The organism is Nonomuraea sp. NPDC050153, assembly GCF_044460125.1.
Lineage (GTDB): Bacteria > Actinomycetota > Actinomycetes > Streptosporangiales > Streptosporangiaceae > Nonomuraea.
In genome coordinates, this window is record NZ_JBITJQ010000033.1 from 56,296 (window position 1) to 112,353 (window position 56,058).

General features: G+C 69.2%; 54 protein-coding genes (2 of these 54 cut by a window edge). 28 read left to right on the forward strand and 26 right to left on the reverse strand.

Features of this window, described 5'->3' with window-relative positions; genetic code table 11:
- A protein-coding gene (locus ACIBQ1_RS48675; protein WP_397288499.1) for a phospholipase A2 crosses the window boundary here: on the forward strand, positions 1-976 show its 3' portion. It extends 632 nt beyond the left edge of the window; 976 of the gene's 1,608 nt are visible here — the last part of the coding sequence; the start codon falls outside the window, past its left edge; its stop codon occupies positions 974-976.
- A 340-nt stretch (positions 977-1,316) separates the two neighbouring features.
- On the opposite strand, the gene ACIBQ1_RS48680 is transcribed toward ACIBQ1_RS48675, so the two are convergent.
- The 4 genes from ACIBQ1_RS48680 to ACIBQ1_RS48695 all read right to left on the reverse strand — a co-directional run bounded on the left by ACIBQ1_RS48680 (position 1,317) and on the right by ACIBQ1_RS48695 (position 8,564).
- Complete coding sequence (locus ACIBQ1_RS48680; RefSeq protein ID WP_397288501.1) at positions 1,317-3,965, reverse strand: AAA family ATPase; 2,649 nt, start codon at positions 3,963-3,965, stop codon at positions 1,317-1,319.
- Between the two features lie 14 nt (positions 3,966-3,979).
- The gene (locus ACIBQ1_RS48685; RefSeq protein WP_397288503.1) at positions 3,980-6,448 is read right to left on the reverse strand and encodes a S8 family serine peptidase; all 2,469 of its coding nucleotides are present in this window, start codon (positions 6,446-6,448) and stop codon (positions 3,980-3,982) included.
- A gap of 254 nt (positions 6,449-6,702) precedes the next feature.
- A complete protein-coding gene (locus tag ACIBQ1_RS48690; RefSeq protein ID WP_397288505.1) occupies positions 6,703-7,995 on the reverse strand; it encodes a serpin family protein in 1,293 nt (430 codons plus the stop codon).
- An 80-nt stretch (positions 7,996-8,075) separates the two neighbouring features.
- On the reverse strand, positions 8,076-8,564 hold the full coding sequence (locus ACIBQ1_RS48695; protein WP_397288507.1) for a hypothetical protein: 489 nt from the start codon (positions 8,562-8,564) through the stop codon (positions 8,076-8,078).
- Between ACIBQ1_RS48695 and ACIBQ1_RS48700 the strand changes: the two genes are divergently transcribed.
- On the forward strand, positions 8,545-8,814 hold the full coding sequence (locus ACIBQ1_RS48700) for a substrate-binding domain-containing protein (protein WP_397288508.1): 270 nt from the start codon (positions 8,545-8,547) through the stop codon (positions 8,812-8,814). The two genes, ACIBQ1_RS48695 and ACIBQ1_RS48700, sit on opposite strands and share 20 nt — an antisense overlap.
- A gap of 166 nt (positions 8,815-8,980) precedes the next feature.
- Entirely contained in the window at positions 8,981-9,601 is a 621-nt protein-coding gene (locus ACIBQ1_RS48705) for an L-threonylcarbamoyladenylate synthase (protein ID WP_397288510.1), read from the forward strand.
- A 182-nt stretch (positions 9,602-9,783) separates the two neighbouring features.
- On the opposite strand, the gene ACIBQ1_RS48710 is transcribed toward ACIBQ1_RS48705, so the two are convergent.
- On the reverse strand, positions 9,784-10,389 hold the full coding sequence (locus ACIBQ1_RS48710) for a TetR/AcrR family transcriptional regulator (protein WP_397288512.1): 606 nt from the start codon (positions 10,387-10,389) through the stop codon (positions 9,784-9,786).
- A 77-nt stretch (positions 10,390-10,466) separates the two neighbouring features.
- On the opposite strand from ACIBQ1_RS48710, the gene ACIBQ1_RS48715 reads away from it, so the two are divergent.
- On the forward strand, positions 10,467-10,883 hold the full coding sequence (locus ACIBQ1_RS48715) for a VOC family protein (protein ID WP_397288514.1): 417 nt from the start codon (positions 10,467-10,469) through the stop codon (positions 10,881-10,883).
- Positions 10,884-11,188: 305 nt separating this feature from the next.
- Here ACIBQ1_RS48715 and ACIBQ1_RS48720 read toward each other — a convergent pair whose 3' ends face one another.
- From ACIBQ1_RS48720 to ACIBQ1_RS48730, 3 genes are all read right to left on the reverse strand, one after another.
- Complete coding sequence (locus ACIBQ1_RS48720; RefSeq protein WP_397288516.1) at positions 11,189-11,956, reverse strand: MerR family transcriptional regulator; 768 nt, start codon at positions 11,954-11,956, stop codon at positions 11,189-11,191.
- A 297-nt stretch (positions 11,957-12,253) separates the two neighbouring features.
- Complete coding sequence (locus ACIBQ1_RS48725) at positions 12,254-12,895, reverse strand: DedA family protein (RefSeq protein WP_397288518.1); 642 nt, start codon at positions 12,893-12,895, stop codon at positions 12,254-12,256.
- Positions 12,896-13,093: 198 nt separating this feature from the next.
- Positions 13,094-13,723, reverse strand: coding sequence for a TetR/AcrR family transcriptional regulator (locus ACIBQ1_RS48730; protein ID WP_397288520.1), 630 nt, complete (start codon positions 13,721-13,723; stop codon positions 13,094-13,096).
- Between the two features lie 103 nt (positions 13,724-13,826).
- On the opposite strand from ACIBQ1_RS48730, the gene ACIBQ1_RS48735 reads away from it, so the two are divergent.
- The 6 genes from ACIBQ1_RS48735 to ACIBQ1_RS48760 all read left to right on the forward strand — a co-directional run bounded on the left by ACIBQ1_RS48735 (position 13,827) and on the right by ACIBQ1_RS48760 (position 21,505).
- On the forward strand, positions 13,827-14,024 hold the full coding sequence (locus ACIBQ1_RS48735) for a ferredoxin (protein ID WP_397288522.1): 198 nt from the start codon (positions 13,827-13,829) through the stop codon (positions 14,022-14,024).
- Positions 14,021-15,199 (forward strand): NAD(P)/FAD-dependent oxidoreductase, encoded by a 1,179-nt coding sequence (locus tag ACIBQ1_RS48740; RefSeq protein WP_397288524.1) that lies wholly within the window; start codon positions 14,021-14,023, stop codon positions 15,197-15,199. The genes ACIBQ1_RS48735 and ACIBQ1_RS48740 overlap by 4 nt, the downstream gene beginning before the upstream one ends.
- Positions 15,200-15,215: 16 nt before the next feature.
- On the forward strand, positions 15,216-16,415 hold the full coding sequence (locus ACIBQ1_RS48745) for a cytochrome P450 (protein WP_397288526.1): 1,200 nt from the start codon (positions 15,216-15,218) through the stop codon (positions 16,413-16,415).
- Between the two features lie 14 nt (positions 16,416-16,429).
- Positions 16,430-17,374 carry an SDR family NAD(P)-dependent oxidoreductase gene (locus tag ACIBQ1_RS48750; RefSeq protein WP_397288528.1) on the forward strand — a complete coding sequence of 315 codons (945 nt, stop codon included), beginning with the start codon at positions 16,430-16,432 and terminating at the stop codon, positions 17,372-17,374.
- A 211-nt stretch (positions 17,375-17,585) separates the two neighbouring features.
- Entirely contained in the window at positions 17,586-18,938 is a 1,353-nt protein-coding gene (locus tag ACIBQ1_RS48755; RefSeq protein ID WP_397288530.1) for an MFS transporter, read from the forward strand.
- Positions 18,939-19,144: 206 nt separating this feature from the next.
- Positions 19,145-21,505 (forward strand): ATP-binding protein, encoded by a 2,361-nt coding sequence (locus ACIBQ1_RS48760; protein ID WP_397288532.1) that lies wholly within the window; start codon positions 19,145-19,147, stop codon positions 21,503-21,505.
- 84 nt (positions 21,506-21,589) lie between these two features.
- Here ACIBQ1_RS48760 and ACIBQ1_RS48765 read toward each other — a convergent pair whose 3' ends face one another.
- A complete protein-coding gene (locus ACIBQ1_RS48765; protein ID WP_397288534.1) occupies positions 21,590-22,651 on the reverse strand; it encodes a LacI family DNA-binding transcriptional regulator in 1,062 nt (353 codons plus the stop codon).
- A gap of 146 nt (positions 22,652-22,797) precedes the next feature.
- On the opposite strand from ACIBQ1_RS48765, the gene ACIBQ1_RS48770 reads away from it, so the two are divergent.
- The 7 genes from ACIBQ1_RS48770 (at position 22,798) to ACIBQ1_RS48800 (ending at position 29,695) form a co-directional block, all read left to right on the forward strand.
- Positions 22,798-24,159 carry an ABC transporter substrate-binding protein gene (locus tag ACIBQ1_RS48770; protein WP_397288536.1) on the forward strand — a complete coding sequence of 454 codons (1,362 nt, stop codon included), beginning with the start codon at positions 22,798-22,800 and terminating at the stop codon, positions 24,157-24,159.
- Between the two features lie 8 nt (positions 24,160-24,167).
- Positions 24,168-25,094, forward strand: a complete 927-nt coding sequence (locus ACIBQ1_RS48775; protein WP_397288538.1) for a carbohydrate ABC transporter permease — start codon at positions 24,168-24,170, stop codon at positions 25,092-25,094.
- Entirely contained in the window at positions 25,091-25,915 is an 825-nt protein-coding gene (locus tag ACIBQ1_RS48780) for a carbohydrate ABC transporter permease (RefSeq protein WP_397288540.1), read from the forward strand. The genes ACIBQ1_RS48775 and ACIBQ1_RS48780 overlap by 4 nt, the downstream gene beginning before the upstream one ends.
- Positions 25,916-26,128: 213 nt before the next feature.
- On the forward strand, positions 26,129-27,295 hold the full coding sequence (locus tag ACIBQ1_RS48785) for a glycoside hydrolase family 68 protein (RefSeq protein ID WP_397288542.1): 1,167 nt from the start codon (positions 26,129-26,131) through the stop codon (positions 27,293-27,295).
- 467 nt (positions 27,296-27,762) lie between these two features.
- Positions 27,763-28,647: a DUF2268 domain-containing protein gene (locus ACIBQ1_RS48790; protein ID WP_397288544.1), complete on the forward strand. Its 885-nt coding sequence runs from the start codon at positions 27,763-27,765 to the stop codon at positions 28,645-28,647.
- A 10-nt stretch (positions 28,648-28,657) separates the two neighbouring features.
- A complete protein-coding gene (locus ACIBQ1_RS48795; protein WP_397288546.1) occupies positions 28,658-29,416 on the forward strand; it encodes a MerR family transcriptional regulator in 759 nt (252 codons plus the stop codon).
- Between the two features lie 3 nt (positions 29,417-29,419).
- Entirely contained in the window at positions 29,420-29,695 is a 276-nt protein-coding gene (locus ACIBQ1_RS48800) for a heme-binding protein (protein ID WP_397288548.1), read from the forward strand.
- Positions 29,696-29,820: 125 nt separating this feature from the next.
- Here the strand turns inward: ACIBQ1_RS48800 and ACIBQ1_RS48805 are convergent, their stop codons facing one another.
- Positions 29,821-30,570, reverse strand: a complete 750-nt coding sequence (locus tag ACIBQ1_RS48805; protein ID WP_397288550.1) for an SDR family NAD(P)-dependent oxidoreductase — start codon at positions 30,568-30,570, stop codon at positions 29,821-29,823.
- A 93-nt stretch (positions 30,571-30,663) separates the two neighbouring features.
- Between ACIBQ1_RS48805 and ACIBQ1_RS48810 the strand changes: the two genes are divergently transcribed.
- Both ACIBQ1_RS48810 and ACIBQ1_RS48815 read left to right on the forward strand, forming a co-directional pair.
- Positions 30,664-31,272 (forward strand): TetR/AcrR family transcriptional regulator, encoded by a 609-nt coding sequence (locus tag ACIBQ1_RS48810; protein ID WP_397288552.1) that lies wholly within the window; start codon positions 30,664-30,666, stop codon positions 31,270-31,272.
- 255 nt (positions 31,273-31,527) lie between these two features.
- Entirely contained in the window at positions 31,528-32,496 is a 969-nt protein-coding gene (locus ACIBQ1_RS48815; protein WP_397288670.1) for an IS630 family transposase, read from the forward strand.
- A 36-nt stretch (positions 32,497-32,532) separates the two neighbouring features.
- Here the strand turns inward: ACIBQ1_RS48815 and ACIBQ1_RS48820 are convergent, their stop codons facing one another.
- Both ACIBQ1_RS48820 and ACIBQ1_RS48825 read right to left on the reverse strand, forming a co-directional pair.
- Complete coding sequence (locus ACIBQ1_RS48820; protein WP_397288554.1) at positions 32,533-33,660, reverse strand: winged helix DNA-binding domain-containing protein; 1,128 nt, start codon at positions 33,658-33,660, stop codon at positions 32,533-32,535.
- A gap of 4 nt (positions 33,661-33,664) precedes the next feature.
- On the reverse strand, positions 33,665-34,234 hold the full coding sequence (locus ACIBQ1_RS48825) for an ArsR/SmtB family transcription factor (protein WP_397288556.1): 570 nt from the start codon (positions 34,232-34,234) through the stop codon (positions 33,665-33,667).
- 60 nt (positions 34,235-34,294) lie between these two features.
- Here ACIBQ1_RS48825 and ACIBQ1_RS48830 point away from each other — a divergent pair, with 60 nt between their 5' ends.
- Both ACIBQ1_RS48830 and ACIBQ1_RS48835 read left to right on the forward strand, forming a co-directional pair.
- Positions 34,295-34,864 (forward strand): dienelactone hydrolase family protein, encoded by a 570-nt coding sequence (locus tag ACIBQ1_RS48830; protein WP_397288558.1) that lies wholly within the window; start codon positions 34,295-34,297, stop codon positions 34,862-34,864.
- A gap of 20 nt (positions 34,865-34,884) precedes the next feature.
- Positions 34,885-35,640, forward strand: a complete 756-nt coding sequence (locus ACIBQ1_RS48835) for a DinB family protein (protein ID WP_397288560.1) — start codon at positions 34,885-34,887, stop codon at positions 35,638-35,640.
- A gap of 479 nt (positions 35,641-36,119) precedes the next feature.
- Here ACIBQ1_RS48835 and ACIBQ1_RS48840 read toward each other — a convergent pair whose 3' ends face one another.
- Positions 36,120-36,362 (reverse strand): hypothetical protein, encoded by a 243-nt coding sequence (locus ACIBQ1_RS48840; protein ID WP_397288562.1) that lies wholly within the window; start codon positions 36,360-36,362, stop codon positions 36,120-36,122.
- Between the two features lie 453 nt (positions 36,363-36,815).
- Between ACIBQ1_RS48840 and ACIBQ1_RS48845 the strand changes: the two genes are divergently transcribed.
- Positions 36,816-37,052: a hypothetical protein gene (locus tag ACIBQ1_RS48845; protein ID WP_397288564.1), complete on the forward strand. Its 237-nt coding sequence runs from the start codon at positions 36,816-36,818 to the stop codon at positions 37,050-37,052.
- A 249-nt stretch (positions 37,053-37,301) separates the two neighbouring features.
- Here the strand turns inward: ACIBQ1_RS48845 and ACIBQ1_RS48850 are convergent, their stop codons facing one another.
- Together ACIBQ1_RS48850 and ACIBQ1_RS48855 are read right to left on the reverse strand one after the other, a co-directional pair.
- Entirely contained in the window at positions 37,302-38,039 is a 738-nt protein-coding gene (locus tag ACIBQ1_RS48850) for a DNA polymerase beta superfamily protein (RefSeq protein ID WP_397288566.1), read from the reverse strand.
- Positions 38,040-38,689: 650 nt separating this feature from the next.
- Entirely contained in the window at positions 38,690-39,337 is a 648-nt protein-coding gene (locus ACIBQ1_RS48855) for a TetR/AcrR family transcriptional regulator (protein ID WP_397288672.1), read from the reverse strand.
- Between the two features lie 177 nt (positions 39,338-39,514).
- Here ACIBQ1_RS48855 and ACIBQ1_RS48860 point away from each other — a divergent pair, with 177 nt between their 5' ends.
- Together ACIBQ1_RS48860 and ACIBQ1_RS48865 are read left to right on the forward strand one after the other, a co-directional pair.
- On the forward strand, positions 39,515-40,738 hold the full coding sequence (locus ACIBQ1_RS48860) for an oxygenase MpaB family protein (RefSeq protein WP_397288568.1): 1,224 nt from the start codon (positions 39,515-39,517) through the stop codon (positions 40,736-40,738).
- 31 nt (positions 40,739-40,769) lie between these two features.
- Entirely contained in the window at positions 40,770-41,408 is a 639-nt protein-coding gene (locus tag ACIBQ1_RS48865) for a CocE/NonD family hydrolase (RefSeq protein WP_397288570.1), read from the forward strand.
- Between the two features lie 58 nt (positions 41,409-41,466).
- Here ACIBQ1_RS48865 and ACIBQ1_RS48870 read toward each other — a convergent pair whose 3' ends face one another.
- On the reverse strand, positions 41,467-41,988 hold the full coding sequence (locus ACIBQ1_RS48870; protein ID WP_397288572.1) for a hypothetical protein: 522 nt from the start codon (positions 41,986-41,988) through the stop codon (positions 41,467-41,469).
- Between the two features lie 281 nt (positions 41,989-42,269).
- On the opposite strand from ACIBQ1_RS48870, the gene ACIBQ1_RS48875 reads away from it, so the two are divergent.
- The 3 genes from ACIBQ1_RS48875 (at position 42,270) to ACIBQ1_RS48885 (ending at position 45,495) form a co-directional block, all read left to right on the forward strand.
- Positions 42,270-43,178 (forward strand): helix-turn-helix domain-containing protein, encoded by a 909-nt coding sequence (locus tag ACIBQ1_RS48875; protein ID WP_397288574.1) that lies wholly within the window; start codon positions 42,270-42,272, stop codon positions 43,176-43,178.
- 169 nt (positions 43,179-43,347) lie between these two features.
- The gene (locus tag ACIBQ1_RS48880; RefSeq protein ID WP_397288576.1) at positions 43,348-44,199 is read left to right on the forward strand and encodes a sterol desaturase family protein; all 852 of its coding nucleotides are present in this window, start codon (positions 43,348-43,350) and stop codon (positions 44,197-44,199) included.
- A gap of 498 nt (positions 44,200-44,697) precedes the next feature.
- Positions 44,698-45,495, forward strand: coding sequence for a hypothetical protein (locus tag ACIBQ1_RS48885; RefSeq protein ID WP_397288578.1), 798 nt, complete (start codon positions 44,698-44,700; stop codon positions 45,493-45,495).
- 248 nt (positions 45,496-45,743) lie between these two features.
- On the opposite strand, the gene ACIBQ1_RS48890 is transcribed toward ACIBQ1_RS48885, so the two are convergent.
- The 9 genes from ACIBQ1_RS48890 to ACIBQ1_RS48930 all read right to left on the reverse strand — a co-directional run bounded on the left by ACIBQ1_RS48890 (position 45,744) and on the right by ACIBQ1_RS48930 (position 54,838).
- Positions 45,744-47,201 carry a glycoside hydrolase family 32 protein gene (locus ACIBQ1_RS48890; protein WP_397288580.1) on the reverse strand — a complete coding sequence of 486 codons (1,458 nt, stop codon included), beginning with the start codon at positions 47,199-47,201 and terminating at the stop codon, positions 45,744-45,746.
- Between the two features lie 39 nt (positions 47,202-47,240).
- A complete protein-coding gene (locus ACIBQ1_RS48895) occupies positions 47,241-48,116 on the reverse strand; it encodes a carbohydrate ABC transporter permease (RefSeq protein WP_397288582.1) in 876 nt (291 codons plus the stop codon).
- On the reverse strand, positions 48,113-48,955 hold the full coding sequence (locus ACIBQ1_RS48900) for a carbohydrate ABC transporter permease (protein WP_397288584.1): 843 nt from the start codon (positions 48,953-48,955) through the stop codon (positions 48,113-48,115). The genes ACIBQ1_RS48895 and ACIBQ1_RS48900 overlap by 4 nt, the downstream gene beginning before the upstream one ends.
- A 157-nt stretch (positions 48,956-49,112) precedes the next feature.
- A complete protein-coding gene (locus ACIBQ1_RS48905; RefSeq protein ID WP_397288586.1) occupies positions 49,113-50,540 on the reverse strand; it encodes an ABC transporter substrate-binding protein in 1,428 nt (475 codons plus the stop codon).
- A gap of 96 nt (positions 50,541-50,636) precedes the next feature.
- Positions 50,637-51,698, reverse strand: coding sequence for a LacI family DNA-binding transcriptional regulator (locus ACIBQ1_RS48910; protein WP_397288588.1), 1,062 nt, complete (start codon positions 51,696-51,698; stop codon positions 50,637-50,639).
- Between the two features lie 81 nt (positions 51,699-51,779).
- Positions 51,780-52,046, reverse strand: coding sequence for a hypothetical protein (locus ACIBQ1_RS48915; protein ID WP_397288590.1), 267 nt, complete (start codon positions 52,044-52,046; stop codon positions 51,780-51,782).
- A gap of 473 nt (positions 52,047-52,519) precedes the next feature.
- On the reverse strand, positions 52,520-53,665 hold the full coding sequence (locus tag ACIBQ1_RS48920; protein WP_397288592.1) for an MFS transporter: 1,146 nt from the start codon (positions 53,663-53,665) through the stop codon (positions 52,520-52,522).
- Positions 53,662-53,877, reverse strand: coding sequence for a hypothetical protein (locus ACIBQ1_RS48925; RefSeq protein WP_397288594.1), 216 nt, complete (start codon positions 53,875-53,877; stop codon positions 53,662-53,664). Before ACIBQ1_RS48925 ends, ACIBQ1_RS48920 begins: the two co-directional genes overlap by 4 nt.
- Before the next feature lie 97 nt (positions 53,878-53,974).
- Positions 53,975-54,838, reverse strand: a complete 864-nt coding sequence (locus ACIBQ1_RS48930; RefSeq protein ID WP_397288596.1) for a LysR family transcriptional regulator — start codon at positions 54,836-54,838, stop codon at positions 53,975-53,977.
- Positions 54,839-54,931: 93 nt separating this feature from the next.
- Here ACIBQ1_RS48930 and ACIBQ1_RS48935 point away from each other — a divergent pair, with 93 nt between their 5' ends.
- A complete protein-coding gene (locus ACIBQ1_RS48935) occupies positions 54,932-55,669 on the forward strand; it encodes an SDR family oxidoreductase (RefSeq protein ID WP_397288598.1) in 738 nt (245 codons plus the stop codon).
- A gap of 350 nt (positions 55,670-56,019) precedes the next feature.
- On the opposite strand, the gene ACIBQ1_RS48940 is transcribed toward ACIBQ1_RS48935, so the two are convergent.
- A protein-coding gene (locus ACIBQ1_RS48940; protein ID WP_397288600.1) for an MFS transporter crosses the window boundary here: on the reverse strand, positions 56,020-56,058 show its final stretch. Its footprint extends 1,218 nt past the window's final position; only the last 39 of its 1,257 coding nucleotides appear in the window; its start codon lies beyond the right edge, outside the window; its stop codon occupies positions 56,020-56,022.

The following is a 56,058-nucleotide window of genomic DNA, read 5'->3' on the forward strand; positions in this document are numbered from 1 at the left end:
CGGGGCGCCGAGCGCCGACCCCTGGCGTGTGACCGATGTGGGCAGCACCGCCTTCGGCAAGTCCACGATCACCTACGACACCCAGGGCCGCGTCAGCACCGTGAAGGAGCCGGCCGGCACCGCGACCCCCGCGTCCGTCACCAGGTTCACCTACGCCACGACCACCACGGCCACCAGCACCTCCAACGGTGACTACGCGGGCCGGCTCAAGGCGATCGCGGTCACCTACGGAACCGAGGCGCCGCAGACCGAGGCGAGCTACGCCTACGACCCGAACGGCCTGCTGCGCACCGTGACCGACCCCAGCGTCGGCGCCGTCCAGGGGATCTACGCCTACGACCCGGTCGGACGCCTGTCGTCGATCGAGTCCGTCACCAGCGGTGGCTGGCAGCTGACGTTCCCGGCGGGCGTCGCCGCTCCCCAGGTGACCGCCACCGGCACCGACATGCCGGCCAACGGCGGGACGACCGAGGGCGCGGCCGGCCTCGACGACCCCAACGCCACCGAGCCGCCGGCCAGCGACTTCCTGCCGGACGGCGTGGATCCCCCGCAGTCCTACCCGAAGAAGTGCAACACGGCCGTGACCTGGATGTGGTACACGAAGTCGGGCTGCTCAGCCTGGGCATGGCACGGCGGCAAGTGGCGGAAGCCCGACTGGAAGCGGACCGCCAGCGGCTTCAAGGTCAGGGGCATCTACTACGACCACTGCACGAGTTCTCCGGACAAGCCCCACAATTTCGATATGCGGCCTGCCTGTGACTCCCACGACTACGGGTACGGCCTGATTGCCAACCAGAAGAAGAAGTACAAGTACTACCTCGACAACACCCGTGCGCGAAAGCTCGACGTAGACAACCGGTTCTACATCACTATGCGCGACAAGGTATGCGGCGGTTACTTCATCCTGGTACGGCCCGACTGCAGGGCATGGGCATGGACGTATTACCAGTTCGTCAAGAAGTACGGTAACCCCTGAGCCCTGACCTCGCCGGGCACTTTCCCGCCCTGTCGGAAGATGCAGGTGTTTCACCTGGAGGCGCGCAGGTAGGGCCGGCCGGTCGCGAGGTCGAGCCGAACATCAGGCGCCGATGTCGGCGGCGTGGGCCATGAGAGGTGCGGTCTCCGGCGGGAGGCAGGGGAGGGCGGGGGCGATGATCGCCCCCGCCCTTGTTCGGCCAGTCAGGAACGGGAGGGGCACGTCCTGCCGATCAGCGCTCATGCCGTGAGGGCGAGGTCGTGCAGGTGCGCGACGGCTTGAACGGCGTGGTGGCGCTTGCCCGCCTGTCGCGACGGTCTGAGGCCGGCGAGCACCGTGTTCAGGAGGCAGACGGTGCCGAGGCGGGATCCGTACGCGGGCGGCGTCGCCGGGCGTGCCGCTCGTCCGAGCCGGCTGCCGAGGGCTGCGGGGCGATCACGTCGGCAAGGTCACGGCGGGAGCGTACGCCGAGCTTGGGAAAGGCGCGATAGAGGTGGTATCCCACGGTTCTGGGGCTGAGGAAGAGCCGGCCGGCGATCTCCTTGTTGCTCGCCCCCGTGGCTGCGAGCCGCACGACCTGTTGTTCCTGTGGAGTGAGCAGGCCCAGCGGATTGCGTTCCTGCTCGGGGAGGTGGGCCGGCGGGCCGCCGACGGCGCGGAGTTCGGCACGGGCGCGCCTGGTCCAGGGGAGGGCGCCGAGCCATTCGAAGGTCTCCAGCGCCGAGCGGAGCTGTGCGCGGGCGTCGGTGAGGTGACGCGTCCGGCGCAGCCATTCGCCGTACAGGAGCTGAGTCCGTGCGCGCTCGAAAGGACGGTGATCGTGCCGGTGGAGCCGGACTGCCGGCTCGTAGTGGTGACCGGCCTCCTCGGCCGGCGCGAGCAGGGCGCGGCAGCGGAGCACGACCGGCGCCATCCAGGGCAGGTCCAATCGCTCCAGCCAGGCGTACGGCCGCTTGGCGAGCTCCGGCCGGCCGGCCCGCACCGCGGCCTCGACGTGGTCCGCCGCGGTGAAGACGGCGGGCAGGCCGTGGTAGAGCCGCACCGGCGAGGACTCCCAGCGGCCCAGCGCCTCCTCGGGGCGGCCCAGGCCCAGCTCCAGCAGGCCGAGGGCCCAGATGGCCCACCCGGCAGTCGGGGCGATCCCGTGGGAGTCGGCATGGCTCAGCGCCGCGACGGCGAGCTCCCTGCACTCCTCCTCGCGCCCGGCCAGCGCCGCCAGCACGGCGAGGAGCGCTCGGTGATGGGCCGCGCGGTGGCGCTGGCCGGTGTCCGTCGCGACGCGGAGCCCTTCCGCCGCGCCGGCGGCCGCGTCCGCGTGCTTCCCGCGATACAGCTGCGCCGTGGCCAGGAGCTGCAGGCCGAGCGGCAACGAGCCGATGATCCCTTCCGCCCGGCAATCGGCCACGAACGACTGCGCGCTGCGCTCGGCGAGCTCGCCTCCGCCGTCGAAGCCGAAGGTCGCCAGGACCAGCCGCCCCGTACGCTCCCCGAGATGCCCGCCACGGGCTTCGTCCACCAGGACACGGAGCAGGTTCGCGCCCGGCTCCCGCATCCGGCCGGCGAAAAGGCGGCGCGGATCGTCCTCGGGCAGGGAAAGCTCGCCCAGCCGGCCGAGCGCCTGCTCGGAGAGCCGCAGGTCACCCGTGTACCAGACGTTCCGTAGCGCGTCGATGAGCATTGCCGCCGCTCCGCACGGGTCCTCGCCCGCGATGAGGTCCGCTCCCTCGATGAGCATCGCGTGCGCCGCCCGCGGGGTGCCCCGCTGCAGCTCGATGGCCGCCCGAGCGCTCGCCAGCCGGGCCCGTACGGCGGGCTCGCGCGCGAGGGGAGCGGCGGCGTCCGCGAGTTGCTCCGCCCGATCCAGGCGCCCCGCGTCGATCGAGGCCTCTGCCGCGGCGATGAGGCGGCGCGTCCGGTCGGCGCGCTCGCCGGACAGCTCGGCCGACCGTTCGTAGGCTTCCGACCGCGCCGCGCGGCTCCGAGCGCGCAGGGCGGACGCCTCCAGCTCCCGGGCCGCCGTGTCGTCCGTCCCGGTGGCGGCGGCCGCCAGGTGCCAGGCCCGCAGATCGCCGTCCAGCACCCGGGCAAGGGCATGATGTACGGCGATGCGCGCGGCGAGCGTGGAAGCCGCGGCGACGGCGTGCCCGAGCAGTGGATGACGGAACACCACGACACCACCGTCAACGCTGACCAGGCGGCCCTCTTCGGCCGGACTCAGGTCTCCCGGCGCGAGGTCCAGCTCTTGCCCGGCCCGTAGCACGATCTCCAGTCGCGGCCGGTTCACGGCCACGAGCAGGAGCATCCGGGTCTTCGGCGGAAGGGCCCCCACCTGCCGGCGAAAGGTGTCATGGAGCCGGGTGACCTTCCCGGTCAACGCCAGCGGGTTGCCATCCGCCTGATCGAGCAGCCGCTCGGCCGCCTGTTCCGGCAGCGGGCCGCGCGCCCGCCTCAGCAACTCGCCTGCCGACTTCCGATCCAGCCGGCCGAGCCGCAGCTCCGGCAGGTCCTCCAGCAGATGAGCACCATCGGCGACGGCGAGGATCATCGCCGCGTTCTCCACCCTGCGGGCCACGAAATGCACGACCGCCAGGGAGCGCGCGTCCAGCCACTGGACGTCGTCGGCGAGGACGACCACGGGTCCCTGCGCGGCCAGCAGGTCGAGCACGGCGAGCCCGACGAGAAGCGGATCGCCGGGCTCGCCGCGAAGCGCCTGCTCCAGCGCCGCGCGCCGCGGAGCCGCGAGCGGGACGAGCGGCAGGCCGCGCACGAGGAGGTGGATCGCGGCGTACGGCATCGCGCTCTCCGGCTCCACGCCCGTCAACCGGTGGACGGTGAACTCGCCCGTCGCCGACCTCGCCGCGTGGTCGAGCAGCGCGGTCTTGCCGATCCCGGCCTCGCCCCGCAGGACCAGGCAGCGCCCGGCGCCGTCGAGGACCTCACGGAGCAACCGATCGATCTCGGCCCGCTCGTGATCCCGTCCGATCAGCATCGTGGATTATAACGTCACCGCGCGATGACCAGCTTGATGAACCGTGGTTGGTACCAGCGGATGTTCCGGTAGACGTCGTGCCAGTCGAGGCTGTTGAGGTTGTACGAGATGATCAGCGTCTTGCGGTACTCGCTGTCGGCGGAGAAGTAATAGTCGTGCGCCTTGGCGTTGTAGGTGAAGAGGTTCTCGTTGCCGTAGTCGCCCCACGGGCCGCCCTCGGTCGTGCGGTACAGGAACGTCTTGCCGCTGAAAGGACCGCTCACCGAGCACCCGCGGTAGAGGTAGATCTCGCCGCTGAACGCCACGGAGCTGTCCTGGGTGACCAGCCTGCCCTCGGCGTCGACGCTGAACTCGTTGCTCACCGGGACGTGCTGGCCGGTGCCGGCGATGTACTCGCGGGCCGTGAAGGACTCCTCGGACATCCAGTCGCCGTTCCTGTCCAGGAACTGCCACGGCCGGCGCAGGTCGGTGCCCTGGACGCGGGCGACATGCAGGTACTTGTAGACGGCCGTCGGATTCTCGATCGGGCCTTCGTGCACATCCTCGACGCCGTAGATGTAGGTGTAGTGGTCCCAGCTGTGGTCGGTCAGGATGGCCGCGCCCCACGCCACGCCCTGGGACGAGGGCAGCACGGTCACGTCGATGGGATGGCCGAGATCGTCGGGGTCGAAGGTCGCGACGACGTTCGCCGCCCACCCCCAGTCCCACTGGCCCGGCCCGAACCGGTTGTACTCCTGGTACACCACCTGTAACCGGTCCTCGCCGCCCGAGTTGAGCACACTCGGCGCCCCGCCCCAATACCAGTAGTCCTGGGTTCCGGGCATGATCGACATGGGGGACTGGGCCGTGCCTCCGGTGTGGGTGATCAGGTCGCCTTCGTAGGTCTCCTCCACGATCGAGTTGTTGATGAACGGAGCGGTTTCCGGCCGGGTGTCGTCCGTGTTGACGGGTGCGAGGAAGGTGTCGGAGAAGACCCAGATTCGCCCGGTGCCTTCGAGACCGGGGGTGGAGTACGTCCCGTCGGCGCCGGTCCAGCCCCGGTTCTGGTGGGCGTAGTTGTACCACTTCTCGGTCAGCGGGGAGTAGGGTGCGGCGGACTCCAGGATCTGCGTGGGGTCCGTCTGGCAGACGCCACGCGACTTCCTGCCCATGTACAGCAGGCGGTTGGGCGAGTTCGAGCCGATGCCGGTGAGTTTGTCCTTCGTGGAGTTGGCGATGAGCGCGTCGCGTACCGCCGACGGAGTGGCCTTCTCGTCGAGAGAGAGGAGGGTGGCGGCGCCGGCGACGAACGGGGACGCCATGGAGGTGCCCGACTTCGAGGTGACGCTGCCGGGGTTGCTGTAGTCGGACGAGAGGATGTTCTCGCCCGGCGCGAAGATGTTCACGCACTCGCCGTGGTTGGAGGAGGCCCACCGGCTGTCGTCGGCGGCCGAGGCGCCCACGGTGACGGTTCCGGGGACCCTGGCGGGAGAGATGTCGCAGGCGTCCTGATTGCTGTTGCCGGCGGCGACGACGACGGTGAACCCGGCGTCCACGGCCGACTTCACGGCTTTGTCGATGGCGTCGTTCACCGGACCCTGGATGCTCATGTTGATCACCGCGTCGACGGCGTGGCTGTCCGGCGGTGTCGCGTTCTTGACGACCCACTCCACGCCCTTGACGACCGAGGTCGTGGTCCCGCCCCCGTTGCAGCCCAGCACCTTGACGTCGACCAGGGTCGCCCGCTTGGCGACCCCGGACCTGCGGCCCGCGGCGATGCCCGCCACGTGCGTGCCGTGGCCGTTGCAGTCGTCGTTGTCGTCGTCGATGGTGTTGGTGCCCCACTCCACCCGGCTGTCGCCGGCCTCGTCGTCGAATTCGTCGTAGTCGTACGCGTTGATGCCCGTGTCGATGATGTAGATCCGGTCATCGGGGGAGCTGCGATCGGCGACGTAGGTGAAGGTGGAGCTCAGTGGCCGGTTCTCCTGGTCGATGCGGTCCAGGCCCCAATTGACGGGGTCGTTCTGGGTGGCCTCGTGGACCTGTTCCTCGGCGATCGTGACGACCTGGTCCTGCTGGACGGACTCGACCGCGGGATCCTGTGCCAGCCGCTTCGCCCGCGCCTCGGTCATCGCCACGGAGAAGCCCTGCAGGACCCGGTCGAAGACGTGCCGCACCGTGCCGTCGAAGCGACCCGCCAGGCTCCCGGCCAGCTGCGGCGTGGCAGCCTGCCTGAGCGTCACGATGTAACTGTCCTTGACGCCGTGGCCGGCGCGAGCCGGCACGAACCCCTCGCGCGCCACGAGCCGGCGCTTCTTGTCGGGTGGTCCGGGGTCGGGCCGGGGAGTGGGCGTCGCCTGCGCCTCCGGCTTGCCGCCGGAGAACTGGTAACGGGCGCCGTTGCCGATCGGGCGCGGGCTCGGACCGGCCGATGCCTCCGCAGTCTGGACGCACAAGGAGGCGAGCACGATCAGTACGGGAACCGCGAGCTTGAGACGGGACACCGGGCCCTCCCCGCGAGTGATCTTTAGTCGGGGCGAATGTAGGGGTTGGTCGGTGTAATCCGGTATCAGTCGTATGACTGGGTTCTGACTGCCCACAGTCAGGTAGATGACTGGGCGTCACATGGCCGGGGCGGATCGCGCTCCTCTGGGGACGGGCGCCGACGTCCGCGAGCTCGCCCTGGCCGACCGCGGTTTCAAGGGCCGCGCCGTACGCGTGCCGGCCGAGGCGCCGACCCGTATGGGACGAGTCCGTGTCACGCGGAGGCGGTGGGGTCGCTGACGTGGCCGATGAACAAGGGGGTGGACGTCGAGCGGTGCATGATGGCGAAGGCGAAGACATGGTCGGCATGGAACTCGGTCACCGTGCCCGCCAGGCCGGATACCGGGAACGCCATCCCCGTTACCGCCGCGGCCTCGGTGCCCCATTCGTCCACCGAGATGTTGGCCCGGTGCACTGCCTGGCCGAGGAAAAGGTGGTCCGCGATGCCGGAGAAGTCGGCGCCGTCGAACAGCACGCCCAGCCCGAGCGTGCGCAGCGGCGCCTCCAGGTCGAGGTCGGTGGCGAAGTCCCAGCCCGGCAGGCTGACCGTGACCGTCGTCGGTTTCAGGCCCGCGGCCACCTGGGCCAGCGTGCCGGGCTTCATCAGCTCCCCCGGCGAGCCGCCCCGCGCGGGCAGCAGCACCCACATCGCCAGGTCGCTCTTGGCGTACGGCAGTTCGACCGCCTGCCAGCCCGCGTTGGAGGCGTACCTGAACTCCTTCGTCTGCCGCATCAGTTTCGTGCGTACGGTGGAGCCGTCCTCGCGCGTGAACGTGGCGTTCTCCTCGTGGGGGCCCTCGGCGAACGAATGCTCCCAGTCCGCCTTGAGGTAGACGGCGTTCGCGATGACCAGCCGTGTCGCCTCGTCCAGTCGGTCGAACAGCTTCTTGATGCGCCCCGCGGTCTGCTCCTCGACCCAGGCGTCGATGACGGCGGTGGCGTTCTCGCGGAAGTCGACGGTACGCACGCCCGTGCCGTACTGCGCGGCCAGGGTGCGCAGGAACGGCTGCTTGACCGGCAGGTCCTGCTGTGCGAACAGCCCGTTGGCGATGCCGACCACGGGGTCGGCGGGCTCGCTGTTCTCGGCGTCCCTCTCGCCTCCTGAGGTGGGCTCCGGCGGCACGCCCGCAACCGTGACGATCTTCCTCGTGAGGGCGTTGAACGCGGTGTGCGGCCCCGCCGCGGGGAAGCCGCACACCTTGTCCAGCGCCGCTGCGGTGGCCCCGGCCGCTCCGGCCCTCGCCATGCCGAGCGCGTAGGCGATGCTGAGCGGGGACAGCACCATGTTCTTGCCCGGCTCGACCACCGCCGCGTACAGGTGGTGACCGAGGGCGGTCAGCCCGCGCACCACCTCGGCGAGGGGAGGGTTCACGGGCGCCTCCCGGCTGACCCCTTGAGCCATGAGCACGGTGTCCTCCGATCCGCCACAAGCGGTCGCGGACGCGGCGAGCAGGGCCAGGGCGAGAAACTCCCGCCGCCGCAGACCCGCAGGAAAGTCGAGAGACATAACTCCTAGACGTTCGCCGACGAGGAATGGTTCGGGACGCCGGTCCATATGCCGTTCGCCGGCGCCGACCACCTCGTCTCTCATAGTCCCTCCTGGTAGAGCCAGTCCAGGTCGGTGTGGTCGTCGGCGGCGCGGCGGGCGAAGACCCGGTCGCGCAACGCCGGGACGATCAGGTCGTCGGCATGCCAGACCTCGCCCCACGCGCGGGCGACGGTCTGCACCTGGGCGGTGCGGCCGATGCGCTCGGCCTGGTAGCCGGCGAACGCCTCGCCGAAGTCGCCGTTCTGTCCGGCCAGGTGCCGGGCCAGGCATTCGGCGTCCTCGATGGCCTGGCACGCCCCCTGGGCGAGGTACTGCAGCATGGGGTATTGGACGAGGTGCTTGCCGGGTCCGATCCAGATGAGCTCGTCGTCCGCGTCGGCCTGCCGCGCTGGGAGGGTGCCTCGGTAGGCGACGGATTCGGAGCAGATCGGCTGGTCGTCCGAGATCAGTGCCCGGGTGCGGGACCACAGGCCGTCGGCGCCCACCACGCCCTGGCAGTGCAGGCCGGTGCCGTCGGCGAAGCTCACTTCGATCGGCGCCCTGGACGTGGCGGCGCAGCGGGGCGTGCGCGTTCCCGAGGACCTGGCCGTGATGGGCTTCGACGACATCGACGCCGCCGGCCTGGTCTCATCCGGCCTGACCACCATGGCCAACCCGGCACGCGAGATCGGCCAGGCCGCAGCCGTGCGGCTGCTCGAACGGCTGCGCGGCGCCGTCGACGAGCCGTCGACCGAGCTCGTCGTCCCCGCGCGCCTCGTACGCCGTCAATCCGGCTGAGGGCTGGAGACGGACTCTTGACATCTCGAAATTTGCGCGCGCAGCCGATCCTGTGGAGCATCCTTCATCCCGAGAGGACGCCATGATCGCAAAACGTTGGACGGCGAGACCGTGTCGCCCTGGGGCCGCATGTCATGCCACGGCGCTGGACCCTAGGATCCGAGACGTGGCCAGATACTTCGATCTTCATCCGGACAATCCCCAGCCTCGCCTGATCAGCCAGATCGCCGAGATCCTGCGGGCGGACGGGCTCATCGCCTACCCCACCGACTCGTGCTATGCCCTCGGATGCCGACCGGGCAACAAGGAGGGCCTCGACCGGATCAGGGAGATCCGCGGCCTCGGCAGCGACCACCACTTCACCCTGGTATGCCGTGACTTCGCCCAATTCGGCCAGTTCGTTCACCTGAGCAATGCGCTGTTCCGCCAGGTCAAGGCGGCGACTCCCGGCGGTTACACGTTCATCCTGCCCGCGACCAAGGAGGTCCCGCGGCGGCTGCTGCATCCCCGGAAGAAGACGGTCGGCGTCCGCATCCCTGATCACGTCGTCACCCAGGCGCTGCTGGCCGAGCTCGGCGAACCGCTGGTGTCCAGCACTCTGCTGCTGCCCGACGAGACCGAACCTTCGACGCAGGGCTGGGAGATCAAGGAGCGGCTCGACCACGTGGTGGACGCGGTCATCGACTCCGGCGAATGCGGCGCCACTCCGACGACCGTCGTCGACTTCTCGCAGGACGAACCCGAGATTCTCCGCCGGGGCACGGGAGACACGTCCCTGTTCGAATAGGCGACCGGCGGTGGTTTCGCCGGGGCAGGTATTCAGCGCCTGGTGACACGGCGCGCGATGAGGACGCTCGACCGCCTCGGCCGCATCAGAATCCGTCACCGTCCGCTTGATCACTTCGACCGCATCTGCGGCCCGCTTGAGTGGGTAGCGTTGTGCGCCGCTGGCCGGTTCGAGGAGGACCTTTACGCCGATCCGGTCCGCTTGTGGCGCAGCGCCTCGAGCATCTGTGAGAGTGCGGCCCAGGTGGCGGCCAGGTCGTCGGGGTTGGTTGAGGTGGCCAGCCACAGGGCGGCCTCGTTCATGGCGCCGGACAGCAGGTGGGTGAGTGGTTCGACCGGTTGGGGGGTGATGGTTCCCTGTTCGATGAGAGTGGCGAGCGCTTCGGCTAGATGGTGTGCCGACGCGCCTTCGTCCATCGCGCGCCATTCGCTCCAGCCGAGCACGGCGGGGGCGTCGATGAGCATGATCTGTTGGACGTCCGGGTCGGTACTCGCGGTGAGGAACGCCCGGCATCCGGCGGTCAGCTGTTCCCAGGGGTCGTCATGGGCCTGTGCGGTCGCGGCCACGTTCTGGGCGACCTCCTGTTGCACCTGTTCGAGGATCGCGCGGAACAGGTCGGTCTTGCTGTCGAAGTGGTGGTAGAGCGCGCCCTTGGTGACTCCGGCGGCCTGCACGATCTCGGCCAGGCCGACCGCGCCATAGCCGCGGCTCGCAAACAACCGGCGGCTTTCGCGCAGCAGGGTGCGCTTGGTCTGCTCGCGCTGGCGGGCCCTGGCCCCGTCGGTCATCTCATCCCCTTTGACGTACCGATGGTAGGTCAAGTAGCGTACCTCCACCTACCATCGGTATGCGAAGGAAAGCCTCCATGAAACTGACCAGCTTCTATCCAGTCATCGGCACCTCGCGGCTGGCCGAGTCCCACGACTTCTACACCCGGCTGTTCGGGTTCGAGACGACCTTCAAGGCCGACTGGTACGTGAGCCTGCGGCGGGCGGGGACCCAGCCGTATGAGCTTGCGCTGCTCGACTATGCCCACCCGACGGTGCCGGAGGGATATCGCGCCCCCGTGCGGGGATTGCTGCTCAACTTCGAGGTGGAGGACGTGGACGCCGAATGGGAGCGGCTCGTTGTCGGTGAGGGACTGCGAGCAGAGCTCGAACTGCGCAGCGAGGAGTTCGGGCAGCGGCACTTCATCGTGGCGGACCCCAGCGGCGTTCTGATCGATGTCATCACGCCCATCGAGCCGTATGGAGCTTTCGCGGACCAGTACGTCACCGCGTGAGCCACGCGTTGTCCGCCTTGAGGGCAGGCGCTGAAGGCGGTGGTGGCTTGCAGGAGGAGTTGAGGCCCGCGACAGCGCGCACGCCCGGACCTGGGCGGTGCCGCCCCAGCCCGTTCTATGAGTGAGGCGGCCACGCGCTGACACTGCCCTCCTGGCCGACCAGGTGCAGGTGAACTTGACCGAGTATCACGAGTTATCTGTCGACGCCGGCAGGCGCTCCACCGGCCGGTCGCGACCATGGCGACGGTCAGGATGAGCTTCGGACCGGGACGATCCGAAGGAACTGCCAAGAGTGCGATTGCGGTTCAGCCCAGCCGGGCGTGCGCGTAGGCGGTCATGGCATCGCGCATGTACTCGGCCAGGCCTTCGGCGACCTGCTCGTAGTTGGCCCGGAACCGCTCCTCCTGCGCCTGCATCCGGGCCAGGTGCAGATACTGCGCCGCGGTCGGCGCCCAGGACTCACTCAGGTGCCGATAGTGGACGTCGAGCTCGGCGAAGACCTGCGGGGCGTCGGCGGGGGTGCCGGCGAGCATGTGCTCGGCCATCCGGATCATCCCTGCCGTCGCCTCCCGCTGCATCTGCTCCAGCTCCTCTGGAGTGCGGCTGGCCAGGAGCTCCTGCTGCCCGCTCTGCTGCCACTGCTCCGGCCACCGCTCGCGGGCGTCGGCCGCGTACCGTGCACCGTCGAATCCCTCGAACAGGTTTTCCGGTCTGCTGATCTTGGACATGGTCGTCTTCCCCTCGTTCTGCTGAAGTTCGGCGATGGTGCGCTCCACCATGCGGGCAACCTCGTCCAGCCGGTCACGCTCCGCCAGCAGGCGCTGGTGGTGCTCACGCAGCGCTGCGATGGGGTCGGTGTGCCGCTCGACGATCTCCTTGATCTCGGTCAGGCCGAGGCCCAGCTCACGCAGCACCAGAACCTGCTGCAAGCGCAGCAACTGGTCCTCCTCGTAGTAGCGGTAGCCGTTCCCACCCACCCGTGCAGGCGGCAGCAGCCCGATCTCGTCGTAGTGGCGCAGCGTCCGAGACGTCACTCCCGACATCCGGGCCACCTGCGCGATCGACCATGCCATGACCGGCTCACCCGTCCTTGTCCATCGCCGAGCCGGTGCTTTCCGGCTCATTCACCACCGTAGAAGTTGACGTAACGAGAAGGTCAAGAGTGATCAGGAAGCGAGGACTTTCGCAAGGCGGTTACGCGCGGGCGATGAGGTCCTCAAGGTGAGGCGCGGGGCCAAGCGGTGCTGCGGCCAGGATCCGGTGGACGGTGCCCTCCCCGATGCGATGTGTCGGCGAGGGGGAATCCGCGGTGGGAGCATCGGCGTCCAGGGCGAATTACGCGCTGGGTGCGCCACTCTCCGCCAAGACCTCTAGCCTTGCTTGCCCGCGGTGGCCACCGCGGACCTCTTCGCGCGGGTGTTCTTGCGGAGCCTGCGGATCACGATGATCGCCACGACCACGAGGAGCACCCCGCCCAGGATGATGAGCATCAGCGTGCTGGCGTTTCCCAGGCCCGCGGCTGCCGCGATGCCGACCAGCAGGGGTAGTGCCGTCGAGCAGGCGGCACCCACGGCCACCGGTGGCAGGAACGCGCGGTAGGACATGTGCGCCGCGCCGGCGACGGCAGGCATGAAGCTGCGCACCAGCGGGAGCAGCCGGCCGGTGAACACCGCCCAGCGGCCGCGCTTTTGGAGGAGGGCCGAGGCTCTGTCCCAGCCGTCCCCTCCGTACTTGTGGATGAGCTTCGTATCGCGCAATGACGGACCGACGCGGCGGCCGAGTTCGAACCCGATCACGTTGCCCGCCAGTGCGCCGAGCGTGACCACCGCCCACATGAGCAGGAACTCCGGCACCGAGTCGATGGTGGCCGCCACGATCAGCAGCGCCGCCTCTCCCGGAAGCAGGAACCCGACGCCGATGATGGATTCCCCCAGTGCGAGCACTCCCGCTCCCGCCAGCATCGCGGGCTCCGGCAACGACTGCAACCAATCCAACACGTTGGCGAACGCCATGATGGGCACCTCTCAGATGGATTTCCCCGGAAACAAGTGGCAGTCTGATGTCAATTGTGGCTATGCGCATCAGGGTTCACCCTGAGATCACCCCTGAAATCGACTACCTCTTGTCATGCTTCAACACGCTAAGTAGTCAGATCGAGTCGGCTGGGGCCGAAGGTGAAGGTGATCTCCTATTTGCCTGGTCGGGACGGGTCAGTCGAACAGGCTGCCCGCTCGCGGGTTCCGCACCACGGGCACGGCCGGGGGCTGGACGGTCGCGGTGGCGGGGGAGAGGCCGTCGAGGACGAAGCCGAGGTAGCGGCGCCAGCCCTCGGTCTTGGGGTCCATGCTCCAGAGCACTCCGGTGAGCATGGCCATGATCCTGGTGAGGTCGTCGGGGACGAGGTCGGCGCGCAGGAGGCGGGCCTGCTGGGCTCGGTGCATGAGCTGGGTCATGGCCTCGAAGTAGGCGGTGGACAGGTCGGGGGTGAGGGAGTCGGTGCTCTTGGCGGCGGTGAGGGTGTTCATCTCGCGGGCGACCATGGCGAGTGCGGTTTCGATCAGTGTGGTCAGGCCGTGGAGCGGGTTGTCGTCGTCGAGCGCTCGCTGGATCGCGGGCATGAGATCCTCGGTCACCCGCTGGTCGAGCACGGCCTGGATGAGGTCGCCCCGGCGGGGGAAGTGGCGGTAGAGCGTCCGGATGCCCACTCCGGCGCGGCGGGCGATCTCCTCGAGTGACACGTCCGGGCCGTCGTCGGTGAAGGCCGCGTGCGCGGCGCGCACGATCCGTTCGGCGTTGCGTGCGGCGTCGGCCCGCAGGTGCCGCTCGGTCTCTGTGGCCACCGCTCGATCGTATCAACTGGCAGCATCCTGCCAGTTGTGCTACCTTTCGGTCCAAGAAGGGAAATGGCATCAAACTGCCAATTGTGGCGGTAAGGGGAGTGCGATGAAGGTGAGCGTGGCCGCCGACAAGTGCGTCGCCGCCGGTCAATGCGTGTTGCTCGCGCCGGAGGTGTTCGACCAGCGGGAGGAGGACGGAGTCGTCGTGCTGCTGGAGGAGACGCCCGGCCCGGAGTGGCACGACGCGGTCCGGGAGTCGGCCATGGTGTGCCCCGCCGCGGCCATCCACCTGGCGGAGTCATGAACCGGGTGGTGATCGTCGGGGCGTCGGCCGGCGGGCTGGCGGCGGCGGAGTCGTTGCGCCGCGCGGGATTCGAGGGCGTGATCACGCTCGTCGGTGACGAGCCGCGGCCGCCCTACGACCGGCCGCCGCTGTCCAAGCAACTGCTGGCCGGGCAGTGGGCGCCGGACGAGCTCGCCCTGCGTCCGGCCGCCGACCTCGACGCGCTGGGGCTGGAGCTGCGGCTGGGCCTGCCCGCGACCGAACTGGACACGAGCCGGAGACAGGTGACGCTGGCCGACGGCACCCGCCTCCCCTACGACGCCCTGGTCGTCGCGACCGGCGTCCGCGCCCGCCGCCTCCCCGGCGCCGACGCTCTCGCCGGGGTGCACACGCTGCGCACCCTGCCGGACGCGCTGGCGTTGAAGGAAAGGCTGCGGCCGGGAGGGCACCTGGTGATCGTCGGCGCCGGGTTCGTCGGCGCCGAGGTGGCCGCCACCGCCCGCGCCCTCGGGGTGCGGGTGACGTTGCTGGAGTCGGGGCCGGCGCCGCTGGGACAGGCCGTCGGCGAGGAAGCCGGCCAGATCATGACCCGCAGGCACGTCGAGCACGGGGTCACGGTCCGCACTCAGGTCTCGGTCACCGGCGTCCTCGGCACCGGCGGCGGGGTGACCGGCGTGCGGCTGGCCGACGGCACCGTGGTGCCGGCCGACGACGTGCTGGTGGCGATCGGTTCGGCGCCGAACACCGAGTGGCTCGCCGGCAGCGGTCTGACCGTCCACGACGGGCTCGTGTGCGACGAGTTCTGCGCCGCCGCGGAGAACGTGTACGGGGTCGGTGACGTGGCCCGCTGGCACAACCCCTTGTTCGGCACCGCGATGCGGATCGAGCACCGCACCAATGCCGCCGAGCAGGGCATGGCCGTCGCCCGCAACATCCTCGGCCGGCCCCGCCCGTTCGCCCCGGTCCCGTACTTCTGGTCCGACCAGTACGACACCAGGTTCCAGGCCTACGGCGACCTCCGCGACCACGACGAGGCGCTCGTCCTCGACCGCGACCGGCTCCTCGTCGCCTACCGCAAGACGGATCGCCTCGTCGGCGTGCTCGCCGCCGGCCGGCCACCCAGGACGTTGCGCGCCTGGCGCGCCCTCATCGCGGCCCGCACACCGTGGACCACCGCACTCACCACCGCCGCCTGACAGAAGGGGATTTTTCATGACCTCCACCGATCTGCCGATCTTCCCCGGCGAACGCGAAGCCCGCTGCCCGTTCAACCCGCCCGCCGAATACACGCAGTGGCGTGAGGAGGAGGGCCTGCGACGGGTCGACTGGAACGGCCACAGCGTGTGGGCCGTCAGCCGGTACGAGGACATCAAGACCGCCATGAGCCACCCGGCGATCAGCGCGGACGTCCTCGGCGTGCTGCAGGGCAACGTCAAACGGGAGGGTCCGGGCGCCCCGCAGACCTTCCCCCGCATGGACGACCCCGAGCATGCCCGGCTGCGCCGCATGCTGACCAAGGACTTCACGGTCAAGCGGGTCAACGCGATGCGCCCGGACATCGAGGCGATGGCCGGCGAGTTCATCGACGCCATGGTCGCCAAGGGGCAGCCGGGCGACCTCGTCCGGGACTACGCGCTGCCCGTCCCGTCCATGGTGATCTCGCTCCTGCTCGGCGTCCCCTACACCGACCACGAGTTCTTCCAGACGATCACCGGCAAGCTGATGAACATGCACACGCCGCCGGAGGAGAAGGCCAGGGCCTCCAGGGAGTTCTTCGGCTACATGCTGGAGCTGGTGGCCCGTAAGGAGAAGGAGCCCGGCGACGACCTGATGAGCCGGGTGATCCGCGAGCACGTGCAGACCGGCGAGCTGAGCCGCGAGACGGCGGCGATGAACGGGGTCATCCTGCTCAACGCCGGCCACGAGACCACCGCCAACATGATCGCGCTCGGCACGGTGGCGCTGCTGGAGAACCCCGGCCTGGCCGCCCTGGTCCGGGACACCGACGACCCGAACGTGCTCGCCAACGCCGTCGAGGAACTCCTGCGCTACCTCACGATCGTGCACAGCCTCATCGCCCGCATCGCCACGCAGGACGTGGAGATCGGCGGCACGCTCGTCAAGGCCGGCGAAGGACTGATCATGAACCTGCCCGCCGGGAACTGGGACCCCGCCTTCACCGCCGACCCCGAGACGCTCGACCTCGCCCGGCCCGCTCGCGGGCACCTCGCGTTCGGTTACGGCGTGCACCAGTGCCTCGGCCAGAGCCTCGCCCGCGCCGAACTGCAGATCGCCCTGCCCACCCTGCTGCGCCGCCTCCCCGAGCTGCGGCTGGCGGTGCCGATCGAGGACATCAGGTTCAGGAACGACATGAGCATCTACGGCGTCCACTCCCTGCCCGTCAACTGGTGACCGGAGGACACTTCATGACCGACCTCAGGTTCGACGGCAGGGTCGCGATCGTCACCGGCGCCGGTGGCGGGCTCGGCCGGGAGTACGCGTTGCTGCTGGCCGCGCGGGGCGCGAAGGTGGTGGTCAACGACATCGGCGGTTCGGTGACCGGGGACGGGGCGGACACCGGCCCGGCCAGGGCCGTCGCCCAGGAGATCCGCGACCACGGCGGCGAAGCGGTCGCCGACACCGGCGACGTCGCGACCCCGGACGGGGGCGAGGCGCTCGTCCGCGCCGCGCTCGACACCTACGGCCGCGTCGACATCCTCGTCAACAACGCGGGCATCCTGCGGGACGCGCTGCTGGAGGACATGACCCCCGGGTTGCTGGACCCGGTCCTCGACGTGCACGTCAAGGCCCTGTTCCACGTGACCCGGCCGGCCTGGCGGGTGATGCGGGAGCAGGGCTACGGCCGCGTCGTCACCACCACGTCGGCCGCCGGGCTGCTCGGCAGCCCGCACAAGAGCAACTACGGCACGGCCAAGGCGGGCGTGGCCGGCTTCACCCGCGTCCTGGCCGTGGAGGGCGCCGAGCACGGTATCAGGGTCAACGCCATCGCGCCGATCGCCGCCACCCGCATGCTCGTCCAGCACCTCGGCGAGGACTCGCGGCTCGACCCCGCGGCCACGGCCACGATGGACGCCATCGTCGGCAAGCTCGATCCGGCGCTGGTGGCACCGGTGGTGGCGTTCCTCGCGCACGAGGACTGCCCGGTCACCGGCGAGATCTACACCGCGGGCGCGGGCCAGGTCGCCCGATTCTTCACCGGCAGGACCGTGGGCTACCACCATCCGTCCCTGTCCATCGAGGACGTACGCGACCACCTCGCGCAGATCCGCGACGAGACCGGCTACACCGTCCCGGCCGATCCCGGCGAGGAGATCACGCAGCTGTTGCGCGTCGTCGCGGCCCAGCCGTAACGCGTGATGTTCCCGGCTCTCGCGACCGAGTCCACCGAGGACGTGTGCTCATGAACGACACGACCGACCCCACCCCGCTGCCGGCGCGACATGTCCGCCTGCGGCGTCCACGAACTCCCCGTCAGCCTCCCCGTCAGCCGGTGACGCGATGCGCAGCGACCTGACACCCCAGCAAGCCCCGATCCTCCCGCGACGCCCGAACCCCACACTCGTGCTCGGCTCTCTGGCGCTGGCCGGGGTGGTGTTCGCGATGCTGCAGTCGCTCGTGGCCCCGGCCCTGCCGGTCATCGGCAGGCAGCTGAACGCCTCGACCGCGGACATCAGCTGGCTCGTGACCGCCTACCTGCTGGCCGCCTCGATCGCCACGCCGGTCGCCGGCCGGCTCGGCGACATGTTCGGCCGCCGCCGGGTGCTGCTCATCGTCCTCGGCGTGCTCGCCACCGGAATCCTGGTCGCCGCGCTCGCCGGCAACCTCGCCGTCCTGGTGACCGGCCGCGTCCTGCAGGGAGCCGGGGGCGCGATCTTGCCGCTGGCGTTCGGCATCGTCCGGGACGAGCTGCCGCGCGAACGGGTCGGCGTCGCCGTCGGCCTGCTGTCCGCGCTGCTCGGCACCGGCGGCGGTCTTGGCGCCGTGCTGGCCGGACCGATCGTGGCCGGCTTGGGCTGGCACTGGCTGTTCTGGTTCCCTCTGATGGCGATCGCCCTCGCCGCCGCAGGCATCGTGTTCGGCATCCCGGAATCCCCGCTCCGCGCGTCCGGCCGCATCGACGTGCCCGGCACGCTGCTGCTGTCGGCCGGCCTGGTCTGCCTGCTGCTGGCGCTCAGCAAAGGCGGCGGCTGGGGCTGGGCCGGCGGCCTGACCCTGGGCCTGTTCGGCGGGGCCGCCGTCACGCTCGTCGCGTGGGCAATGGTCGAGCTGCGGGTTCGTGCGCCGCTGGTGGACATGCGCATGCTCGCCGGCCGGGGCGTGTGGACGACCAACATCGCCGGCATCGCCTTCGGGGTGGCCACGTTCGGCTCGTTCCTGCTGGTGCCGCTCCTGCTCCAGCTGCCGGCCTCGACCGGCTACGGCCTGGGCAAAACTGTCAGCGAAGCCGGCCTGTTCCTGCTGCCCGCGACCGTGGCGATGGTCGTGTTCGCGCCGCTGTCGGGTGCGCTGGACCGGCACTTCGGGGCCAAGCTCCCGTTGGCGCTGGGCATCGTCATGATCGCGGCGTCGTACGTGCTGCTCGCCGTCGCCCACAGCGCGGCGTGGCAGCTGCTGGCCGCGGTCTCCCTGATGGGGATCGGCCTCGGCCTGGCCTCCGCCGCCATGACCAACGCGATCCTCGCCACGGTGCCCCCCTCCCAGACCAGCGCGGCCACGAGTATCAACACCCTCGCCCGCTCCATCGGCGGCAGCATCGGCACCGCCGTCCTCGCCGCGACCCTGTCCGCCACCGCGACGGCCGGGCACGTCCCGTCCGAGGCAGGGTTCATCTCCAGCTTCTGGATCTGCGCCGGCACGCTCGTCGTCGCCTTCGTCGCCGCCCTCCTGCTCCCCACCCGCAGACGCGATTCTTGACCAGGCCGGCGAGCCCCTTCGCGGAAGACTCGAAGCTGTACCGCATCGGACGTCAGCGATCACAGAGGGTGACGAATGTGACAACGTTGGTGAATTCTGTGCTTGACCTTGACGCCCAGGGGTTGTCCAGGCGGCGCGCAGCGGGGCTCCGGCATCGGTGAGGTCCCCCACGGTCGCCGGGTTCCCTGGACGACTAAGATGAAGGGGTGGCGCCACGAGCGTCGTTGCAGGTGGTGGGCAATCTTCCTGCTGACGCGATGGAGATCGTCGGCCGCAGGCGGGAGGTGTCTGAGGCCAGGCAGATGCTGTCGGACACCCGGCTGCTGACGTTGACCGGGCCCGGTGGCGTGGGGAAGACCCGGCTGGCGTTGCGGGTTGCCGCGGAGGCGCGGCGCGCGTTCGCCGACGGGGTGTGGCTGGTGGAGCTCGCGTCTCTGCAGGACAGCACCCTGCTGGCGCGGATGGTGGCCGAGAGTCTGGGGTTGTGTGATCAGTCAGCCCGACCGTCGGCGGAGACGCTGGCGAACCATCTGCGTGACAAACGACTGCTGCTGGTTCTGGACAACTGCGAGCATCTCCTGGACGGCTGCGCGGTCCTGGCGAGCATGCTCCTCTCCGCAGCCAAGCAGGTGCGAATTCTGGCCACCAGCCGCGAGCGTCTCGGCATTGCCGGTGAAACGCTGCTCGCGGTGCCGCCGCTGTCGGTGCCCGAACCCGGCTGGCGTGGTCCGGCCGGCGAGGCGACCGAGTATGAGTCCGTCAGGTTGTTCGTCGAGCGTGGGCAGCTGGTCATGCCGGGTTTCGCGATCAGTGCCCGAAACAGCGCGACGGTGGTGCGGTTGTGCCAACGCCTCGAAGGAATACCTCTGGCGATCCAGCTGGCCGCGGTGTGGATCCGGGCGCTGTCTCCCGAGCAGATTCTCGAACGGCTGGATGACCGCTATCGGTTGCTGATTCGAGGTTCTCGTACGGCTCTGCCCCGCCACCAGACACTGCGCGCCGCCATGGACTGGAGTTTCGAGCTGTGCTCGCGCCGGGAGCAGATCCTGTGGGAACGCCTGTCGGTGTTCGCCGGCGGATTCGACCTGGACGCGGTCCAGCGGATATGTGCCGGTGACCCGTTCGACGGGGAGGACGTGGCCGGGGACGACGTGGTCGATCTCGTCGCCGCGCTGATCGACAAATCGATAGTGGCCCGCGAAGACCACGGCACCCGCACGCGGTATCGGCTTCTGGAGACCGTTCGCCAGTACGGTCATGAACGGCTCGTCGAGACCGGCAAGGAAGGTGTGCTTCGCCGTCGTCACCGTGACCATTTCCAGCGTCTGGCAGAGGAGGCCGACGCGAGCTGGTTCGGCCCACGCCAGGCCGAATGGCTCAGCAGGATTCGCCTGGAGCTGGCCAACATCAGGATCGCTCTGGATTTCTGTCTCACCGTCCCCGGTGAAGCGCAGGCCGCACTGCGCATCGGCGCCGACCTGTACGAGTACTGGGTCTTCTACGGAGCGCACAGCGAGGCCCGTCACTGGCTCGACCAGGCGCTTCGGCAGGAGAGCGAGCCGAGCCCGGCCAGGTTCGACGCGCTCGGGGTATACGCCACGATGGCACTCCTGCAAGGCGACGCGGCCACGGCGCTGCCGTTGCTGGGCGAGTGTCGTGACCACGCGCGCCTGGCCGGAGACGGGCACGCGGACGCGTTCACCAGGTGTCTTTCCGGGCTGGCCGCCTTCCTTCAAGGAGATCTCCGGGCCGCGGTCCCGCAGTTGAAGGGAGCGCTCGACCGTTACGCTGAACACCGCGACGGTCCCGCCCGCCGCAGCGATCGAAACGACGCCTTCCTGGCCTCGGTCTATCTCTCCTTCGCCGCGACCTTCCTCGGAGATCCGCGTGCCCGTTCGTTCGCCGAGAGCTGCCGGAAGACCGCGGAGGCGGCGGGCGCGGGATGGGCTCTGTCGTGGGGGGTATGGGTCGTGGGTCTGGAACGGTGGCGAGCGGGGGACGCCCGGCAAGCCGCAGCCCTCTTCCAGGACAGCCTGTCGCGGCAGTATCCGCTGGGTGACCGGTGGGGGCCGGCCTGGGTTCTGGAAGCGCTGGCCTGGGCCACGGCTGCCGACGACCGCGCCGCCGAACGTGCGGCCTTCCTGCTCGGTGCCGCCGAGAAGCTCCGGTCGTTGATAGGAGTGTCACTGTCCGGCTTTCAGCCCTTCGCCGTCGCGCACGACCAGTGCGCGGCCGACTTGCGTGAAGCGCTCGGCGACACAGGGTACGACAAGGCCTTCCAGCGTGGCCTGGATCTCGGTTTCCACGAAGCCATCGCCCATGCGCTCGGTAAACGCCTGCTGCCCGAACAGGCCGCGCCGGCCACCTCTCCCGCGTCTTCCGTGCTGACGTCCCGGGAAAGGCAGGTCGCTCAACTCGTCGCGGAAGGCATGAGTAACAAGGACATAGCCGCCAGCCTGGTCATCGCCCCGCGCACCGCGGAAGGTCACGTCGAGCACATCTTGACCAAGCTCGGGTTCACCTCACGCGTGCAGATTGCCGCGTGGACGCGGACGGAGGGCCTTTGACGTGCTCCCCGGCGATGCGCGGAGCTGACGGACCACGCGGCAAGCGGCTGATCCCGGTCACCGACTCCCCCCCCCGGGGGGCCTTCAGCCCGCCGCTGACGGTGCGACGGAGTCGCGGTTGCGGACGGGCATCGGGACCCGGTGCACCTGGCCCGCCTGCTCGGTGTCCGCGCGGTCGCGCTCGATCTCGGTGAACAGCACCTCCACCGCCTTGCGGCCCAGCTCGTAGTGGGGCAGCGCCACGGTGGTCAGCTGGGGCCGTACCCACGAGGCGATGGGGTGGTCGTCGAAGGAGACGACGGAGACATCCGCGGGCACCTTGAGCCCGAAGTCGTCGAGCGCCTGGTAAGCGCCCATCGCGATCCGATCGTTGAAGCAGATCAGCGCACGCGGCTGGACGGTCCGCAGGAGGTCCCGCGTCGCGGCGAGGCCGTACTCCGGCTGCCAGTCGGGGCAGGTGCGAGCGCCCGCCACCTTGACGCCCGCCTCGCCGAGCGCTTCACGGATGCCGACGAGCCGTTCTACCGCCGCGACGCTTTCTGAGGGCACATCGCGCAGGCCGGGACCGGCGCCGATCAGGTAGATGCCGTCGCGGTGGCCGGCGTCGAGCAGGACGCGGGCCGCGCGCCGGCCGGCCTCGACCTCGTCGGGCAGGACGGCGGGCAGCGGGGTGGGCTGCTTGGGCAGCGCGTTGAGCAGCACGGCGGGCGCGGCCGTGACGGCCTTGGGCACCTTGATGGTGCGGGTGAACATCGAGGCCAGGATGAGCCCGTCGACCTGGCGGTCGTGCATGGCCTGCAGCAGGAGGCGTTCGAGTTGGGCGTCGCCTTCGGTCTCACCGATGAACAGCATGAAGCCGCGCTCGCGGGCGGCCTCCAGCGCTCCCTTGATCATGTCGCCGGCCAGCCGTGAGGTGGCGATGGTGTCGGAAACGAAGCCGATCGTCCGGGAGGTGCCCGTACGCAGCCCCACGGAGACGATGTTGGGCCGGTACTGCAACTCCTCGGCGGCTTGCAGGACGCGCTGCTCCACATCCTGAGAGATACGCAGTTCACGGCCGCGGCCTGACAGCACGAGGGAGGCGGTCGGGCGCGAGACACCGGCGGCCTTGGCCACATCGGCCAGCGTGACCCGTCGTGGGCTCACCCAAAATCTCCGATCGTCAAGAGTGTGTTACGGGGGGTTGACATCGTCCGGCGCACATGGTGAGACTATCGGCGCTAACCCGATTTAGCAACGAAGTCGGGACATCAGCCCGGTGCCGATTGTCCCAAGCAGCAGAGGAGATGCACATGGCTCGTCGAGTCCGCCCCGGCAGGTCCGGGGCCGCGCTTGTGATCGCCATGGGGACGCTGACCGCCGCCTGTGCGGCTCCCGGCGGCAACAGCCCGCAGCCCCAGGCCACCGGCACGTCGTCGATGTCCGCGGCGCCCACCTGCGGCTCGTCGCCGATCAAGCTGAACGGCTACTTCGAGACCGGCTTCCCGCTGCCCAAGGCGCTGACCACCGAGTTCACCAAGCAACATCCGAACGTCACCTGGGACATCCGCGAGGACCAGTTCGCGGTCATCACCCAGAACGCCCCGCGGGTGCTGGCGGACAACCCGCCCGACCTGATGCGCCTGCCCCAGGTCTCCGAGCTGGTCAAGGACAACCTGCTGAAGAACCTGGACGGCTACGCGACGGCGTTCGGCTGGGACAAGTGGCCGGCCTCGCAGCTTGAGCAGCTGCGCCTGGGTCCGGGCGGGCGCCCGCGTGGTGAGGGCTCGCTGTACGCCCTGGGGCTCAACTTCAGCATGACCGGCGTCTTCTACAACAAGAAGCTCGCCGCCCGGATCGGGATGTCCACGCCGCCCACCACGCTGGCGGAGCTCGACCAGGTGCTGGACAAGGCCAAGAGCGCGGGCATCACTCCCATCCTGCAGTTCAACGGCGGCGCCACCGGCGGCCTGGCGTTCCCGCTGCAAAACCTCATGGCCTCCTACGGCCCTGCCGGGCCCATCAACGACTGGATCTTCCAGAAGCCCGGCGCCACCATCGACACTCCGTCGAACCTGCAGGCTGCCCAACATCTGGAGAAATGGGTCAAAGCAGGATACTTTCCCAAGGACGTCAACGCGCTCGACTACGCGACCATGATGAGCCGCTTCATCGACGGCCAGGGCCTGTTCATGTTCAACGGCGACTGGGAGTCGGGCAACCTCGACAAGCAGATGCCGGGCAACGTCGGCTTCTCTCTGATGCCGCCGGCGCAGCAGGGCGGCAAGCGCGCCGCCATGTCGGCGCCCCTCACCTTCGGGATCGCCGCGAACGCCAAGAACGCCGACTGCGCCGCCTTCTTCCTCAACTGGGTCGCCACCGACAAGCGGGCCCGCGACATCGGCGTCGAGGTCGGCGGATCACGTCCGATGGGACCGGCTGATGCGTACATGCCGGCCGTGGCAGCGGACAAGGTCACCGCGAGCACCCTGGCGGCCGGGGCGGACATCGCCAAGGACAACGGCGCGATGGACTTCATCGCCAACGCCACCGGCGCCATCTACGCCAAGAGCTGGACACCGCAGCTGCAGAAGCTGGCGGCCGGGCAGCAGAGTCCGCAGGGGCTGCTGAAGACGGTCCAGTCCGATTACGCCGGCCAGCTCGAAGGGAACTGAGGCAGTTGATGACCCGTTCCGCCGGCGCCCGACCCGCGCACCGGCGGCCGGTCGTGACCACGCTGCGCGACGCGCGCGGCCTGGTCGGCTGGCTGTTCGTCGCCCCGGCGCTCGTCTTCTACGCGGTGTTCGTCCTGCGCCCGATCGCCCTGACGTTCCAGTACTCGCTGTACGAGTGGAACGGCATCGGCGCCTCCACCTGGGTGGGGCTGGCCAACTACGGCAAGGTCTTCACCGACCCGGACCTGTCCGACTCGCTGGTGAACGCCTTCCAGCTGATCGTGTTCTTCAGCGCGATCCCGGTCGTGCTGGGCCTGGCGATAGCCGCGACGATCCGGCGGATCGCCGCCAGCCGGCTCGCCCTCGTCGCGCGGACCGTGCTCTTCCTGCCGCAGGTCATCCCGCTGGTGGCGGCCGGCATCGCGTGGAGCTGGCTGCTGGCCTCCACCGGAGTGGTCAACCAGCTGCTCTCGCTCATCGGCCTCGGCGGGGTGACCCGGGCCTGGCTGGGCGACTTCGCCACCGCCCTGCCGGCGGTCGGCATGATCGGCGCTTGGGTGCTGCTCGGCCTGTGCACGCTGCTGCTGCTGGCCGGTATGAGCAAGATCGACCCGGCACTCTACGAGGCTGCCCGGCTGGACGGCGCCGGAGCGTGGCGGGAGTTCATCTCCATCACGGTGCCCAGCCTGCGCCAGGAGATCGCGGTCTGCGTCACCGTGACCGTGATCGCCGCCCTGGCCAGCTTCGACATCATCTACATCTCCACCCAGGGCGGCCCCGGCAACACGACGATGGTTCCCGGGCTCCAGATCTTCTACCTGGCCTTCTCCGAACGCGAGGTGGGCATGGCCTCGGCCCTGGCGGTGGTGCTCATGGTCCTCGTGATCGCCTGCGCCCTTCCCATCCAGTGGTTCGCAAAGGACGGCAACCGATGATCACCGCAGGCCGGGAGGCCTGGACCGGCCGACTGCTGCTCATCGGCATGATGGCGGTCACGCTCCTGCCGTTCCTCAGCCTCTTCGTCACCGCCCTGCACCCCTCGGGCACCTACCCGGCCGGACTGGCCTGGCCCGACGACCCGCAGTGGGGCAACTTCCCGCGGGCCTTCGAGGCCGCGAACATGGGCGAACTGCTGAAGTCCAGCGTGCTCATCGTGCTGGGCGTGGTCCCGATCTCGATCCTGCTGGGCACCATGGCCGGCTTCGCCATCGGCCACCTGCGCGTGATCGGCGGCCGCGTGATCTTCCTGCTGTTCGTGCTCGGCCTGACCCTCCCCTTCGAGGGCATCATCACCCCGCTGTACTACCAGATCCGCGACATGGGGCTGCTGAACACGCGCTGGGCCATCATTCTGCCGCTCATCGGCCTGTTCATGCCGTTCAGCGTCTTCTGGATGCGCGCCCACTTCGTCAACATGCCCGGCGAGCTGTCCGAAAGCGCACGGATGGACGGCGCCAACGTGTGGCAGCTGTTCCGGCGCATCCACGTCCCCCTGGCCATGCCGGCGATCTCGTCCCTGGGCATCCTGCTGTTCCTGTGGACCTGGAATCAGTTCCTGCTGGCCATCGTCCTGGTCGACGACCCCACCAAGCGCACCATGTCGGGCGCCCTGGGCGCTTTCCAGGGCCAGTGGGGCACCGACATCCCGCTGCTGTGCGCCGGATCGCTGCTGATCCTGACACCCACGCTCGTGATCTTCCTCATCTTCCAGCGCCACTTCGTCAAGGCCCTGCTCCAGGGCTCCCTGAAGGGCTGACGGCGATGAGCGCGACGCCGGCACCGGCATCGGTGTGGGAGCCGTGGCGACTCGCCTTGCCTTGGCTTGACCCATAGGCCCCAGCTGGCTCCACCACCTCCCACGACTGAAGACGAGGTCATCCATGGTTCCAAGAAGACGCCCGGGCGCCGCGAGCGGATCCGTCATGCTTCCGCACCGGGCCGATGGTCATCGCCGCCGGTACGGTGCCGCGTGAGCGGTGGCCGACCGGCGCGCTGGACTCGCCGGCACCTCGATCTGCTTGCCGAGACCGGCGTGACCACGGCGCCCGTCATCGACCCGGCTGCCGTACCGCGGATCCTGCCCGACCACGACCTGTGGGACCTGTGGCCGATCCAGGAGGAGGACGGCTCGACGAGCGTGGCCGGCGGCTACGAGCTGTGGATGGCCCTGTCCGCGCCCGCCCTGGGACACCCCGAGGAGCGCCACGATCAGGCCCGGATCCGTCTGCTCGGCAAGAACGGCGAGGACTGGAAGGACCTGGGCAACGCCTTCGCCGACGGCGTCTCGCCCGGCAGCCGCGAATGGTCAGGATCGGCGGTCCGCCGGCCCGACGGCACGGTGTCGGTGTTCTACACAGCCGCCGGACGGCGCGGCGAGCCACGCCCGACCTTCCGGCAGAGTGTCATCGAGACCCGCCCCATCCTGACCGCCGACGACCGTGGCCGGATCCTGCTGCGGCAGGACGCCGAGCATCGAGAGGTCCTGCGCTCCGATGGCCGGATGTGCCTGCCGGCCGACGAACTCGACGGGGCACCGGGCCGGATCAGAGCCTTCCGCGATCCCGGCTGGTTCCGCGACCCGGCCGACGGGCGCGAATATCTGCTCATCGCCGCATCCACCGCCTGGCAGGACACCTTCGCCGGCGCCATCGCCCTGGCCGAGCCACGGGGCGGCGCCTGGTCGCTGCTCCCGCCTCTGCTTGTCGCCGAAGGCATCAACCACGAGCTCGAACGACCACACGTCATCGTCCACGACTCCTGGTACTACCTCTTCTTCTCCACCCAGCGCCACACCTTCCACCCGTCCGGCCGCGCGCCCACCGGGCTGTACGGCTTCGCCGCGCCCGCCCTGACCGGACCTTACGAACCGCTCAACGGATCCGGGCTCGTACTCCAAAACCCCTCCCTCGAACCCGACCAGGCCTATGCCTGGCTGGTGCTGCCGGACCTCCACGTGGTCAGCTTCGCCAACTACCACTCCCACCAGGGCATCGACCTCCGATACGCGGGAGCCGCGCAGGCACGGGCCGGGTTCGGCGGCACCATCGCCCCGATGCTCAGGCTCACCCTGGACGGCCTGACCACATCTGTTGTTCCGGTCGCGACGGGTCTGCAGAACACCCCGGCCGGTTCGTGACGTGGGGCGCGATCTCCCAACGCGCCGAGAGCGATCCCGCCCACGAGTCCCGCCGTGACGGCGGGGGTCATGGCACTGGGGGAGAGCTTCACGGAAGACCATCAGGTCCATCTCCGGCCGGGGTGACCTCGTCGTGTTCACCGGGGACATGGCAGGCGGCCACGAACTGTGGGAAGGACCGAGCCCGCCAGGCCGGCTACGTCGCACACTCCAACGTCCGCCACGAAGTCTACTTTGTAAAGGGCGTCGGTTGAGGCAAATCCGGTTACCCAGAACCACAAGGACACGGGCTTCGCCCGTACGTCACCCACAATCAAGAAGTGCCCCGCTGGGTCAGCTATGGGCCCGCTCGGGTCGATGTCACCACGGTCGTGTGACGGGTCAGGTCGGTGGTCGCCGGTCATCGCCTCGACGGGGAGCGCCGCTGGGTTGACTTTGACGCTGCGTCAACTTCTAGCATCGGGGCCATGTCGATCACTGTTCTTGACACCTGCTCCGCCATGAGGCGGATCCTGCTGGCCCCGGTGGCGGACCGCGTTGACCTGCTGCGTTCGATGCTGGAGCCCGCCAGGGGCATCTACCGTTACTACCCCGGTGAGGTCGACCTGGTGGCCATGCACCTCGAAGCGTCCGGGTTCCCGATTGACCGCGACGAGGAGCGTTGCCTCGACGCGCTCGAAACCCTGGCGGCGGCCGGAGCCTGGGAGCGGATGCAACGCGCCCTCGACGACGCTCTCGCCGTACTGCTGGAGGCGACGCCGGGGCTGGGGGTCCCGGACATCACCGTGCTGTTCGTGCTCGGCGATCCGGGTGACGAGCACTTCATGGGTCCCTGCCAAGGAGTGACCGGGTTCGGCGGCATCTCGGGCCACATCGTGATCACGCTCTGGCCCTTCCCCGAGAACGTGGAGCGGCTGGAGGCCACCGCCGTGCACGAGCTCAACCACAACCTGCGGTTCGGCCCGGGCGGGGTTGTGTGGGACCCGATGACCGTCACGGTCGGCGACCACATCGTCTCCGAGGGCCTGGCCGACGCCTTCGCCCGGCAGCTCTACGGCGACGAGCTCGGTCCCACCCGTATCGGCGTGCCGCACCTGCACGATGACGAGATCTTCGGCAAGGTGCTCACCGGGCTCGACGTGACAGGCATGCAGAACTTCACTGCCTGGGTGCACGGCGACCCCAGTGCCGAGCGTTTCGGTCTCACGCCGGTGGGACTGCCGATGGGCGCCGGGTACGCCGCCGGCAACCGGTTGGTCGACACGTACCTGGCGGCGACCGGGCAGACGGCGGCGCAGGCCCTGCACGCTGACAGCTCGGAGATCATCGCAGCCACGCTCCGGCGCGGGTAACACTGGAACGATGGAGTGGACGATCCAGGAACTCGCGGCGAGGGCCGGCATCAGCAGCCGTACCCTGCGTCACTACGACCATTTCGGGCTCTTGGCCCCGTCCCGGGTCGGCGCGAACGGGTATCGCTTCTACAACCCCGCTGCGGTCGCCCGGCTGCAGCGGATCCTGCTCATGCGCCGGCTCGGCATGGGCTTGCCTGCTATCGCCGAGGTCCTGGCCGACGAGGTGGACACGTGCGACGGGCTGCGCGCCCACATCGCCGCTCTGGAAGAGGAACGGGACCGCATCGATCGGCAGATCCGCTCTGTACGTCACACGATCGAGGCCCTGCAGGCGGGGGTGGAACCGCGGATGGATGTGATGTTGGCGGGGTTCAACGACCGTTACAAGGACGAGGTGATCTCACGTTGGGGCGAGCGCGCGTTCCAGGTGAGCAACGACTGGTGGCACGGCAAGACCCTTGACCAGCAGCGGGCGTGGAAGCAGGCCACCGAGGACCTCGTCGCCGCATGGGTCGCCGCGGTGAAGGCCGGGGTTTCTCCGACGTCGGAACGCGCTCAGTCACTGGCTGCCCAGCACGTGCGGTGGCTGAGCCAGATTCCGGGTACCCCCACGGCCGGGGGAGATCGGGAGCGCTCGATCGAGATGGTGAAAGGCCTGGGGGACATGTACGTCGACGACCCCCGCTTCGCCGCCATGTACGACGATGCCGCGGGGGCGACGTTCGTCCGCGACGCATTGCACGCGTACGCGCGGACCAGGATGTAGCTCGTGTGGTTCGCGGAAATGACCGTGGTGGACGCCGCCGGGCATCTGGCCGACTTCGCCCGTATGGACGGCGGACCGGTCATGGCCATCCAGGTCGCCACCGACAAGGCCTACACCGCCGCCGGGTTCGGGATGAGCACCCAGGCCTGGTACGAGTTCATCAAGGACGACGCCCCGCTGGCGATGGGCGCCCCCACGGCGTGGACCGTCTGGTCGCCTTCGGCGGCGGCATCCCCATCTGCGTGGCGACCCATGCCGAGGGACGCGATGGAAGGCTGAGCACGCCGAACTCGATCCCGATCCTTCTGCCTTCCCCGTCAACGCCTGCTTCCCCCTGGGAGGAGCGGGTCCGCAGGCGAAGCCGAGGACGAACAATCGGCAGGGATCGGACAGGACGACACCCGTCAGATGTGCACTTCGCCCCCGTCGACGACCAGGTTGGCGCCGAGGAAGAAGCTGCCCTGGTCGGAGGCGAGGAATGCGACCACATTGGCGACCTCGTCCGGGCGTCCGATCCGGCCGAGGGGGACCGCTGCGGCGAAGTCTGACTTGGTGACGGGCGTGTCCGCCGTCCCGGCCACGCCGTCGAGTCCAGGAGTGTCGATGGTGCCCGGGGAGATCGCGTTGACCCGGATGTTCCGGCCCTTGAGCTCGTTGGCCCAGGTGCGGGCGAAGGAGCGGATCGCCGCCTTGGAGGCCGCGTACGTGCCGAATGCCGCGACACCGTCACCGGCGCGCACCGAGCTGTTGAGGATCACCGATGCGCCGTCGTTGAGCAGCGGCAGCGCCTTCTGTACCGTGAACAAGGTGCCCCGGACGTTGACGCCGAAGGTCTCGTCGAAGTGCTCCTCGGTGATGCGCTCCAGCGTCGCGAACGACGCGGCGGCGGCGTTGGCGAACAGCACGTCCAGGCCCCGGCCCCGAGCCCGGACCGCGGCATAGAGCCGGTCCAGGTCTGCCAGGTCCGAGATGTCGCCCGGCACGGCGGTCACCGCCGCTGGGCCTATGCGTTCCACCGCAGCGTCAAGGACCGCCTTTCGGCGGCCGGTGATGAACACGTGCGCGCCCTCGGCCGCCAGCCGTACGGCACTGGCCAGACCGATCCCCGTTCCGCCGCCGGTGACGACGGCGGTCTTGCCTTCCAACTGTCCCATGCTTTCACCTCGATAGAAATTTGTACCGATCGGTGCCGAAGTGGACGATAGCAGTTCAGCACCGATCGGTACAGAAGGGGTATGATCGATCACGTGAACACCCGGAGGAAGGCGCCGATCGGCCGGCCACGCGGCTTCGACGTCGAGGAGGCGCTCGACCAGGCCATGCGTGTCTTCTGGGAGCAGGGCTACGAGGGCGCCAGCCTGACCGACCTGACCGACGCCATGGGGATCAGCCGCACCAGCATGTACGCCGCCTTCGGCAGCAAAGAAGACCTGTTCCACAAGGCCCTGCAGCGTTACACCGACGGCCCCGCCGCGTACGTCCCGCAGGCCCTGGAGCAGCCGACGGCGTGGCAAGTGGCCACCGCGTTCCTCAACGGTTCCGTCCGGGCCACCACCAGTCCCGGCTGTCCTGCCGGATGCCTCGGCGTCCAAGGCTCCCTGGCGGCGGGCGAGGCCGGTCTCAACGCCCGGGATACGTTGGCAGCCTGGCGCGACAACGGCATCTCGCTCCTGCGGGAGCGGTTCCAGCGGGCCGTCGAGGAGGGCGACCTTCCCGCAGGGAGCGATCCCGGCCTGCTCGCCCGATACCTCATGGCCGTGGCCAACGGCATCGCCGTTCAGGCCGCCGGTGGCGCCACCCGCGACGACCTCCACATGGTGGCCGACATGGCCCTACGGCAGTGGCCGCGCACCTGATGCGCGTCTCACCCTGGACGAGCGGGGAGATCATGCCCACGAGCGCCGGGACGGGGAGCACGATCACCGGCGTCGTGCCGAAGACCCGGGGGTGCATGAAGTCGCGGGCCACGCACACTCACGGGCCGGCACACACCGGGCTGGATGCCGCGCACGGCCACTCCAGCAACAAGATCGCCCGGCGTCGCGGGGTGACGGTGGACACCGTGCGGTTATGGCGGGGGACGTTACCGCAGTCAGGAGGGCATCAAGAGCCTGACCGACCGGCCCCGCTCCGGCCGGCCACCCACCTTCAGCCCGCTCCAGCGCACCGAGATCAAGGCACTGGCCTGCCAGCTGCCGGCCGAGACCGGCGCGCCGCTGTCGCGCTGGAGCTGCCCCGAACTGGCGCGCGAGGCCGTCACCCGCGGCCTGGCAGCGGCGATCTCGGCCTCCACGGTGCGCCGGATTCTGGCCGAGGACACGCTCAGGCCCTGGCAGCACCAATCGTGGATCTTCATCCGCGACCCACAGTTCGCCGCCAAAGCCGCTCACGTGCTCGACCTGTACGCGCGCCGGTGGGACGCCCTTGCGCTCGGCGACGACGAGTACGTCATCAGCGCCGATGAGAAGACCTCCATTCAGGCCCGCTGCCGCTGCCACCCCACCCTGCCACCCGGCAGATCGCGGATGATGCGCCTCAACCACGACTACGACCGCGGTGGCGCGCTGGCCTACCTGGCCGCCTACGACGTTCACGCCGCTCGCGTGTTCGGCCGCTGCGCGGCCACGACCGGGATCGTCCCGTTCATGGACCTGGTCACCCAGGTCATGACCCAAGAGCCCTACGCCTCGGCCAAGCGCGTGTTCTGGATCGTCGACAACGGCTCCTCTCATCGTGGCAAGGCCGCCGCCGACCGGCTCACCACGACGTTCCCCAACGCGGTCATGGTGCACACGCCCGTGCATGCCTCGTGGGTGAACCAGGTAGAGATCTTCTTCTCCATCGTGCAGCGCAAAGTCGTCTCACCCAACGACTTCACCAGCCTTGACCAGGTCGAAGACCGGCTGATCGCCTTCGAGCGCCGTTACAACGAGACCGCCCGGCCCTTCAGATGGAAGTTCACCCCGGCCGACCTCGAGGACCTGATGGCCCGGATCGAGCGACACGAACAGAAAGAGCGCAACTCCCAGCAGCTCACCGGCTGCGAGCATCAGCCTGCCTTACTCGACGCAGCCGCGTAACCCCCGAGAGAATTACGCAGACGACCACTTAGCCATCTACCGGATGATCCGTACCTCCGCGCCGGGTAGATCGGACCACCAGCGGTCATAGCGGCGGTAAACCCCCGGCTCGCGGTCGGCCAGTAGCGCCGCCAGCGTCTGCGCCTCGGCGGCCAGCTCATCCCACACCTGGCCGGGCAGCGGATGGAACGCGGTGGCCTCGATCCCATCCCCGGCTGGCCGCCACACGCCGGCGACATAGCCGTCGGCCAGGAGCGTCGGCAGGACATCGCCGTTGGTGCGGGTGACGAGCCTGCGATACTCCGGCGGGATGACCCGGCTGCGGTCGGCGTGGGCGAGCAGGACGTTGTCCCACATGGGCAGCAGCCGTGCCGGGGCGGGCGTGTCCTCGGCCGGGCGAGGCGCGCCTGGCAGGTCGAACAACTCCGAGCCGTCCGGCCCGGTCAGCCGCTGGAGTGTGCCTGCGAGGGCGTCTATCGCGCCGCGGGCGCGCTTGCGGGTGACCAGCGCGAATTGTGCCACGTCGACAGCCGATGCCGGGCCGAACCCCTCCAGATAGCGCAGGACCAGCGTCTGCAGGGCCTGGTCGGCTTCCGCTCCGAGCGTCGGCGGGATTGCGGCGGCGACGTAGGCCGGGCGGGCGCCGAACGACCACGGCGCTCCCGTGGCCGCGTGCAGGAGCGGCGCGTAGGTCCGAATCGCCCACCACACACCCTTCGGCGGAACGCCGAGCCGCTTCTCGATCCATGACTGGATCTCGTCCGCGAACCGGGGCTGATCCGCGAAGGCCAGCAGGTCGCCCACCAGCGCGTCAGCGTCGGCCGGGGTGATGCCACTGCGCGTGAAGCGCGGGTCGCCGAGCCGGGCGCCGCGCAGCGAGGGCTGCATCGCCTCATGGAGGTGGGGGTGGTCGTCAGCGTGAACGGCGTGCAGCGTGATCCTCAGGAGCGTGGCCTTAACAATCTTGCGGTCAGCGAAAGCCGCGTCCAGGTCGACCGGGTCGAACGCGGCGATCCGATTCCACAGGGCCAGGTACGGCGAAGCCGCATGTTGCGCCTGCAGGGCCACCACCCGGCGCACCGCCTCGGCGACATCGAGGGCCTCCCGCCCCAGAAGCAACTGGCGGGCGAGAGTGGACCGGTTGAGTTCCCGCGCGGTGAGCATGCCGTCATTCCTCCTCGACCGGCAGGGTCGGATAGTCCGTCATGGGATACAGGCCGACGGCGAATCCGTAGGTCGTCTCACCGGAACGAGGCATCAGGTCGAACTCCTGCACGAGGTCCTTGATCCGATGCCAGAACTCGGTGGCCCGATCCGGCGAGATGCGGGCATGCCGGATGAACGCGTACAGCTGATGAGCCTGATAGGCCGCGGCGGATTCCTTGGCCGCGACCTCGAAGTCGTTGAAGTCCAGCGGCAGCGGGCCGCCGCCCGGAGCCTGGCCGACGCCGACGTAGAACATCCGGGCCGTACGGCCGTAGTAGCGCTCGTCGATCGCCCGTACGCGCCGGGTCCGTACCACGTACAGCAGCCCAGCCTCGGCCAGAACGTTGACGTGGTGCGCGACCGTGCCCTTGGGCCGTTTGACCGCGGTGGCCAGTTCGGTCACGGTCGCGGCCCGCTCGTGCAGGAGGCCGAGGATCGTGGTCCGCAGCGGATCGCCGATGGCCCGGACCTGCTCCGGAGTGGTCAGCACGATCGTGTCGGCGAGCTCGTAGTCGGGAACATTGATTGACATATCCCAACTAATCTACCATCTTCGATTGTTCGAGATATCTGGTTCATAGGAGGCAGCCTCATGGCGGAGATCTTGCTGTTTCACCACATTCAGGGGCAGACAACCGGGTTCCTCTCCTTCGCCGACGAGCTACGCCAGGCCGGGCACACCGTGCACACACCGGACCTCTTCGCCGGGCGCACCTTCGCCGGCCTGGACGACGGCCAGGCCCACGCCGAGAAGATCGGCTTCGACAAGCTTCTCAAGCAGGGTGTCCGCACCGCCGACACCCTGCCGAACGAGATGGTGTACGTCGGCTGGTCGCTCGGCGTCATGGCGGCCCAGACGCTGGCGCAGACCCGGCCGGGGGCCCGCGGGGCGCTGCTCTTCGAGGCTTGCCTGCCCACCTCAGAATGGCCGGAGGAGCTGCCCGTGCAGATCCACGGCATGGACGCCGACCCTATCTTCGCCGGCGAAGGCGACCTTGACGCCGCCCGCACCCTGGTCGCCTCGGCCATGCACGGCGAGCTGCTCGTCTACTCGGGTGACCGGCACCTGTTCGCCGACGCCAGCCTGCCCTCCTATGACGCCCACGCGGCCGCGCTGCTCAAGCGCCGCGCGCTCGACTTCCTCGGCCGAATCGCACCGTGACGGACAGGGATACTGCCTCAATGACTGCTGAATACGCCCAGAGTGACCAGTTCCGTGGTGCCCGCCTCCACCTGTGCGACCTTGCCGGTCTGGAGATCCGCGATTGCGAGGTCAGCGGTCTGAAGATCGTCGACTGCTATGGGAGCGACGTCTACCTCGGTGGCGACTTCGAGCGCCTTGTCGTCAACGACGTCGACGTGACCGCCTACGTCGAGGCTGAGCTCGACCGGCAGCACCCCACGCGGGTGCTGGCGCGTGACGCCGCGTCCCCCGACGACTATCGGGCTGCTTGGGATGCCATCGAGACGCTGTGGGCGGCGACGCTCGACCGCGCCAGGTTGTTGCCCGAGGCCAAGCTGCACGAGCAGGTCAACGGCGAGTGGTCGTTGGTCGAGACCCAACGGCACCTGCTGTTCGCCGGCGACGCCTGGCTCGGCAATGCCGTGCTGGAGGAGGAAGCGCCGTACCACCCGTTGGGCCTCCCTGGCGGCGGGATGCCACCCGACGCGACGGCGAAGCTTGGTCTCGCCCTCGAAGCCACCCCGACGCTCGACGAGGTGCTCGCGCCACGACTCGCCCGCATGGCCACGATGCGGCGTGTCGTGGACGGGCTCACCGAGGCCAAGCTCGATCGGGTATGCGGTCGCAAGCCGGCGGACCCGTATCCCGACCAGGAGTACGTCGTGCGCCGCTGCCTCAAGGTGGTGCTGGAGGAAGAGGCCGAGCATCACCGTTATGCGGTGCGCGACCTCGCCGTGCTCGAGGTCGGTGCCTGAACTGGCGCTGACCCGGCCGGAAATGACCTCCAGCCGCATCGCGTGCTGCTACTCCCGGCTCCTCAACTCCCGTCTCTTCCAGTTCCGACCTGCGGAAACGGCCCAGTAATCGTTATCGCGCCGGACTCATCCCTCGATGTTCGAGCCGTAACCCTCGCGCGCACACCTGCCGCGACCAGGGGACTCCCCCTTTCGTCGTTACTTGGTCTGCGCCTCCGCTGGGCCCGAACAGAGCAGCGGTGGAGTCAGCCTGCGCTGCCTCGAAGTAGGCAATCAGCAGCGCCCTCTCGAATTGCTCGAACGTCATGATCCGGACCTGCCCGCCTTGAGTCACCGCTATCCAAGGTGTCGGCCAAGCAGGCGTACGACCTCGTTCGCTGCTAATCGGGGATCCACACCCGTAGGCGAATCGAGACCTTAGCCGCAGAGATCGGAGTCGCCGCAGGTCAGAGGCTACTTCGTTGGAAATTCCTTCATCACTACCGGGACCCCCTCTGGGCCCGCGCCTCCTCACGGTGCCGTACCCGCACAAGCTCCGCGACCTTGCGCGACATGTCCTCCAGGAGCAGGCGGAACTCGGCGAAGTCGCCGCTCAGCTCGCCGAACGCCTCGGTGAGGCGCTCCTGGATGCGGCGGTCGCCACTGACGAGGGCCGCCTCGATGGCGGCACCCGCCGCGTCCACCCGGTGCAGCACCGCCGCCATCGCGCGCCGCAGCTCCACGGTGCCCTCCCCGCCCTCCTCCAGGCCCGCGAGGAGCCGGGCGACGACCTCGTCCTCGAGCTCCTCCTGCGTGGGGGGACGGCCGGAGGTCCGCCGCCCATGCGCCGCACCACGACGGCGATCCGTTCCCGGGCCGCGCGTGCCTGCCGGGCTCCGGGTTCCTCCCCGGTCGGCTCCATGCGCGCTCCCGTCCGTCCGCGAAGGCACCCGCCGTACCGGTTCATCGTTGCCGGCGGGCCCGCCGCTACGCCCGTACCAGGGTCCGGATCGGCCGGGCGCCCGGGGCGGCGACCGAGTGCCGGTGGATTTCCCGGCGCAGCCCTTCGGAGGCCATCCAGGTTCTTTATGCGGACACTGTCACGTGTCCATCATGGTCAAGAGATCTTCACGATGAGCAATGTTTAGATTACTCTCAGTAGTTGAAGTGTTTGGTTCAACGACGGGAGTGACCGCATGAAGAAGGCTTTCGCGACGACCCTGCTCGCACTCGGCGCGGTCGGGATCGCCGTTCCCGCCCACGCCGACAACGACTCGAACTTCGGCGGAGGGGTGAACGCGGCGAACAACTGGAACTTCACCGCCGCGGCCGTCTGCTTGCAGGAGGTGGCGGTGGTCCCGGTCCTGGGAGACTGGGTGGGCGACCACGTGAACAACTGCTCCAACGGCAACGTCATCGATCACAGCAAGTAGGAACTGGCCTGCCGCCTTCGTCGCTGCCGCGCATCGAGCAGGCGCGGACTGTGCGGCGGGCCTGAGTGGCTCGTTCAACCGGAGAAGGCGCATGATGGCCCGCGCCGCGAGGGCGACCGTCGCGGAGGTGGGCCGGTCGTCCTGCGCACCGGATACCTATTGCGCTACCCGCCCTCACCCCACAGCAACAGGCGCAGCCGGTCGCCGCCTACGGCCGGCTCCTCGACTGCACCTCGCAACCCGCCCTGCTCACCCGCGCCGCGCCTGGACGATGCGCTCCTGCTTACCGGCCGGTGGGTCCCAGTGGGCGATGCGGACCTCGCGCAGCCACGCTTCGACCGTCGCGGCGTCGGGCTGATCGGGCAGTGGCGTACGTACGGTGTCGAACGCCTTCTCGGTGGCCGCCAGGAGGTCCTGGGCCTCCTCGATGTTGCCGGCGGCGACCCTTTCGCCGAACGTGCGGATCGCCTCGGGGTCGGGGAGCCGGATCGGCAAGTGGCCGGTCTCGTACAGCTCGCGCCCCTGGTGCAGGAGGCGGGCGAGGTGGCGGGCGTGCTTGCTGGTCCGCTTGCGGGTGTCGGCCGAGAACGAGCCGTCGCCGCGCTGGTCGAGGCGTTTGAACTGCTGGGTGGCGTACCCGAGGTAGGCGTTACGGACTCGCGGGCCGGACAGGAACGCGGTCCGGATGGCGATGAGTTCGTCGCCGAGCGGGGTGCGGGTCTCGTACAGGTTGTCGGGCAGCCACGCCAGCTCCATCACGGTCGGATTACCACCCAGCGCGAGCGAGCACCACTTGCCCACCTCGTGGAGCGACCGGTCGGGGTTCGTCTGGACGATGCTTTCCTTGGGCCGGGAGAGGCCGACCATGGCCAGCGTGGGAGTGACGAAGATGCCGAGCCGGTCGACGTCGGAGTCGGGTCCGGCCAGGCCGTAGGCGGTGGAGCCGACGATGCCGGCGAGCAGGACGCTATTGGTCGTGTCGGCCATGGGATGTCCTTCAGGGGTTCGTGTTGTCCATGGGGTCGAGGCGGACCTGGTTCGGCGTGGGTGACCAACCGTCCCACCGCTGGACCAGCGCTCCGAGGGCGAAGCCCTGCCAGGCCGCACGCCTCCGTCGAGGATAGGGCAAATGATCAAATTTCGTGGTTACTCGTGGGCTCGGCCGAACGCTGGGACACGCCTTGGATGCGACTTGCCTCAAAGGCCGGTCCGTGTGGCTTGCGTTCCTGAAAGATCATCTCGCTCTGACCTGCAAGAAGAGGCCAATAGCCCAAGATGAACGTCTCGTCCGGGCCACGATGCGTTCGAGCCGGGCTGGGCGGCGCTGCCCGACCATGCCCGCGGGCGCGGGTCTGGGACACCATGCCGTGGGGGAGTGGGGCAGCGACCGGCGTGCGGGCATGGTTCTGGCCGAGGCCGGATGGGTGAGCGCGGGATGTCTGGCCGGCGACATTCGGCCCACCCTCCAGCCCGAGGTCGATAACGGCCAAGGCGCCCGCACCGATCACATTCTGGTCAGCCGAGACCTCGCCCCCGCTGTCGTCGCCGGCTCTCGCGACGTCGACGACAGCTCGACCGGTGCCCGGGCGAGCGACCACAAACGGGGTTTAACCTGTCGGCGATGACGAGACTGAAGCTCAGGCTGGTGGCTCCAGCATGGGTACGAGGAACCGCCGGGCCACCGCGGCCAGTTGCTCGTCGTCATCCAGGTTGATGACGACGCTGGGGATCGTCAGGAAAGAGGTGGAGATCCGCACCATCATCTCGGCCACGAGGTCGACGTCAAGGCCGCTCGACACGTTGCCCGCGCGTTGCTCGCTGCGGAGCTGACCGGCGACGAAACGCCGTACGGTGGCGAGGGTCTGCCCCCCGTCGGCCGTCATGGAGGGGACCAGCAGGTCCGGTTCCGTGGCGATGAGCCCCCCGATCAGCGGGTTGCCGCGAATTGCCCGCAATGAGCTCACGAAGCCCAGCACCACCCTGTCGGCGGCGGTGCCGGCTTGTTCTATGTCGATGAGGAACTGGTCGAAATAGCGGCGGAACTCCCGGCGCACCACGTGTTCGATCAGCGCGTCCTTTGTGTCGAACCGCCGGTAGACCGTGATCCGCGACACCTTCGCCAACCGGGCGACGTCCTCCATGGTGGAGCGCCTGAGGCCCATCCGGCAGAACTGCTCGTACGCCGCGTCAAGGATGCGCGTCCGTAGCTCGTCGCTGTCGTCGACGCGCTCGACGGCATCGAAATAGGCGCGCTGCAGCAACGAATCCGAGTCCGACTGCGCCATGAATCCGGACAGCACAGATTCCACGATCACCTCCTGTAGGGATTCTCCCTCAAACGCGGTCTTGTGATGCTCGTCACACTGTGCTCTGATGATGATACACAGACTCATGATTTGTTTCTCAGTATCATCCATTCCTCGCATGCCCGGAGCGGACCTCACCTCGAAGGAGTGCAGAGCATGGCAGAGTTGAGCAGGCGCGAAGTACTGATCTCGGGCACCGCCATGGGAGCGCTCGGCGCGTTAGGGATGATCTCCCCGGCCCAGGCGGACTCCCTGTCCGGCGACTGGACGTGGCCGGCCAGCGGTTCGATCGCGGGTTCCGGCAGCGGCGCCGACCCCCGATGGGTGTGGGACGACGTGGCCGATCCGCTCCTCGCCTCACTGTTCGACCGCGGTGTCATACCCGAGGTCAACCGGCTGCTGTACGACTGGAACCGCAACGACCAGCCCCTGCCCGCGGGACTGCCGGAGGATCTGCGGGCCTTCATCGAGCAGGCGCGTCAGCTGCCGTCGTGGGCCGACCCCGCCATGCTGGATGCCGGGGCGCGCTTCCACGCGCTCAAGGGGAACTACATCGTCGTCCTCACCATTGTCGGCGCCGGGATGCTGGCCACCGCCATCCCCAAGGAGGCACGCGCCGTCTATTACTCCGCGGGCGGTGCGGATCTGAAAGACCGGATCGCCAAGACGAACATCCTGGCGTACGCGGTCAGACCCCAGAACGCCTGGGGCGCCGGCGGCACGGCGGTGGTCGAGGCTGTGAAGACCCGGCTGGTGCACGCGGCGGTGCGGCACCTGCTGAAGTCGTCTCCCCACTGGTCCGGCCCCATCCCGATCAGCCAGGAGGACATGCTCGTCACGTGGCACACCCTGGCGACCTACTCCATGCGCGGGATGCGGGAGTGGAAGGTGCGGATCTCCTCCACCGAGGCGGCGGGGTACCTGCACTCGGTGCAGATGCTGGGGCACATGCTCGGCATCAGGGACGAGTTCCTGCCCGCCACCTGGGACTCCTCCTACACGCAGTCGGACCTGGTCCTGCCCAGGAACATGGGGCCGACCCCGGAAGGGGTGGAACTCAACGCCATCCTGCGGGACATGCTCGCGGAGCTGACCAGTCCCGGCGGCATCGACAAGTCTCTCGTCAACGCGTTCGCCAGGTACCTCACCGGCAACCAGGTGGCCGACTGGAACGGCATCCGGCGCGAGCCGCTGTGGGACCCGGTGGTCAAGGCCGCCTGGCCGCTACTGGTGCAGTTCCGGGAGGGTCTGATCGGGCTGCCGCTGGTGCCCGCCGCCGCCTGGCTTCTCGACGAGATGGTCAAGAAGTGGACCACGTACTACCTCACCAAGGGGGCACAAACCAAGATCGTGATTCCGACGGGCAATCGGCCCAGCTGATCACGGTCCAGGAGTCCGGAAGGCGCACCTGATGAGCCGTCTCCTGGCCGAGCGCGGCTACCAGGTGGTCTTCCAGAACTGCCGCGGCACCTTCGGCTCCACCGGAGAGTTCGAGCCGTCCAGGAACGAGCGCGAGGACGGCCTGGCGACGCTGGAATGGCTCGCCACCCAGCCGTGGTTCAGCGGCTCGGTCGCCATGTTCGGCCTCAGCTACTACGGCTACGTGCAACTGGCCTCGGGCGCGGGCGCCCCCGACCACCTCAAGGCGCTGGTGTCACAGATGGCCGCCTCCCGCGTCTACGGCGTGCTGCGCGGCGAGCCGATGCGCCTCGACGGCGCGCTCAGCCGGCTCTACACCACCTACAACGGCCATCTCGCCACGTCACTGCTCGACAAGGACAACCGCAAACTCGAGGCCCGTCCGGACGTCCTCACCTTCACCGGCGACCCGGTGCGAGCCGCCACGACCACCATGGGCACCGTCTCGGCCAGCCTGCGCGCCCGCTCGACGCTCGGCCACACCGACTTCTTCGCCCGCCTGTGCGAGGTCGCGCCCAAGGGTACGGCGACCAATCTGTGCGACGGCATCATCCGCCTCGACCAGGGCGGCACCCAGCAGGTGACCATCAGCCTGACCCCCACGGCCCACTGCTTCAAGCGACACCGATGATTCGTCATAGCGCGGCGTCAGTGCGCTCAGCTGTCTCGCAAGCGAGCTGAGACAAGCCCTACTCCGGTGTGACGTCTCGGGTGACGAGACCGTACAGCAGAATGTCGATGAGGTCTTCGGAGTCGGGACGCTCGCAGCTGCGCTGGTCGCCGGCCCAGGCGACCGCGGTGGCCAGCGCGATGACGGTGTCACGGGTAACGGGCGCTCGTAGGCGGCCGGTTTGTTCCACCCGAGCGACCAGTTCGCCGGCCGCGGTGATGGCGGCGGTGCAGTGTTTGCCCAGCGCGCTGTCCGGTTCGGTGACGGCTCGTGCGATTTCTTCGGCCAGACCTCGGACTCGGCGGATGTGGGCCACCAGCGCGCTGATCCATTGATCTCGTGGTGCGGGGGCCACCACCGCCTGACCTGGGAGTGCAAGGCGGCCAGACGGGCGGCCGACTATCTGATCAATGCGCTGAAACCCGTACCCACCCGATGGGGCGCCGGTCGTCAACTGCCGGATCGGCGTCTCCTCGGCTGAACGCTTTCTAGCAAGTTTACTTTGTAAAGGGCGCCGGTTGTAGAAAATCCTGTTCAACACAATCGCAAAGGCACGGGCTTCGCCCGTACATCACCCGGGACCAAGGATCGCTCGAGCGGTTGCACCCATCGAAACTGTCACCGAAGTCGGAAGGGCCTGCATCGCGTCGCACCAGGGTGCTTCTTGGTCTGGCACCAGGTGAGCCAGGAGGTGACGGCGGCGCGGTTGCGGTTCCAGGTCGCCGGCACGCTGCGGCCAAGCCGGGTGACGACACGGTCTCCGGGCCGCCGGTGCAGGAGACGCGCCGATACCACTCGTTCGCCAGCATCTGAGCGCGGTGGGTGGCCATCTCCGCTCTTGCCGTTGGCGGGGCAGAGGAGGATCGCGCGGCGGGGCAGCGCTATTTTGACAGGGTGATGTTTCGGCACACTGTGGCGGCACCGGCCCGCGCGACAGCGCGGGCCGGTGGGGAATCGACGCCCGGCTGGGCGGGAGCCGCGAGCACTGCTCCGGGCCTGCTCGCCTTCACGGGCGCGATCGGATCGGCCGAACCGCACGCGCACGCCGCGGTGCAGGTCCTGCTGGTCTTGGAGGGCGAGGTGATCCTGACTGACCGGCATGGCGACCAGCGTCGCGCCGATGCCGCCATCATCCCAGCTGGTATCCGCCATGAGCTGCGGGCCGCCCCCGGCACGCACGGCCTGCTGGCCTACGTCGACCGGGCCGGTGTGGCCGTGCGCGCGGCCAGCGCGCGCGTCGTGGCCGAGGGCGACCCGGCGGCCACCACCACCTGGGTAGGGGCCGTCCGCCCGCTGATCGCCGCCAAAGCGTCCCGCCTGCAGCCTGACCCGGCAGGCCTGCCGGTGCTCTGCTCGGGGCTTGCCGAGAACGGGGCGTCTGCGGCTGCGCCGGCGCTGCCGGCCTCGTTGTCCCGTGCGCTGCAGATGATCCCGCAGCTTATGGACGGGCAGCTGTTGCTGGGCGAGTTCGCCGCGCGGGTGGGGGTGTCGGCCAGCCGGTTGGGGCACCTGTTCGCCGAGCACCTGCATCTGCCGTATCCGGCCTGGCGGCGCTGGGCGCGGCTGCTGCACGCCATCGAGGCGGTGCGCGGCGGCGCCACGCTGACCGAGGCCGCCCATGGAGCCGGGTTCGCCGACAGTGCGCATCTGACCCGCACCTTCCGCGCCATGTTCGGCCTCACGCCCAGCCAGGCCATGGCGGCCACCGGCCGGCCCGCCTCGGCCCGCTGAACGAGGCCGGTAGCCGCCCTCCCAGCAACAGCGGATCCGTTCAAGGCCATACCTGGTGGGACCGGCCAGGCTCGGAGCCATGACGAACACTGATAACACGGCCCTTCCCGCCGCCGGCGGCGCCTCACGCCCGCTGGCCGCACTCGTCCGGTACGGCTATGTGCCGCTGATGCTGATCGGCGTCAACGGCGTCGGCGTCGCCCTGATCGCGTCGGGCGCCGCCAAGGCGTGGCTGCTGGCCTTGCTGGCCGCGGCGATCATGCTGTCGTTCGCCGTGGAGCGGCTCATCCCTTATCACGGTCCCTGGAACGTCGGCCACGATGACACCGGCCGCGACGCCGCCCATGTCGTGGTCAACGAGATCGTCGTCCTGGTCAGCCTGTCGGTGGTGCCGCTGCTGGCCGCCTTGATCCCTTGGACGGGCCCATGGCCGCTAGCAGTGCAGGTGCTGGCCGCGATCCTGATCGCCGACGTGGGAGTGACCTTGATGCACTACGCCAGCCACAAGGTCGGCGCGCTGTGGCGCTTCCACGCCGTTCACCACAGCGTCAAACGCTTCTACGGCCTGAACGGCCTCATGAAGCACCCCCTGCACCAGAGCATCGAGAGCACCGCCGGATTCGCCCCACTGCTGCTGGCCGGCATATCAGCCGAGGTTGCGGCCGCAGCCGCGCTGGCCGCGGCCGTCCAGCTGCTGTTGCAGCATTCCAACGCCGACTACCGCATCGGCCCGCTGAAGTACGTACTTGCCCTCAACGAGGGCCATCGCTTCCACCACCTCAAATGGGCCGGCATCGGCGACGTCAACTTCGGCTTGTTCACTCTCATCTGGGACCACCTACTCGGCACCTTCTCCTACGACCCCAGGCGGCGCTTCACCTCCGACGTGCTCGGCATGGCCGCCAAACCGAACTATCCCACCGCCTATTTGGCCCAGCTGGCCGAACCCTTCCGCGCCTCCGGCGCCTGTCACGCCGAAGCTCCACAAGGCGACCCTGTCATGCAGCAGCAGACGACGTGATCTCTTGGCCATCGCGGCCCTGGCGACTACGAGAGCGCAGCCGGGCCCAGGCGGCTGGCCTGGTCAACCGGGCCAGCGCCCGCATCGTCTGACTGCGTGACCAGCACATCGCGATCAGATCGTCGGTATAACGGACCAGCGTCCCGTCCGCTTCGTCCCAGACCCGGTCCGGCCGGTGCAGATAGACGTTGCACAAGACGGGGGCTGACCGCCCCGCTCTGCGGGCTGCCGGTGACCTCGCGTCGCGCCTGCCCCTCCTCCATCACGCGGGCGCGCAGAATCTGCAGGCGGAACACGGTGCCGAGCGTTGCTGGCAGGCGGGACAGCTGGGCGATGCGGGTGCGGCGGAGAGCAAGACCGGCTGAGAGTACGCGATCATCGCCCTCCATTCGATCCGAAGAGCGCAGTTCGTGCGACGCGATCTGGATAGCTGCGGATCATCTGCACCTTCCATACTTCATTCCTTGTAAGTCAGCGGACTGTCTAGGAAGAGTTCACGTGAAAGCGTTCAGGAAGAAGGCGGCGCTGGCATTGGCCGTCGTGGTTGCCGGCGAGGTATTCCTCACGTCACAAGTGAGCGGTACCGCGGCCGCCGATACCGCCGATGTCGTGCGCGAGGAGGCCGAGGGCCGGCTTGGGCCGGGCGAGTGGCTATTGCCCGGCCAATCGTTGACGTCGCAGGGCGGCCGGTTCCGCCTCATCCAGCAAAAGCAGGGAAATCTCGTCTTCTACGACGGGACCACGGCGTTGTGGACGTCCCCGACCTCCGGCAACCCCGGTGCCAAGGCGGCGATGCAGAAAGAGGGCAATCTCGTCATCTACACCTCCGACAACAAGCCGTTGTGGGGGACCCCTACGGCGGGAAACCGGGGCGCCTACCTGCTGCTCCCGGAGAGCGGCGGCGATCTGGTGCTGTACTCGCGGGACAACGAGCCGCTCTGGTCGTCCAGGTTTTACATCGGCAAGCTCCCTTCTGGACACTCGCTGCGTGCCGGGCAGTCGGTGCGCTCCCAGAACGGCAGGTTCAAGCTTGTGCAGCAGAAGGAGGGAAACGTGGTCCTGTACGACATGCAGGGCGACCAGCGTGCGTTGTGGACCACACCGACGGCCGGCAAGCCCGGCGCCCGGTCGATCATGCAATCGGAGGGCAACTTCGTGGTGTACGACGCCAACCTGAAGCCACTGTGGACGACCCCGACCGCCGGCCATGCGGGGGCGTGGCTCGCAGTCGGCAACGACGGCCAAGTGATCATCTACTCTCGAGACAACCAGCCGCTGTGGTCCAACCGCCGATAGCGTAGGTGACTTCCCCGCCTGGCCGGTGTGCCCCTCCTCACCCCCGGCCCAGGCGGTCACCGCACTCACGGCCGAGCTGTTGAGGTGAACGAGCGCCGATGCCGTGCCGGGGAGCAGGGGTCCATGCGGGCCGACAACGGCAGTCGCCTCGGGCTGCTCCACGGCGTGCCCTTCCGGTCACCATGCTCGGCATGAACCGCCATCTGGAGGACGTGGCTGCGACGTGGCTGTGACCGCTGTCCTGCAGATCACCCTTCCGGCTCTACGGCGTCGGCGCTCGGCTCCTTGATCACGAGAGGCAGCAGCTCCCACGCATCGACGGCGTAGCCGAGGCGCGCGCCCGGTGCGCTGTGGGCCTGCAGCCGCCATGGGCCATCCCCGGTCGGGTAGCAGCGCAGCGTGAGCGCCTGGCCGGTGGTGGACAGGAAGATCTCGGCGATGGAGTGGTCGACGACCACGCGCAGGTCGACCGGCTGGTGGCTGGGGCAGGGCATTCGGTAGGCGCCGCCGCGGGCTCGGGCGTCCAGCGAGGCGCGGTCGCGGTCGACGATCAGCTCACCGGCCACGGGGTCGAGGCGGAGGTCGAGGTACTCGGAGCCGTCCGCGGTGGTGAGCAGCCGCAGACCGGCATCGCCGGTCGGCTCCAGGCGGGCCGTCAGGTCGAAGGCGCGGCCGACGCCGCCGAGGTCGACCGGTTCTGGGCCGTGGGTGGTACCCGTGGCGTGGACGGTGTGCTCGCCGCGCAGCGCGAGCAGTTCGGCGGCGGGTTGCTGGTGCAGCCCGCCGTCGTCGGTGAGGGTGATCTCGCGGGGGAGGGTGAGCACGCCGGCCCATCCTGCTGCGGCGGACCACGCGTCGTCGCGGGCTTCCCAGGACCAGCCCCACAGCAGCCATCGGTCGCCCGGTGCGCGCAGCAGCGCGGGCGCGTAGCAGTCCGGGCCGTGGTCCAGGAGGATGGGCGGGCCGGCTTCGAAGTCGTCGCCGCGTTCTTCACCGACCAGGGCTGTGACGCACTGCGGGCCGTCGTGGTCGTTCCATGCGCTGGTGATGAGGGCGCCGCGCCCGGAGCCCGCCGGCAGGTATTGAGGGCATTCCCAGCCCCTGCCGGTACGGGCCTGCGTCCCGGTGACGTCCTGCGGTTCCCGGGTGCAGAACGGCCCTTGGTAGGTCCAGGTCTCCAGGTCGGGCGACTCATACAGCAGGGCCGCGCCGCGGCCGTCGGCGAGTGCGGCGCCGACCAGCATTCGCCAGCGTGCGCCGTCCTGCCAGACGTAGGGGTCGCGGTACATGGTGCAGCCGTCGGGCGGCTGGGGGATGAGCAGGTCGCCGCGGGGGCGGAAGGTGCGGCCGCCGTCGTGGGACTGGGCGGAGGTGACCGGCTGGCTCCAGCGATCCTCGCGGTAGGCGGAGTAGAAGGCGATCATCCGGTCGCCGTCGGAGACGGCGTTGCCGGAGAAGCAGCCGTCGGCGTCCTCGCCGCCGGGGGTGGGGGCCAGGGCGATCGGCAGCGGCTCCCAGCTCAGCAGGTCGGGGCTGCGGAAGTGGCCCCAGTGCATGTTCGCGTGGTCGGTTCCGTGGGGGTTGTACTGGTAGCAGACGTGGTAGTGGCCGTCGTGGTAGGCCAGCCCGTTGGGGTCGTTGATCCAGTTGCGGGGTGGGCGCAGGTGCGCGACGGGCCGGTGGGGGTCAAAGGGCGTGGTGGACACACACGTGCCTTTCGGGGTATCAGAGCTGCTGGGGAAGGGTCAGCGGAAGGAGCCGGCCACGATTCCCTCGACGAAGTAGCGCTGGGCGGCGATGAAGATCAGCACGCTGGGGATCAGGGCGATGATCACTCCGGCGAGCACGATGGAGATGCTGCCGGTGCCGTAGGTGCCCTGCAGGGTCACCAGGCCCAGCGGCAGGGTGAACCTGGCGGTGGACTGCAGGAAGATCAGCGGCCGGAAGAACTCGTTCCAGTAGGCGGAGAAGGTGAGCACCGCCAGGGTCGCCATGGGGGCGCGCGCCATGGGGGCGTAGATGCGGGCGAAGACCTGGAAGTGCGAGGCTCCGTCCACCCGTGCCGCTTCGCCGAGTGCCCGCGGCATCTGCAGGAAGTACTGCCGCATCAGGAAGGTGCCGAAGGCGCCCCCGACCGCGGGGAGCACCAGCGCCATGAGGCTGTCGGTCAGGCCGAGGTACTTGATGATCAGGAAGACCGGGATGATGGTCGTCTGGAGCGGCACCATCATGGTGGCCAGGATGATCCAGAACAGGGCCTTGTTGCCCCGGAAGCGGACCATGGCGAAGGCGTAGCCGCTCATCGTCGAGGTGATCAGCTGGCCGGCCACGATGAGGCCGGTGACCAGGAAACTGTTCAGGAAGAAGGTCGCCAGCGGGACCTGTTCGAAGACGGCTCCGTAGTTGGACCACACCGGATCGGTGGGGATCCACTGCGGGGCGCCGCCGAAGGAGGTGGCCGGCGTGCGCAGCGAGGTGGACAGCGCCCACATGATCGGGGCTACCACCAGCATGGCCGTCACGGTCAGCACGGTGACCGACAGCATGGGGGTGATCCGCGGGCGGCGCCGGTGGGGGGCCTGGTGCGGGGCCGGTGTGGGCTGGTCCACGATGGCGGTCATGAGTAGAACACCCACTTTCGGCTCAGCGTGAACTGCACGGCCGTGATGACCAGCAGGACGGCGAAGAGCAGGACGGAGATGGCCGAGGCGTAGCCGAACTGGAGGTTCTGGAAGGCGGTCTGGTAGACGAGCAGGACCGTGGTGTAGGTGGCATCGCCCGGGCCGCCCTTGGTCATCACGTACGGCTGGTCGAACAGCTGCATCGTGTTGATCAGACCCACGGTGCAGGCGAACAGCACCGTCGGGCTGATCAGCGGCAGCTTGATCCGCCAGAACAGGCGGGCAGAGGACGCGCCGTCGATCTGGGCCGCCTCCAGGACGTCTTTCGGCACGGAGCCGAGGGCGGCGACGAAGAGAATGAACGTGAAGCCCAGTTGCTGCCACACGGCGACCAGCACGACTGTGGCCGTCGCTCCCCCGGTTGAGCTCAGCCATGGCACCGGGGGCAGGTGGAGGGCGTTGAGGTAGTAGTTGATCACGCCGAAGTGATCGTTGAACACATAGCTCATCACGATCGAGATCGACGCCGCGGAGGCCAGCATCGGCAGGAAGAACGCCGCGCGGAACAGGTTGCGCACGATCGTCGAGACCCGCTGGGCCACCAGCAGCGCCAGCCCCAGGCCGAGGGCGACCTGCAGGAAGACGATCAGCACGGTGAGGCCGGAGGTCACCAGCAGCGAATGGGTCACCGCTTTGTCGTGCAGGAGCGCGTCGAAGTTCGCCAGCCCCACGAACTCGGGGCTGCTGATGGCGTCCCACTTGAACAGCGCCAGGACGAACGAGCCGGCGATCGGCGCCACGGTGAAGACGAACACCACCACCAGGGACAGCGACACCATCGCATAGCCGAAGAGAGCTTCGCGACGGGCACGGCGGGTCAGGGCACGACGCCGATCCGCAGCGCCGTCTGCTTGGTCCTGGGCAGAGCGGCCGGGCCGCGCGTCCGACGGGGTGGACGCGCGGCTACGGCTTCGGACAGGCTGCGACATCAGCGCGTCATCCCGTCTTCGCGGCGGTCTCAAGATCGCTCTGCAGGCCGTCGAGGGCCGCTTTGGCGTTGCCCGTGGACATGGCCTCGGTGGTGCGCTTGTTCAGTGCGATGGCCATCGCGTTGTAGTACGGCGGGGCCGGGATCGGGGCGGTGTCGTCGAACCGGGTGAGCGTGTCGTAGAAGACCTGCCAGTGCTCGGGGCCGGTGGAAGCGTACTTCTCCGCGGTCGCCATCGACCGGCGCGGGGAGGTGGTGCCGTTGCCCGGGAACAGCAGGTTCATGCTGTCCGGAGTCACCAGGGTCTTCACGAACTCCCACGCCAGGTCCTTGTTCGGCGACGACTTGAAAATGCCGAAGCCGCCGGCGCCGAACAGGTGCCGCTGCGTTTTCCACTTGGGGAAGTACTGCACGTCGAAGGAGCCCGGTGCCATGCCGGCGTTGTGCAGGCCACCTGCCCAGAACCCGCCACCGATCGCCATGCCGATCTTGTTGCCGGCGAACAGGCCCTGCAGCGTGTTGCCGCCGCCGACGTCGGGACTGGGCGACAGGCCCTCTTTCTGCAACTGGATCAGGTAGTCGAGTGCCTCGACGACCGGGGCGGAGTTGGCGGTGGGGGCGCCCCAGCGCCAGCCGCCCTTACGACCGGCCGCGGCGGGGTCGTTGGGGTAGAAGGTGTTCCACAGCCAGTCGCCGCCGTCCCACTTGCCCTCGGTGAGCAGGTTGCCGCCGTTGGCGTACATCCAGGACGTCCAGCTGCCCCACAGCCGTACGACCCAGTTGTAGCCGACCACCTGGTCGCCCTTGGCGGAGATCTTCTTGGCGATGTCGTAGAAGTCGTCCTTGGTCCAGTCGTCGGCCGGGCGTTCCATGCCGGCGCCGCTCAGCAGGGAGGTGTTGAGGAACATGTTGCCGGCGTTGAAGTCGCTCGGCAGTTCGTACAGGTGTCCCTGGTACATCATGGCTTCCACCAGCGCCGGGTGGACGTCGGCGAAGTACGGCTTGAGTTCGGAGGCGTCCCGCCTGACGTAGTCGTCCAGCGGTTCGGCCAGGCCCTTGGCCGCGAACAGCTGCAGCCCCTCGGTGGCCACCGAGGCGATGTCCGGCGCGTTGCCGGCGGCGATCTGGGTGAGCAGCTTGCTGAAGAAGTCGTTCCAGTCCGTGCCGGTGGTGCCGGTGAACTTCACCTTCACGCCCGGGTGGGCTGCCTCGAACGTGCCTGCCGCCTTGGCCATCTTGTCGGCCGTCGCCTGGTCGGCGAAGACCGCGACGTTCAACACCTTCGAGCCGGAAGAGGCGGAAGAACCGGAGGAGCCGGAGGAACTGGAAGCGCACGCGGAGGCCAAACCGCCCACGCCCGCCAGTGCGGCGGAGGCGGCGCCGGCCCGCAGCAGGCCGCGGCGGCTCAACTGCTCGTTGAAGATCCCTGAGGACATGCGTGTTGTACCCTAACTGTGTTCCAAGTACTGACAGGGATGACGACCGGTTGCGACGGTCGCCTGTCGACGTGCGACTGCTTCGCCGTCCCGGGGTCAGAGCCGGGGCGGCGAAGTGACCGATGCCCGCGCCACCAGCGGGCAAGGCAGCATCTCCTGGGTGACCGGGCCCGGTGGCGAACCCGGCGTTTCGGTGAGTGCGAGCAACTGGGTGACCGCCCGCACCCCCATCTCGTAGTGCGGCAGTTGCACCGTGCTCAGCGCAGGGCGCATGCCCTCGCAGACCAGGTCCTGGTTGTCGAACCCGATGACCGACAGGTCGTCGGGAATGGACAGTCCCACATCGGCGGCGGCGTGGTAGGCGCCCAGCGCCATCCGGTCGTTGAAGCAGAACAACGCTGTCGGAGGCTGCTCCGCCGTCAGCAGGCGCCGCGCGGCTCGGTAGCCGGCGGCCACGTCACCGGCGACCGTACCGAAGGGGATCGCCGGCTCGGCGGCCACCAGGCAGGGGTCGTAGGGGACGCCGACCTCGTCGAGTGCCTTGCGGTAGCCCTCCAAACGGCCGTGCAGCGCGGGGATGTCCTGCGTCTCCACGGCCATGCCGATCCTGCGGTGCCCGTGGTCGGTCAGCTCACGCACCGCCGTGTAGCCGCCCTGGACCTCGTCGGGCACCACGAACGGGATCGCGGGGTCGTCGCTGCGCGCGTCCAGCAGCACCGTGGGGGTCGAGCGCAGGCTCTGCGGCAGCCGCACGATCCGGTGATACATCGCCGCGTACAGCACGCCGTCGACCTGGCGCTGGAGCAGCATCTCGATGCTGCGGCGCTCGAGGTCGGCGTCGCCGCCGGTGTTGACCAGGAGCAGCAGCATGCCCTGGGCCGCCGCGGCCTCCTGCGCGCCGAGGATGATGCGGCCCGCGTGGGGGGTGGTGGCGATCTCGTCGCTGACGAAGCCGATGGTGTGCGAGCGCTGCAGCCTCAACCCCCGGGCCAGCCCGTTCGGCGCGTACCCGAGCTCTTCGGCGACCTGCAGGACGCGCTGCCGGGTGTCCGGGTTGATCCGCTTGCCCTCGACCTGGTTGAGGATGTGCGACACGGTCGTGACGGACACACCGGCCGCCGCGGCCACGTCCTTGATCCCGATCCGGCGCGCCATCATCCTGCCCAACTGCTCGTTCTCGGTTGCCCAATCGTTTTGGCATCCGCGTGTAAATGAGGGTGCCAACGACCAAAGCCCCTGTCAATGGCTCGTTACGAACTCGTGGCCGCAGCATGTCCTGGCCCAGGTCGCGCCCGTCGCGGCCATGTCATCCAGCTGCGACCTGACGATCGCGCAGCGAGACCGCGGCGCCCTGCCGGGCCGCGCGTCGGCCGAGCTGTCGGTCATGAAGCCGCCCAGGTACGCGTGATCGCGTTTGCCCTGCTCGGCGGATGATGGGAGGAGCTTCTCCCGCGCCGACGCCCCGACGGTCCCGCCATCGGCGAGCACCCGGTAGACGCTGGCCACCGAGGGTGCCGACCCTTGTTCCTACCTGCCGGGATGACCAGCGTGCGGGCGATGTCGGGCACGGCCACCCCATGATCGGCGCATCACTTGGGGAGGGTCGCGAGCTGCGACGTCGGTGAAGAGCGCCGGGTCTCGTACGGCAGCGCTCTGGTGGCCTGGCGCGGAGGACCGGTCGCCGCAGTTCCTCCGCGGACAGGCGGTCACCGTCTTCGTGGACTCGCGTGGGGCTCGTGGTGAGATCGTCACCGGCGGCAACGGAGCTGGTGGTGCTCCTGTGCTCAGGTTCCTGTGCGTGACCGCAGGCCTGGGGCCGTCTCGGGCGACGGCTCCCAAGTCTCGGGGTTCAGTCCTTCAGCGCATCGGTGATGAAGGCACGGGCTGCCATGACGGTCTCGTCGGGGTTGTCCCATGTGTCGCGCCAGATCGCCAGAGTGCTGGAGAGCGTGGCCGGCGCCGGGCCCTGGCCGCCAAGATCACGATGGGCCTTCGGTGGGGAGCCGGACGCGGCGGAAGATCCGCCACAGGGTCAGGTCGTAGAGGCTCTTGGCGGTCCCGGCGATCAGGAACGGCCAGGCCAGGCCGAGGGGTTGCAGCAGCCCGGCCAGCGCGGGACCGGCCGGGCGCGTCAGGTAGCGGGCGGTGTTGGTGACGGCGGCCGTGGTGGTGCGCTCGGTGGGCGGGACCATGGCCATGACGTAGGCCTGGCGGGTGGGCACGTCCATCGAGGACAGGCAGGCGCGGGCCAGCAGCAGCCCCACCGCCACGGGGAACCCCGGGGCGAAGGCCACGCCGACGAGCAGCAGGTTACTCGGCAGGTGGGTGAAGACCATCGTGTTCAGCAGCCCGATCCTGGCCGCGATGACCGGCGCGAGCAGGAAGGAGGCGGTCTGCAGGACGGCACAGCCCGCGAACAGCAGCCCGATGCTCGCGGTGTCGGCTTGGTAGCGGACGCCCAGCCAGTAGGCCAGGTAGGCCTGCACGACGAAACCCCCGGCCAGGCTGTCCACGGCGAACAGCGCCGCCAGCCGGACCACGACCGGGCGGGGCCGGACCGGCGCGGAGACCTGGACCGAGGCCACCTCGAGCGAGGCGGGCAGCCGCAGGGCCAGCAACGCGCCGGTCATGCCCACGGCCAGCAACACCCCGCCGAGCAGCAACCGCGAGGGCGGGAGCGCGCCCAGCAGCGCGCCGACGGTCCCGGCGATGGCGGCGACGGCGTTGTAGAGGCCGAAGCCGCGCACGGCCACGCCGCTGCCGTCCAGCATGACCTGCTCCACGGTGGTGAACGGCCCGGACTCGACCACCTCGACCGACAGCGCGCCGGACAGGGCGGCCAGGCTCAGCAGCCACACCGGAGCCCCGACCGCGATCAGCGACCCGCACACGGCCAGGGCCAGGTACAACACGGCGTAGGAGCGGCGACGGCCGAACCGGTCGCCCCAGCGGGCCAGGGCGATGCTGGCCAGCGCGCCCCCGGCCATCACGGCGGCCAGCACGAGACCGACTCCGGCGCCCTGCAGCCCCTCGGCCCGCAGCAGCGTGGCGAACTGGACGGCGGCCAGGCCGTACGCCAGACCGCGTAGGGCCTGCGCTGCGAAGATCAACCGCGCGGCGCTCACGCGGGCTCCCTGCCGGGCAGCGGCCGGCGGAGGCCGGGCGCCTCGGGCGCGTCAAAGCGCTCATCGTCGATGTCGGCCGCGCGCAGGTCGAGGGCGGTCGCGTCGTCCGGCACCATCCAGGCGGCCACGGTGGAAGCACGCATGACGTCGACCACGATCGCCATGGACGGGGCTTCGACCAGATCAGCGGTACCAGGGGAACGAGCGTCCATTCCGGCCATGATCGCACATGCCCGACCCTGGGCACCCGCTCACCTCCGAGGAGATCGGCCTCCAGGCCCAGCCCCGGTCGGGTGGTGTGTCAGAGGGTCACAGCCGTGTGGCCGTGCGGATCAGCCCGGCGAGGGCGAGGGAGCGGCTGTGCGCGGGCCAGGCGATGTGGGTGACGACGGGGGGTGCGTCGGTCAGGGGGACGGCGGTGTGCTCGGCCCATAGCCAGGCGCGGGCGGAGTCGGGGAAGACGGCCACGGTGCGTCCGAGAGCGATCAGCTGGGCCAGCTGCGTCTGGTCGTGGATCTCGGGGCCCGGGCCGGATGGGTACGTGCCGTGGCGGGACCAGCGGGCGAGCGGAAGATCGGGGATGTCGCTGACGTCGGCCAGGGACAAAGCCTTGCGCGCAGCGAGGGGGTGAGCGGCGGGCAGGATGGCGATCTGCCCCTCGGTCATCAGTTCCTCGCTGTCGAACCCGGCGAGGGAGTTGAACGGTTTGTGCATGAGCGCCACGTCAGCGCGGCCGTCGCGCAGCATTTCCTCCTGCTCGCACGTGCCACTCGGCAGCACCTCGATCTCGGCGGCGCCGGGCTCGGCCGCGTAGGCGTCGAGGAGCTTGTGCAGCAGCTCGTGAGACGCGCCGGCTTTCACTGCCAGCACCAGGCGGTTGCGGGGGCCACCCGGACCATCGGCGCCACCGGCGCGACGGGTGCGGCGAGCGGCAGCGGTGGTCGCGTCGAGGGCTGCGCGGCCCTCGTGCAGCAGTACCTCTCCGGCGCCGGTCAGGGCGACGCCGCGGCGGTTACGTTTCAGCAGGGAGACGCCGAGGCGCCGTTCGAGCTGCTGGATCGCCCGGGACAGCGGTGGCTGGGCCATGCCGAGGCGCTCGGCGGCGCGGCCGAAGTGCAGCTCCTCGGCGACGGCCAGGAAATACCTCAACTCGCGGGTCTCCAAGGTATCCATGGCCACACCATAGCTCAGTGATACCTAACGGGTATGACAGGGCACTGGATCGGTGTTGGCCGCACCGCTCGTCCGCGAGCGAGCATCAACGGCATGAGCGAAGCGAAGATCGCGCTGGTGACCGGCGCGAACAAGGGAATCGGGTACGAGATCGCCAGCGGGCTGGGCGCCCTCGGGTACCGCGTGGGTGTGGGAGCCCGCGACGAGGTCAGGCGCGAGTCCGCCGTTGAGAAGCTGCGCACCGCCGGGGTGGACGCGTTCGGGGTGCCGCTGGAGGTGACCGGCGACCAGAGCGTCACCGATGCCGCGCAACTGATCGAACGGCGGGCCGGGCGTCTGGACGTCCTGGTCAACAACGCCGGCATCTCAGGACAGACGGGGCCGGGGTGGGCGCAGGACCCGACCGCGCTCGACCTCGACGTGGTCCGCACGGTCGTGGAGACCAACGTCATCGGTGTCATCCGGGTGACCAACGCGATGCTGCCACTGCTGCGGCGCTCGACGTCGCCACGCATCGTCAACGTCTCCAGCGCCGTCGCCTCCCTCACCCGGCAGGCGGACCCGGACATCGAGATCGGCCCCGTCATGGCGGCCTACTCGCCGTCGAAGTCGTTCCTCAACGCCGTCACCGTGCAGTACGCCCGGCAGTTCGCCGGCACGAACATCCTGATCAACGCCGCCTGCCCGGGCCTGGTCGCGACCGACTTCACCGGCTTCCACGGACCCCGCACTCCTGAGCAGGGCGCAGCCACAGCGATCCGGCTCGCCACGCTGCCCGACGGCGGCCCGACCGGTTCGTTCTTCGAGGACGACGGCGTCATCCCCTGGTGAGCCCGAACCTGGCGTGCTCGACGCGACCGCGGATCCCGAGGCCGGTGGCGTGAGGTGCTGCCGCTCCCGGCGCGAGCGGGCTCGCCCCCGCCTCGCCCGCGCAGATCCCAGCCCGTGCGCTTTGCCGCCGAGGGCGGTGCCCGCGTCCCAGTACACCGAACCAGGCCTTCGGCGGTCCTGAAACCGCCGAGGTGAGCACGTGCCGCAGCCGCTGGTCGTAGCCGTCCAGCCAGGGCTCGATCAGCTCCCGGCGCCGTCGCTGCCGGCCGAGCGACGCCGGTCCGGTTGTGGCGGTGCACCAGGGCGGCGGAGGTCAGCCGCATCGCGTCGCCTGACAGCGAACCTCCAGGTCACGATTCGGTACGGGCCGCGTCCGGTCGTCTCGCATC

What these genes read in the sequence shown, in the direction of transcription:
- ACIBQ1_RS48680 (WP_397288501.1), bottom strand. Translation starts at nt 3,965, where the DNA reads ATGCTGATCGGACGGGATCACGAGCGGGCCGAGATCGATCGGTTGCTC.
- ACIBQ1_RS48690 (WP_397288505.1), bottom strand. Translation starts at nt 7,995, where the DNA reads ATGTCTCTCGACTTTCCTGCGGGTCTGCGGCGGCGGGAGTTTCTCGCC.
- ACIBQ1_RS48710 (WP_397288512.1), bottom strand. Translation starts at nt 10,389, where the DNA reads ATGACCGACGGGGCCAGGGCCCGCCAGCGCGAGCAGACCAAGCGCACC.
- ACIBQ1_RS48715 (WP_397288514.1), top strand. Translation starts at nt 10,467, where the DNA reads ATGAAACTGACCAGCTTCTATCCAGTCATCGGCACCTCGCGGCTGGCC.
- ACIBQ1_RS48720 (WP_397288516.1), bottom strand. Translation starts at nt 11,956, where the DNA reads ATGGCATGGTCGATCGCGCAGGTGGCCCGGATGTCGGGAGTGACGTCT.
- ACIBQ1_RS48725 (WP_397288518.1), bottom strand. Translation starts at nt 12,895, where the DNA reads ATGGCGTTCGCCAACGTGTTGGATTGGTTGCAGTCGTTGCCGGAGCCC.
- ACIBQ1_RS48735 (WP_397288522.1), top strand. Translation starts at nt 13,827, where the DNA reads ATGAAGGTGAGCGTGGCCGCCGACAAGTGCGTCGCCGCCGGTCAATGC.
- ACIBQ1_RS48740 (WP_397288524.1), top strand. Translation starts at nt 14,021, where the DNA reads ATGAACCGGGTGGTGATCGTCGGGGCGTCGGCCGGCGGGCTGGCGGCG.
- ACIBQ1_RS48745 (WP_397288526.1), top strand. Translation starts at nt 15,216, where the DNA reads ATGACCTCCACCGATCTGCCGATCTTCCCCGGCGAACGCGAAGCCCGC.
- ACIBQ1_RS48750 (WP_397288528.1), top strand. Translation starts at nt 16,430, where the DNA reads ATGACCGACCTCAGGTTCGACGGCAGGGTCGCGATCGTCACCGGCGCC.
- ACIBQ1_RS48770 (WP_397288536.1), top strand. Translation starts at nt 22,798, where the DNA reads ATGGCTCGTCGAGTCCGCCCCGGCAGGTCCGGGGCCGCGCTTGTGATC.
- ACIBQ1_RS48775 (WP_397288538.1), top strand. Translation starts at nt 24,168, where the DNA reads ATGACCCGTTCCGCCGGCGCCCGACCCGCGCACCGGCGGCCGGTCGTG.
- ACIBQ1_RS48780 (WP_397288540.1), top strand. Translation starts at nt 25,091, where the DNA reads ATGATCACCGCAGGCCGGGAGGCCTGGACCGGCCGACTGCTGCTCATC.
- ACIBQ1_RS48790 (WP_397288544.1), top strand. Translation starts at nt 27,763, where the DNA reads ATGTCGATCACTGTTCTTGACACCTGCTCCGCCATGAGGCGGATCCTG.
- ACIBQ1_RS48795 (WP_397288546.1), top strand. Translation starts at nt 28,658, where the DNA reads ATGGAGTGGACGATCCAGGAACTCGCGGCGAGGGCCGGCATCAGCAGC.
- ACIBQ1_RS48805 (WP_397288550.1), bottom strand. Translation starts at nt 30,570, where the DNA reads ATGGGACAGTTGGAAGGCAAGACCGCCGTCGTCACCGGCGGCGGAACG.
- ACIBQ1_RS48820 (WP_397288554.1), bottom strand. Translation starts at nt 33,660, where the DNA reads ATGCTCACCGCGCGGGAACTCAACCGGTCCACTCTCGCCCGCCAGTTG.
- ACIBQ1_RS48825 (WP_397288556.1), bottom strand. Translation starts at nt 34,234, where the DNA reads ATGTCAATCAATGTTCCCGACTACGAGCTCGCCGACACGATCGTGCTG.
- ACIBQ1_RS48830 (WP_397288558.1), top strand. Translation starts at nt 34,295, where the DNA reads ATGGCGGAGATCTTGCTGTTTCACCACATTCAGGGGCAGACAACCGGG.
- ACIBQ1_RS48835 (WP_397288560.1), top strand. Translation starts at nt 34,885, where the DNA reads ATGACTGCTGAATACGCCCAGAGTGACCAGTTCCGTGGTGCCCGCCTC.
- ACIBQ1_RS48845 (WP_397288564.1), top strand. Translation starts at nt 36,816, where the DNA reads ATGAAGAAGGCTTTCGCGACGACCCTGCTCGCACTCGGCGCGGTCGGG.
- ACIBQ1_RS48850 (WP_397288566.1), bottom strand. Translation starts at nt 38,039, where the DNA reads ATGGCCGACACGACCAATAGCGTCCTGCTCGCCGGCATCGTCGGCTCC.
- ACIBQ1_RS48855 (WP_397288672.1), bottom strand. Translation starts at nt 39,337, where the DNA reads ATGGCGCAGTCGGACTCGGATTCGTTGCTGCAGCGCGCCTATTTCGAT.
- ACIBQ1_RS48860 (WP_397288568.1), top strand. Translation starts at nt 39,515, where the DNA reads ATGGCAGAGTTGAGCAGGCGCGAAGTACTGATCTCGGGCACCGCCATG.
- ACIBQ1_RS48865 (WP_397288570.1), top strand. Translation starts at nt 40,770, where the DNA reads ATGAGCCGTCTCCTGGCCGAGCGCGGCTACCAGGTGGTCTTCCAGAAC.
- ACIBQ1_RS48880 (WP_397288576.1), top strand. Translation starts at nt 43,348, where the DNA reads ATGCTGATCGGCGTCAACGGCGTCGGCGTCGCCCTGATCGCGTCGGGC.
- ACIBQ1_RS48895 (WP_397288582.1), bottom strand. Translation starts at nt 48,116, where the DNA reads ATGACCGCCATCGTGGACCAGCCCACACCGGCCCCGCACCAGGCCCCC.
- ACIBQ1_RS48900 (WP_397288584.1), bottom strand. Translation starts at nt 48,955, where the DNA reads ATGGTGTCGCTGTCCCTGGTGGTGGTGTTCGTCTTCACCGTGGCGCCG.
- ACIBQ1_RS48905 (WP_397288586.1), bottom strand. Translation starts at nt 50,540, where the DNA reads ATGTCCTCAGGGATCTTCAACGAGCAGTTGAGCCGCCGCGGCCTGCTG.
- ACIBQ1_RS48910 (WP_397288588.1), bottom strand. Translation starts at nt 51,698, where the DNA reads ATGATGGCGCGCCGGATCGGGATCAAGGACGTGGCCGCGGCGGCCGGT.
- ACIBQ1_RS48925 (WP_397288594.1), bottom strand. Translation starts at nt 53,877, where the DNA reads ATGGACGCTCGTTCCCCTGGTACCGCTGATCTGGTCGAAGCCCCGTCC.
- ACIBQ1_RS48930 (WP_397288596.1), bottom strand. Translation starts at nt 54,838, where the DNA reads ATGGATACCTTGGAGACCCGCGAGTTGAGGTATTTCCTGGCCGTCGCC.
- ACIBQ1_RS48935 (WP_397288598.1), top strand. Translation starts at nt 54,932, where the DNA reads ATGAGCGAAGCGAAGATCGCGCTGGTGACCGGCGCGAACAAGGGAATC.